Origin of the sequence: Nocardia ignorata NBRC 108230, from assembly GCF_001612905.1 — a bacterium.
Classification (GTDB): Bacteria; Actinomycetota; Actinomycetes; order Mycobacteriales; family Mycobacteriaceae; genus Nocardia; species Nocardia ignorata.
The window spans coordinates 170251-226847 of sequence record NZ_BDBI01000024.1; the positions used below are offsets into that span (position 1 = coordinate 170251).

The following is a 56597-nucleotide window of genomic DNA, read 5'->3' on the forward strand; positions in this document are numbered from 1 at the left end:
GCCTCACGGTCGACGCGGTCGTGGCGGCGGGCATCGCCCTGGCCGATCGCGACGGCATCGGCAAGGTGACCATCCGCGCGGTGGCCGCCGCCCTCGATGTGCGTGCCATGAGTCTCTACACCTATGTGCCGAGCAAGGAGGCGCTGCTGGTGCTGATGGTCGACGCCGTGGCCGCCGAGGACGAGCCGATCCCCGCCGAGCTGCCGCTGCGCGAGCGCATGATCGCCGTCGCGGACCGGGTCCGCACCGAGCTCCTCGCCCACCCGTGGCTGCTCGAGGTGTCGCCGTGGCGCCAGGTCCTGGGCCCGGCGAGGATGCGCCGCTACGAGAACCAGCTGCGCGCTATCGACGGCGCGGGCCTGTCGGATCTGGCGATGGACCGCGCCATCGCGGTGCTCACCGATTTCGCCACCGGCAATGCCCGCCTCGCCGTCGCGGCGGCGGGCGCGGCCGACCAGCTCAGCGATGCCGATTGGTGGCGGGTACACGGCCCGCTGCTGGCCGAAGTGATGCCCGCCGACCAGTTCCCCCTCGCCGCACGCGTGGGCGCCACGGTGGGCGAGCACTATCAGGCCCCCGCCGATCCGGACGGTGCCTACGCCTACGGTGTCGCGACCCTGGTCGACGGCATCCTCGCCGACACCGTCTGACCCCGGACACCACAACAGCGGGCGCCGGAATCCGGTCGCCCGCTGTCGGGGGTTTTCTATTGTCGGATGTTGTTGTGTTCGGACGCGAGAGGAGTGGTCAGAGAGCTGGAGCCGATTCCGTGTCGATCACGGCTTCGAGCTCGCGCAAACGGTCCATGTGTTCATTCGCGTGGTGCTGGCAGAAGAGCAACTCGCCACCCGCGGGAAGAACGGCACGCACTCGGGCAGCCGCCCCGCAACGATCGCAACGATCGACCGCGGTCAGTGGGGTGCTGGTCAGGGTTCCTGGCATGACTCCTCCGTCCCGGCTCCCGGCGCTGCGTGGCCGTTCGCCTAGGTGTGGGCCCCGTGGTCACTCCACGTGGCTCGCGTCCGCTACTTCCCAGCAGTGGTACGACTACTCTGTCAGACGTTCGGGGTTCAGGCTTTGTTCCCGGAAGTGAATCTTTGTGTTTTCGATAACACGACCTGCGGTTTCGCTGAAAGCGAACATGCGCTGGTCGTCGGTCTCGAGCACCCGCCGATCACCCGTGGCGCCGTTTCCCACCTCCTGTTCGATCCTGACACTCATCGACTGTGTCGCTCGCTGTGGTGTTGCTCGTTACGCCACGAGCTCGATCACCACCGTGCGGCCCCACCGCCCACCGTGTGACAGGGTCTTCACCGTCCGAACCTGTTGTCTACCCGGAGATTACCCGTGATATCCGACACTCACACGCTTGTTCACCTGTGTTCTTCCCAAGAGTGGCAACAATTTGCGCACGACGGGCAACGCCGCCCGCCGTCGCTGGCCGAGAGCGGCTTCGTACACCTGTCCACTCCCGAACAGGTGCGGCTGCCCGCGAATCGTCTCTTCGCCGGTCGCACGGATCTGGTGCTGCTGTGGCTGGACCCGGCCCGGCTCGCGTCGCCGCTGAAGTGGGAACCGGGCGTGCCGGGCGACCCGGAGCCGATGCTGTTCCCGCACCTGTACGGGCCGCTGCCGGTCGCCGCGGTGCTCGACGTCTCGCCCTATCGACCGGGCCCGGACGGCGTGTTCCATACCCCACGCCGACCGTGAGTGGCGTCGGACACAACCGGGCTCCGACGGGTCTATCGTGGATATGTGAATGTCGATGTCACAGCGCTACCGGGGATCGGAGTGCGCAAGGATTTCGAGGTCAGGTCGGGGCGCCGCGTCGGGGTGGTCGCCCATCGCGACGGTGACATCGATCTGATCGTGTCCAAGCCCGACGACCCCGACGCCATCGCCGCGCAGGTGCCGCTGTCGGTGGACGAGGCCTCGGTGCTGGCCAATCTGCTCGGCGCACCACAACTGGTGGCCAAGCTCAACGACGACCACCGCGACCTGCCCGGCATCACCACCCGTCAGCTCGTGCTGCTCGCCGAGTCACCGTACGCGGGACGCACACTCGGCGAGACCGGGATGCGGACCCGCACCAAGACCTCGATCGTGGCCGTGATGCGTGCCGGCCAGCTCCACCCCTCACCAGGTCCGGACTTCACCTTCACCGAGGGCGACCAGCTCGTGGTCGTCGGTACGCCGGAAGGCCTGGACGCTGCCGCGAAAATTCTCACGCACGGCTGACGGCCGTGACCGCGCAGGCCCTGGCGCTGCTCGAACTAGGCATGATCTTGTTCGCGCTGGGGATCTGCGGCCGGATCGCAGGCCGGTTCGGAATGTCACCGATCCCGCTGTACCTGCTCGGCGGGCTGGCGTTCGGGCGTGGCGGTTTCGTGGAACTGGAAGGCGCGATCGAATTCGGTCACGTCGCCAGCGAGATCGGCGTGGTACTGCTGCTGTTGCTGCTCGGGCTCGAATACACCGCACCCGAACTGATGACCGGGCTGCGCCGCTCCTGGACCGCCGGTGTGCTCGACCTGCTCGCCAACGCGCTGCCCGGCGCCGCCGTCGCCCTGATCCTGGGCTGGGGCATTCTCGGCGCCGTGGTGCTCGGCGGCGTCACCTACATCTCGTCCTCGGGGATCGTGGCCAAACTCCTCGACGACCTCGGCCGCCTCGGTAACCGAGAAACCCCCGTGGTGCTCTCGATCCTCGTGTTCGAGGACCTCGCGATGGCGGTGTATCTGCCCATCCTCACCATGATGCTGGCGGGCCTGAGCCTGCTCAGCGGGCTGGTGTCGCTGGCCGTCGCGCTGGCGACGATCACCGTGGTGCTGGTGGTGGCGTTGCGGTTCGGGCGGGTGGTCTCTGCGGTGCTCGACAGCACCGATCGCGAGGTGTTCCTGCTGCAGCTGATCGGCGCGGCGCTGCTGGTCGCCGGTGCGGCCTCGGCGCTGAACGTGTCGGCCGCGGTCGGCGCCTTCCTGCTCGGCATCGCGATCTCGGGGTCGACCGCGCAGGAGGCGGCCAAGCTGCTCGAACCGTTGCGCGATCTGTTCGCGGCCATCTTCTTCGTGGCCTTCGGCCTGTCCATCGACCCGGCTGCCATTCCGCCGGTGCTCGCCTGGGCGGCGGGGCTCGCGGTGGTCACCACGGGCACCAAGATGGTCGTCGGCTGGTGGGCGGCGAGCAGGGAGGGCATCGCGCGGGCGGGCCGGGCGCGAGCGGGTGCTGCGCTGGTCGCCCGCGGCGAATTCTCCATCGTCATCGCCGGTTTGGCGGTGAGCTACGGCACCGCCGACCACCGCCTCGTCGCGCTCGCGTCGGCCTATGTGCTGCTGATGGCGGTGCTCGGTCCCGTCATCGCGCGGGTGATCGAACCCGTCGTCACTCGTGGTGGGCGCCGGAGCCTTTCGGCGACGTGACTAATCGATGACCCGGCGCGGCCAGGCACCCGCCACGTCGTAGGCCAGTTCCTCCGTGCGGTATTCGATCGGCTCCTGCATCCGCACCGGCGCGGGCATCGCGGGTGGCGGCACGGCACGCTTACGCGGCTCGTGGCGGGAGGTGAGCCACATGCGCGGCAGCGCCTCCTCGTTCTCGATCTCGGTGAGGCTCACACTGATCAGCACCAGCATGGTGACGATGCTGCTCACCCCGATCAGCGGTGCGAGCAGTTCCATCGCCCCCGCCCCCGAGGGTGGCCCGCCATGGTGACCGGGGTGCGCCTTCATGGCCGCCATGCCGGTGTAATGCATGCCGGTGACGGCTACGCCCATGATCAGCGAGGCGCCGATGGTGGCCAGAAATCCCTTGACGCGCAAGGTGAACCACAGCGCGACGATCGAGGCGACCACCGCGATCACCAGCGACAGCGTGACGATCATCGCGTCGTAGGACACCGTTGCCGTCGACTTCATCGCATACATGCCCGCGTAGTGCATGGTGCCCACCCCGAGTCCGGCGATGGTGCCACCGCCCACGAGCGAGCGCAGCGTCGGCTGCGGTTTGTTCACCATGAACAGCCCGATCCCGACGACGACCATCGCCGTGATCGCGCTGAGCATAGTCAGGGGGACGTCGTAGCGGATCTCCGCGCCCCGGATGCTGAACCCGAGCATCGCGATGAAATGCATGACCCAGATACCGGTTCCGCCGATCGCGATGGCGGCGCCGACGAGCCAGCTCACCCGCCCCTCGGTGGCGTTGCGTCCACGCGCGGCGCACTGCAGTCCGAGCAGGCAACCGGTGACGGACATGAAATAGGCGAGAACAGGGGTGATCCAGCCGTAACTGAAGTGATAGATGTCGAGCACGCCGCGCAAACCCTCAATGCCGGTACCGCTGACCGGTCGGCGGTAGAACGAAAAGCTGGACGTGACGATACGGCGAAAACCCCGAATTCGGTGCCATCACAGCGCAATCCAGGAGTGTGGGTTTGATCACGAAACGATTACCGCGAGTCTTCTGTGGTAAACGGACCGTTCGGAATTCGGCGACGGACACAAGAAAAGGCCCGGACCTCTTGTCATAAGGTCCGGGCCTCGTCTCGCGAATGCCTAGTCGAGGTAGTCGCGCAGCACCTGCGAACGGCTCGGGTGACGCAGCTTGCTCATCGTCTTGGACTCGATCTGCCGGATGCGCTCACGCGTGACGCCGTAGACCTGACCGATCTCGTCGAGGGTGCGCGGCTGACCGTCGGTGAGGCCGAAGCGCAACCGCACCACGCCCGCCTCACGCTCGGACAGCGTCTCGAGCACCGACTGCAGCTGATCCTGCAGCAGGGTGAAGCTCACCGCGTCGACCGCGACGACCGCCTCGGAGTCCTCGATGAAATCGCCGAGCTGGCTGTCGCCTTCGTCGCCGATGGTCTGGTCGAGCGAGATGGGTTCACGCGCGTACTGCTGGATCTCGAGGACCTTCTCCGGCGTGATGTCCATTTCCTTGGCCAGCTCCTCCGGGGTGGGCTCACGGCCCAGGTCCTGGAGCAGCTCGCGCTGGATGCGCCCGAGCTTGTTGATGACCTCCACCATGTGCACCGGAATACGGATGGTGCGTGCCTGGTCGGCCATGGCACGGGTGATGGCCTGACGGATCCACCACGTGGCGTAGGTCGAGAACTTGTAACCCTTGGTGTAGTCGAACTTCTCGACCGCGCGGATCAGACCCAGGTTGCCCTCCTGGATCAGGTCGAGGAACGCCATGCCGCGGCCGGTGTAGCGCTTGGCCAGCGACACCACCAGGCGCAGGTTGGCCTCGAGCAGGTGGTTCTTGGCCCGGTTGCCATCGCGCACGATCCAGTTGAAATCGCGGCGGGTGGTCACCGACAGCTTCTCGCCCGCCTCGGCGAACTCGCGCATCTTCTCCGCCGCGAACAGGCCGGCCTCGATCCGCTTGGCGAGTTCGACCTCCTCCTCGGCGTTGAGCAGCGCGACCTTGCCGATCTGCTTGAGGTAGGCGCGGACCGAGTCGGCGGAGGCGGTGAGTTCGGCATCCTTGCGCGCCTGACGCAGCGCCTCGGATTCCTCCTCGTCCCAGACGAAATCGCCGGAGGCCTTGTCCTTCTCGGTCGGCTCGGTGGTGTCGGCGGCATCGGCGGTGTCGTCGGCGACCTCCTCGACGATGACATCACCGTCGGTGAGTTCGTCCTCGGCGACCTCGAGATCACCGAGATCGTCGAGTTCGATCGACTCGTCGTCGAGTTGCTCCTCGCCCCCCTCGGCCGCGGTCGCCTTCTTGGCCGCGGTTTTCTTCGCCGGGGCCTTCTTGGCGGCAGCCTTCTTCGCCGGGGCCTTCTTGGCAGCGGCCTTCTTCGCCGGGGCCTTCTTGGCAGCGGCCTTCTTCGCCGGAGCCTTCTTGGCGGGAGTTACGGCGTCGTCGGCATCGGCGTCGGCCGAGTCGGCGGTCTGACGGGTATTCGTGGCTACCACGTACGCCCTTTCGTGACGGTCTCGTGCGGCGTCACGCCAGAGTGGTTTCCGGCGGAGCGGTCGGTCGGGTTGCACCGGCGGTGCGTCGGTCGGGTGCTCTCCGGCTCGTTCACCGGCTTGCTCGCGACCGGCTGAGGCCGGAAGGTTTCACCGGCTCACCGCCGGACGTGTTCCATTGTAACGATCCAACCAGGGTACTCAGTGCCACGATGCCCTCCAGGCGTTGCGGCGTCGTCCTCGTGCGTTACGGCGCGATGCCCCCGGCGATGGCCATCGCCGCGCCGACGATACCCGCGGTGTTCTTCAACACGGCCGGAATCACCGGAGTTCGGTTCGTGAGCAACGGTATCCACTGCTCGTGATCGCGGCTGATACCGCCGCCCGCCACGATCACCTTCGGCCAGAAGAGGTTCTCGATGTGGATCAGGGCCGTGCTCACCCGCTGCGCCCACTCCGGGTAGGTGAGGCCGTCGCGGTCCTTGATCGAGGCGGCGGCCATGTGCTCCGCTTCCACCCCCTCGATGACGAGGTGGCCGAGCTCGGAGTTGGGCACAAGTGTGCCGTTGTAGAGAAACGCCGAGCCGATCCCGGTGCCGAAAGTGAGCAGCAGGGTGAGGCCGTTCAGGTCGCGGGCGGTGCCGTAGCTGTCCTCGGCAAGCCCCGCCGCGTCGGCGTCGTTGAGCACCGTCACCGTCCGCCCGCCGAGCGCGGCCGAGAACAGGGCGCGCGCGTCGGTACCGATCCAGGCGGGGTCGATATTGGCGGCCGTGCGGGCGTGCCCGTCGAGCACCACGCACGGCAGCGTGATCCCCACCGGTCCCTCCCAGCCGGCCAGCGCGACGAGTTCGGCCACGGCCGCCGCCACCGCCTCGGGCGTGGCGGGTCGCGGAGTGGCGATCTTGAGCCGCTCATGGGTGAGCAGACCGGTGTCGAGATCGACCACGGCCCCCTTCACGCCACTTCCCCCGATATCGATGCCGAATGCGTGCCCCCGAGCGGACATGGATGAACCCCTTGCCTGACGCGGTCGATGTGCCGGACAAAGAGTAGCGGTAGTCACCGCTCGCTCGGGCTCCCGCATATGATCCGATGGCGTGGTGCCTCAACACAGTTCCGTTGCCCCCGCCACGACCGCCGCCGACGAACGACTGCGCGAGCTCGCCGTCGAGCTCGCCGAGACCGCCGCCGCGCATGTGCGTGCCCGCCGACCCGAGGTGTTCGCCGACGGGGGACCCGTCGACGGTGCCGTGGCGACCAAGGGGCACATCACCGACCCGGTCACCGTGGTCGACACCGAGTCCGAACAACTGATCCGCGACCTGCTCGCCCAGCGCCGACCCGACGACGCGATCCTGGGCGAGGAGGGCGGCGGCGATGTCGGTGCCACCGCGCCGGGCGCCGTCACCTGGGTGGTCGACCCGATCGACGGGACCGTCAACTTCCTCTACGGCCTGCCCGGGTACGCGGTCTCGGTGGCAGCGGTGATCGACGGCGCCCCGGTAGCGGGAGCGGTGGCCGACGTGGCGACCGCGACCACCTACAGCGCCGTGCGCGGCGGCGGGGCGTTCGCCGTCACCGCCGACGGCACCCGCACGAAACTGTCCTGTACCCAAGAGGATTCGCTGTCGGTGGCACTGGTCGCCACCGGTTTCGCCTACGGCACCCGGCGTCGCGCCGACCAGGCGAGGCTGCTCACCGAGATCCTGCCCCAGGTCCGCGACATCCGCCGCCTCGGCGCCGCCGCCATGGACCTGTGCCACGTCGCCTCGGGTCACCTCGACGCCTACTACGAGCACGGGCTCAACGCCTGGGACTGGGCGGCGGGCGCCCTCATCGCCGCCGAAGCGGGCGCGGTGGTGCACGTCCCGCCGGTCACCGTCGGCGGTGCCGCGGGCGAACTGACCTTCGTCGCCGCCCCCGGCATCGCCGAGGATTTCGCCGCCCTCCTCACCGAGACCGGCGCGACAACACCCCTACCCGACTGAGAAGCCGGGCCCCCCGGGCCGAGAAACCCGCGGCGCCAGCCGCCGATATCTCAGCACTTGACGGTGCGGGCGGCGTCGAGGAGGTCGGGGTCGATGGAGGACGAGCTGGCGCCGGGGGCCAAATTCTTCAGCGCGCGCAGGACCGCTTCGGCGTCGGCGCTCGGGCGGAGCGACTCGCCGAAGGCCAGGCCCAGCACCAGGTCGACCGAGTCGTCGGTGCGCGGGTCCTCGATCAGTTCGGCACAGGGCGCGACCAGCTGCACCGAGGCGGCGGCGGGCCTGCCGTTCACGCCGTAGCGGATCTGGCCGGTGCAGTTGAGGTCACCGCTGACATAGACCGGATCGTTACCGACCTGTGTCCCCGGTGCGCTCGCGAAGCCGAGGTCACCGAGCGCGGAGGCGATGTTGCCCGCCTGTCCGCTCTTGCCGTTGGCGTTGAACACCCGCACCTTGGACTCCGACAGCGCCGCCGGATCCACCTCGTCCAGGCGCGAGGGCCCGACTCGGGTGCCGAGCGGTGCGGGCTTGGGCGCGTTGGTCGCGGTCGGTGTGCTCGGCGCGTTGCACGCCATCGGCTCGTTGTTGTCCTCGCGGGTGCGGAACGCCGCCACCCACACGAACAGGGCCACAAGAGCCAGCACGAGGACCATCGCGAGCCACAGCTCGGGGCGCCGTCGCGGAAAGGGTTTGCCGTCGCGATCGGTCGCGCTGCCTTCGGTGATCAGTGAAACCACGCGCTCACTCTACGAGTCCGCCGCCGATGCGCGAGTGCGGGAGGTCTCGGCGAGTTTCCCGGCAGGTGAAGATTCGTCGTCGGTTTCGTCGCGGCGGGGTTTTGATTGCGACATTTGTCGGTAGGTCCGCTATTGTCTGCCCGCCCAGATCGAATAATCACCCGTGAAACGGTGGTCGGTCGCGGGAACAACAAGGGCATGTCCTGCGTTAACCGAACGCTGTCGGAGTAGATCGAGCAACGATCCACCTGATAGTCGAGCGGTGTACGTGTGAGGTGCACCACCGGCGGGGCGGTCGAGCGCCGTCTCCCTGCGGGGACGTGGCAATCGAACTGATCCGGTATTTACGGAGTAAGGACTGAGGGGAAGACGACATGGCAACCGACTATGACGCACCGCGGCGCACCGAATCCGACGAAGTGTCGGAGGATTCGCTCGAGGAGCTGAAGGCCCGCCGCAACGAGGCGCAGTCCGCCGTCGTGGACATCGACGAGACCGACACAGCGGAATCGTTCGAGCTTCCCGGCGCGGACCTGTCCGACGAGGTGCTCAGCGTTCGGGTGGTCCCGAAGCAGGCAGACGAGTTCACCTGCTCGAGCTGTTTCCTCGTGCACCACCGAAGCAGGCTGGCCAGCGAGAAGGGTGGCGAGATGATCTGCATGGACTGCGCCCTCTGACGCGTTCCACGGCGAGGTAGACGGGTCAGCCCGCGCTCGGGAGTCCGAGCGCGGCCAACACCCGGTCGGGCCTGCGCGTGCTGATCAACCAGTACGGCGTCGGGTCGTCCGGGTCGTCGAGGACGAGCAATGCCATCGGCCCGATCCAGGGCCGGTGCTGGACATAGGCGGCGGGGTCGAGCTGACGACCCAGCGCCGCGCTCTTGGCCGTCGGTGCGACGGCCGCGGCCCGTGCGACGAAGCTCACCGGCAGGTGGGCGCGGTCGACGCGCAATTCCGCCGTTCCCTCGGGGGTGACGGCCACTTCCAGCCGGTGACGGCTCATCCACAACAGAATCCACACGGGCACCGGTGCCATCAGCACGTACGGCAACCAGGCCCGCAGCCCGGGCGCGCCCATGTGGAACTCGGCGGCGATCAGCCCGGCGATCGCGAAGCCCACCGGCCACCACCACAGTGGCACCCACAGGCGCTCCCGGTAGGGCGACACGGTGGGCGCGGCGGCCGCGCGAGCGTCGGTGTCTGCGGCGTCGGTGGTCGGAGAATGGGACTGGTCGGGCACGGTTCAAGACTAGGCGATCGTGGCAGGGTCGTGACGCGCTGGTCCGGCTCCGAGCGCGTAGTCTCGACCGATGTGAACGCACTTGCACCGATTCCGCTGCGGCGGCTCGATCCCGGCATCCCTGTGCCGAAGCGTGCCCATCCGGGTGACGCGGGCGTCGACCTCTGTACCACCGAGGATGTGATCATCGAACCGGGTGAGCGGGTGCTGGTCGGCACCGGGATCGCGCTCGCGCTGCCGGTCGGCACGGTCGGCCTGATCCACCCCCGCTCGGGTCTGGCCGCGAAGGCGGGGCTGTCGGTGGTGAACACACCGGGCACGATCGATGCGGGCTATCGGGGCGAGATCAAAGTGTGCCTGATCAATCACGACCCGCGCACCGCCATCGAGCTGCGCCGCGGTGACCGCATCGCCCAGCTGCTCGTGCAGCGGGTGGAGCTGGTCGAGTTCGCCGAGGTCGACGACTTGGACGAAACCGTGCGTGGCGCGGGTGGTTACGGGTCGAGCGGCGGGCACGCGAGCCTGACCGGCAAGGAGGCGTAATGGGTCTGTTCGGCAAGAAGAAGCGCGCATCGCGCGAGGACGACGCGGTCTACGACGACGACTACGGCGACGACTACGCCGCGGACGACTACGACGATTTCGCCGACACCGACGACTACGACACCGACGAGTTCCGCCGCCCCGACTTCGCCCACCTCGATTTCGACGACGCCCCAACCGACGAGCGCATCTACGGCAACTTCGACCACGCCCCCGACGCCGCCGCCGGCCCGTACGACATCACCGAAGTGACCGACGACATGATCGCGCGCAGGCTCGATCTGGGGTCGGTGGTCATCCCGGTGCCCGAGGGTGGGCAGCTGCAGGTGGAGATGAGTCCCGACGGCACCCCGCAGGCGGTGCACCTGGCCACCCAGCACGGCAGGCTCACCGTTGCCGCGTACGCCGCGCCGAAGTCGGCCGGGCAGTGGCGCCTCGTCGCGGCCGACCTGGCCGAGTCGCTGCGCGGTGACGGTGCGAGCGTCGCCATCGAGAAGGGCCCGTGGGGTCGTGAGGTGAAGGCGGTCACCGAGGGCGCCGATCTGCGCTTCATCGGTGTCGACGGACCGCGCTGGATGATCCGGCTGGTCGCGGCGGGCCCCTCGGGCGCGGTCGACGATCGCAGCCCGCTCATCACCGCCGCGCGGGCCGTCCTGGCCGACGCGGTGGTGCGGCGCGGCTCCGAGCCGCTGCCGGTGCGTGACCCGCTGCCCGTGGTGCTGCCCCAGGAGCTGGCCGAACAGCTCGCCGCCGCCCATCAGCAGCAGGTGCTCGCCCAGCAGCAGGCCATGGCCGCGCAGGCGGCTGCCGCGCAGACCCCGCCCTCGGCGGTGCCGCCGAAGCTGCCCGACGAACCGCGGCGTGGCGCCGACGGGTCGGCGATGCAGCAACTCGGCCTGAACTAGGTTGCGGCCGAGATCTTTTCGGTCGAGAGACGGTCGAGTTCGGTGAACCCGGTGTGTCCGAGGACCGCCGGGTTCGCGCCGAGGTCGTCGAGGGTGATCCGGCGCAATCCGGCCGTCGGCAGCGTCGCGGCCCATTCTTCGGCGACGGCGAACGGATGCACCGGGTCGTCGCCCGCGCCGATCACCGCGACCGGGACGGGGCAGGCGGCCAGTTCCTCGACGGTCGGCCAGGAGTAGGCGGCCGCCTCGTCCAGAGCCCGCGGCAGGTCGGGCCACTGGCCGCGCCAGGACTGGGCGAGCGCCTCGGCCAGCCAGGCCGGGCTCGAGGCGCGCATGCGGGCGATCACGGCGTCCAGACCGTCGGCGCGAAGTTGCCCGGCGGTTGCCGAGGCGCTCAGAGCGGCGGGGCACGAAGTGGTTTCCGGGCCCGTCCAGGCGGGTAATGCTGTGATGACACCGACAACCGCGTCGCGATGTCCGGTGGCCCACCGTAAGGCGATCGCGGCACCCAGCGAGATCCCGGCCGCCAGGACCGGTCCGCGCGCGGCGGCGGTGTGCAAAGCCGCGGTACAGCTCGCGATCACGGCCTTCGGGTCGGGTTCGACGGCAAGGAATTCCAGGCCGTGAGCGGCCGCGGCAGGTCCGAATGCACGGGCTGCGAAATCGGCGTCGGAGCCGGTTCCGGGCAGGGCGACCACGGTGACCTGGGGTGGGGTGCGCAACACGGACCGAGCGTAGCGGCCCGGCGTTTGCCCATCTACAGTGGCGTTGAAGGCCAACTAGCGGGAGAAGCGTGCCATGTCGTCATCCACGGGCTCACACAAGTCGGGATCGGGCCCGGACTCGGGATATTTTCGTCGACTCGGACGCCGCCTGACGGCCGATATCGATCAGCTCGACGCCGAGGAACTGGCCGAGACCGCCGACGCCTCGGGCGCCCGGCGAGCCAAGGACTGTTGTCGCGGCGAGGAAGCCACCATCGTCGGCAGGCTGCGCAGTGTGGAGGCCTGTCCGAAGGCGGCCGGTGCCACGGTGCAGGCCGAGTTCTTCGACGGCACCGACGCCATCACCCTGGTGTGGATCGGGCGCAGGCGCATCCCCGGCATCGAACCGGGCAGGCGCATCCTGGTGCGCGGCCGCGTCGGCGACCGCGACGGCCGCAAAGTGATCTTCAACCCCTACTACGAATTGCGCGGGAACAGCTGACGTATGCCCTCCAGCGACGAGTACCGCCACACCGCGGACCCTGATGCCACCGTTGCCCTGCCGGTGGTCACCGACCACCCCGTCGACCCCGACGTCGACAAGGAGACGGCCGAGGCCGAGCAGACCCTGCTCGAGCAGCTCGGCGGCATCAGCGGCCTGATCTACTCCACCCTGCCCGTGCTCGTGTTCGTTCCGGTGAACACCTTCGCCGGGCTCACCGCCGCCATCTGGGCCGCCCTCGGCGTGGCCGCGGGCGTGCTGATCTGGCGGCTCGTGCAACGCAGCCCCGTCCAGCCTGCCATCTCCGGTTTCCTCGGCGTCGGGCTGTGCGCGTTCATCGCCCACCGGGTGGGAGAAGCCAAGGGCTTCTTCCTGTTCGGCATCTACACCAGCCTCGTGTACGCGGGCGTGTTCGCGCTGTCGATCCTGTTCCGGTGGCCGCTGGTCGGGGTGATCTGGGGCGCGCTCAACGGCCACGGCACCGCATGGCGCAGCGATCCACGGCTGCGCAAGCTCTACGACCTGGCCACCGTCGTGTGGGTCGTCGTCTTCGGCGCCCGCTACCTGGTGCAGTCCCAGCTCTACGACACCGACCACACCACCTGGCTCGCCATCGCCCGCATCGCGATGGGCTGGCCGCTGACCGCGGTCGCCCTGGTGGTCACCGTGTGGGCGGTGCGTCGCGCGGGCCACCTGCCCGCCGACAAGTCCGCTGTCGGAAGGGATTCCGCTTCCGCCTGAGGGTGGGCAGGGGTACCGCCGGAGGTGGGGAACTACCCACCCTGGGGTGCCTGGTTGCCGCCGCCTGTTCGTCGCACGATCAATGCATACCGAATTACGCAGTGATCGTGAGAGGACCGGCGACCATGATGGCAACCGAGCACCGTGCAAGCGCAGCTTCCAAGCCCGGCTCAGCCCAGTCGGAGAGCAGGCGCATCGGCGCCGAACTCGACGCCCTGATCGGTCCCGCCGCCCGCAACGACCGCGACGCGATCGCCGAGATCCTGCGCCTGGTCCACCCCCTCGTGCGCCGCTACTGCTCGGCGCGGATGGGTGCCACCGGCCACCTCACGGTCACCGCCGACGATGTCACCCAGGAAGTCCTGATCGCCACCGTCGCCGCCATCCCGCGCTACCGTGACCAGGGCAAATCCTTCTTGGCCTTCGTGTACGGCATCGCCGCCAACAAGGTGTCCGACGCCTTCCGCCGGGGCAAGCACACCGCGTATCCGATGGCCGAGATGCCCGACACCGCCAGCGCCGAAGCGGGCCCGGAGGACTGGGCGCTCGCCTTCGAACGGCGTGCCGCGACCCGCGAACTGATGCAGGTGCTGGCCCCGAATCACCGTGAGGTGCTGATGATGCGGATCGTGCTCGGCTGGAGCGCCGCGCAGACCGCCGAGGCCATCGGCACCAGCCCCGGAGTGGTCCGGGTGATGCAGCATCGCGCGCTCAACAAGCTGCGCGCTCAGCTCGCCGCCGCCTGAGGGCGGCTCAGGGCCGGATGCCGTGCCCGGCCAGGGTGAGCCGCAGGTCCTCCTCGGCCTCCACCGAGGTGACGAACAGCAGCTCGTCGTCGCCTTCGAAGGGGTCGTCGGCCTGGGGCACGATCACCCGGCCGCCGCGCAGGATCGTCACCAGCGCGGTGTCGCGCGGCAGGACCAGGCTGCGCACCGGTTTACCGGCCAGCTGGGTGTCGGCGGGCAGGGTGATCTCGACCAGGTTGGCCTGGCCCTGGCGCAATGTCATGAGCCGAACCAGATCACCCACCGACACCGCCTCCTCGACCAGCGAGGCGAGCAGGCGCGGTGTCGACACGGCCACGTCCACACCCCAGGACTCGTCGAAGAGCCATTCGTTGCGCGGATCGTTCACCCGCGCCACCACCCGGCGCACCCCGAACTCGGTCTTGGCGAGCAGGCTGTGGACCAGGTTGGTCTTGTCGTCGCCGGTGGCCGCGATCACCACCTCGTAGGTTTCCAGCCCGGCGTTCTCGAGCAGCGACAGCTCGCAGGCGTCGGCGTGTACCCAGACCGCGTCGGGGATGGCGGGCGGGTCGATGTGGTCGAGCTGGCGTTCCAGCAGCATCACCCGATGCCCGCCGCGCAGCAGTTCCCTGGCGATCGAGCGCCCGACGGCGCCCGCCCCGGCAATGGCCACCTTCATGTTCAGTCCTCGCTCACGGGGGCCTTGGCCGCCAGCGCGACCACCTCGCCGACACTGCCGGAGGTCGCCGCGACGTACACCACGTCGTCGGCCTGGACCACCGTCTTGGATTCGGGCAGCAGGCCCCGGCCGAAGCGCAGGATGAACGCCACCCGCACGCCGAGGTCGCGTTCGAGGTCGCGCACGGTGCGACCGAACCAGTCCTCGTGCAGCGTGAGCTGGGTGACGGCCACCGCGCCGGTGGGTTCGCGCCAGGTGGTCGTGGAGTTGTCACCGATCAGCGTGCGCAGGAAACGGTCGGTCGTCCACGGCACGGTGGCGATGGTCGGGATGCCGAGCCGTTCGTAGACCTCGGCGCGTTTGGCGTCGTAGATCCGGGCGACCACGCGTTCCACGCCGAACATCTCCCTGGCCACCCGCGCGGAGATGATGTTGGAGTTGTCGCCCGAGGACACGGCCGCGAAGGCGTCGGCACGTTCGATTCCCGCGCGGGTCAGTACGTCACGGTCGAAGCCGACGCCGATCACTTCCTGCCCGGTGAAGCCCTCACCGAGCCGGCGGAAGGCGCTGGGATCACGGTCGATCACCGTGACCTCGTGACCCACCCGGGTCAAGGCGCGGGCCAGCGACGACCCGACGCGCCCACACCCCATGATCACTACGTACACCGTGCACCCTCGTTCCTTGCCGAACCCGTGGCGTCCGGTTTGGACCGTACCCGCCGGAGCTTCCCCCGCCCAGTTTCCCCCTGGCGAGGCGGTGCAAACAACCTCGACATCCCGGTCGGCGGCGAGGTCACGTGAGCGCGAACACATCGATGATCCCGTCTATGCTCAGCCCGGTGTCCAAGTTGACGACGGCGGCCAAACGCGTGCTGCTGGGCAGGCCCTTCCGCAGTGACTCGCTCGGCCATACCTTGTTGCCCAAACGGATCGCGCTTCCCGTGTTCGCCTCCGACGCGATGTCCTCGGTCGCCTACGCGCCGGAGGAGATCTTCCTGGTGCTGGCGGCGGCGGGCATCTCCGCGTACATGTACGCACCGTGGGTCGGTCTCGCCGTGGCGGTGGTGATGGCGGTGGTCGTCGCCAGTTACCGGCAGAACGTGCGCGCCTACCCTTCCGGCGGCGGCGACTACGAGGTCGCCACGGTGAATCTCGGCCCGACCGCCGGACTCACGGTAGGTAGCGCCCTGCTCGTCGACTACGTGCTCACGGTGGCGGTGTCGATCTCGTCGGCCGCCTCGAACATCGGCTCGGCCATACCGTTCGTCAACACGCACAAGGTGCTGTTCGCGGTCGTCGCGATCGCGGTGCTCACGGCCATCAACCTGCGTGGTGTGCGCGAATCGGGCACGGCCTTCGCGATTCCCACCTACGCCTTCATCTTCGGCATGTTCGTGATGCTCGGCTGGGGCCTGTTCCGGACCTACGTGCTCGGTGACGACATCCAGGCCGTCTCCGCCGGATTCGGGCTCCAAGCCGAGGACGAACACCTCTACGGCCTGGCCTTCGCCTTCCTTATCGCGCGCGCGTTCTCCTCCGGCTGCGCGGCGCTGACCGGTGTCGAGGCGATCAGCAACGGCGTGCCCGCTTTCCGTAAACCCAAGTCGCGCAATGCCGCGACGACCCTGCTGATGCTGGGAACCATCGCCGTCGTGCTGCTGATGGGCATCATCATCCTGGCGCAGAAGATCGGGGTCGTCTACGCGCACGACACCTCGAACCTGGTCGGCGCGCCCGCCGACTACCACCAGAAGACGCTGATCGCCCAGATCGCCGAGACCGTCTTCCACGGCTTCCCCATCGGCTTCTTCTTCATCACCATCGTCACCGCCCTGATCCTGGTGCTGGCCGCCAACACCGCGTTCAACGGTTTCCCCGTGCTCGGTTCGATCCTGGCCCAGGACCGCTACCTGCCGCGGCAGCTGCACACCCGGGGCGACCGGCTGGCGTTCTCCAACGGCATCCTGTTCCTCTCCGGTGCCGCCATCGCGTTCGTGGTGCTGTTCGACGCAGAGGTCACCAAGCTGATCCAGCTCTACATCGTCGGTGTGTTCGTGTCCTTCGTGCTCAGCCAGACCGGCATGCTGCGGCACTGGACCCGCCTGCTGCGCAAGGAGACCGACCCGCAGGAGCGGTCGCGGATGAAGCGCTCACGCGTCATCAACGCCATCGGCCTCACCCTCACCGGCACCGTGCTGGTGATCGTGCTCATCACCAAGTTCTTCGCAGGCGCCTACATCGCCATCATCACGATGGTCGCGATCTTCATCGTGATGAAGCTGATCCACAAGCACTACGACTCGGTGGCCCGCGAACTCGACGAATCCGATTGGGACGGGGTGCTGCCCAGCCGCACCCACTCCATCGTGCTGGTGTCGAAACTGCATCTGCCCACGCGCCGGGCACTGGCCTACGCGCGGGCCACGCGCCCCGACACCCTCGAGGCGGTGACGGTGAACGTCGACGACGCCGACACCCGCAAGCTCGTGCGCGAATGGGAGAACAGCGAGATCAACGTGCCGCTCAAGGTGGTCGAGTCGCCGTATCGCGAGGTCACCAAGCCGGTGCTCGAGTATGTGAAGCGGGTCCGCAAGGACGCGCCGCGCGACGTGGTCACCGTGTTCATCCCCGAGTACGTGGTCGGTCACTGGTGGGAGCAGGTGCTGCACAACCAGTCGGCGTTGCGGTTGAAGGGCCGGTTGCTGTTCGAACCGGGTGTGATGGTGACCAGTGTGCCGTGGCAGTTGTCGTCTTCGACGCGGGCCAAACAGGCGGCCGAGGTGAACGCACCGGGCTCGGTGCGTCGCGGGTTCGACCGGCCGGAGCGGCGCGAGTGAGCGTGCCCGGCCGACAACGGAAGTGGGTGTGTGGCTGTGAGTGATTGGCGCGGACAGGAATTCGAGGTGCGCCTCGGTGCGCCCGGGCACGGCGGGTTCTGCGTGGGCCGGCACGAGGGCCGGGTGGTCTTCGTGCGGCACGGACTGCCCGGTGAGCTGGTGCGCGCCCGGGTCACCGAGGATCGTGGTGGCTCGTTCTGCCGCGCCGACGCGGTGGAGATCATCGAGGCCTCCGCGGACCGGGTGCCCGCGACCTGTCCGGTCTCGGGGCCGGGTGGGGCCGGGTGCTGCGATTTCTCCTTCGCCACCCCCGCCGCGCAGCGCGCGCTCAAGGCGACCGTGGTGGCCGAGCAGTTACGCAGGCTGGCCGGGGTGGAGCGTGAGATCGAGGTCGAACCGATCGGTGACGAGGTCGTCGGCGGCTGGCGCACCCGGGTGCGCCTGGTCGTCGACGCGGCCGGTCGCGCGGGCGTGCACCGGTACCGCAGCACCGAGGTGATCCCGGATCTGCGCTGCCCACAGCCGGTGGCGGGCGCACTCGACGGTGTGGCCGAGCGGTCCTGGACACCGGGTGCCGATCTGGTGGTCGCCGTGGACGGCGACGGTGTCCGTCATATCGTCGAACTGGCTCCGGCCGCCGAGGCGGACCGGGCGGGCACCCGGCCTGCCACCCCGCGCGGCGGTACCCGGGGGCGTGGGCAGCGACCCGCGCGGCACCGCGAATCGGGTCGCCCCGCCGACGAACGCGGTGCGGTGCGCGACCGGGCAGCCGCCCGCAAGTCGGCGACCAACGCGCCACGCGAGGAATGGGTGATGGCGGGCAGCGGCCGGGCCGTCGAGTATGTCGCGGGCCGCCGCTGGGAATTGTCGGCCACCGGTTTCTGGCAGGCGCATCACGGTGCGGCGCAACGCTATTCGGATCTGGTTGCCGAATGGTCGGGGCTGGAACCGGGCGGTTCGGGCTGGGATCTCTACAGCGGTGTCGGTGTCTTCGCCGCGCGGCTGGGGGAGCAGACCGGGCAGACGGGCGCGGTGTCGGCCGTGGAATCGGCCAGATCCGCAGTCGCCGACGGGACGGCCGCACTGCGCGACCTGCCGTGGGTGCAGTTGCACGCGGGCCGGGTCGAACGCTGGGCTCGCGAGGCCACGACCACCCCCGATGTGGTCGTCCTCGACCCGCCTCGCGCGGGCGCGGGCAAGGAGGTCGTGGCCGCCGTCACCGACGCCGACCCACGCCGGATCATCCACATCGGTTGCGACCCGGCCTCTTTCGCGCGCGACCTCGGTTTGTACCTCGACGCGGGCTACCACCTGGCCGAGTTGCGTGCCTTCGATGCCTTCCCGGTCACCCACCATGTGGAGTGCGTCGCGCTGCTCGACCGCTGAGAACCCGACGATCGCACCGACCCGGGTTCCACCGCGGCTATTCCAGCGCCCAGGTCACCCGCACATTCGCGCCGACCTCGGTCTCGCCGGGGACGACCGGCACCGGGGAACTGCTGCGCGCGAACATGATCGGTGAATCCATCTCGGCGCTCACGTCGTAGGCGCGGGGCGTGGGTGAGGTGTCCTCGGTGATCTGTAGCACCGCACCCAGGCGCACACCCGCGCGGGCCGCGTACTGCTCGGCCTTGGCGAGCGCGTCGTCGTAGGCGGCGTCGCGGGCCTGGATCAGCAGTGGCGCGGGGTCGGCGATACCACGGGTGAGTCCGCCGAGGCGCACGTCGTCGCCGCCCGCGTTCACCGCGGCGGCGACGGTCTCGGCGGGTTCGGTGCCGCTGCCCTCGCGCAGCGCGATGCTGAGTCCCGTGGACGCGAGGTAGCCGACGATCTCGTTGCGCCCGTTGTCGGTGTAGACGGTCTCGGTGCGCACACCGAGACCGCTGGTCGCCATGTCGCTGTCGCGCACCCCGGCCGTGCGCAACGCCGCGACCACCGCGTTCACCCGCTGACCAGCCCGGTCGTAGGCGCCCGCCACCGTGGCGGCCCGCGATTCCACCGTCAGGGTGACGCGGATGAGGTCGGGGATCGCGCGCACCGTGCCGCGTCCGAAGGTGGTGGTGCTCGGCTGAGGGGATCGTTCGCTCACCGCTGCTCCTGTCGGTCGAGGGCTGTTGTGCAGCCCAACGTCTCGCATCGCCGGAGGGTTCCTTGTCCGGTCAGTGACTGCCGGAGATGGTGCGGACCGTGGCTTCCATCTGCGCGTACGCACCGGCCGCGAGTCGTTGCAGCAGGGCGAGTTTGAGCTTCGGATGCACCTCGGTGAGCGAGTCGAACACCGCCGGGCTCAGTACCGCCACCCACACCGGCGTCTCGGCGATCACCGCGTTGACGAACGGTTTGCCCACCAGCATCGGTATCTCGCCGAACGACATCCCCGCCGACAAGGTCACCAGCCGGTGCGTCCGCCCGTCGGTGCCGGGGAAGGTGAGCCGCACCCGCCCGTCCAGGATCAGATACAGCCCCGAGCGCTGATCACCGCGTTCGGCGATCGTCTCGCCCCTGGCGAAGGTTCGCTCACCGAAATCGGCGGCCAGCCGGGCGCGGTCGCCGGGATCGAGCTCGGCCAGCAGCGGGTGCTCGTCGAGGGCGATCGAGGTGGTCGGGTGTGTTCCGGGTGGACGGTGCCGCGCGAGCACGATGTCCTCGCACCATTCGGTGGCGGTATCGCGATCGATGAACACCCGCCCGCGCGGGTCGTCGGGTCGCAGGCTCGACACGTCGTGCCCCAGCTTGGCATCGGGATCGACCAGCGCCACCCGCACCCCGGCCGGTACGAGTTCGGCCTGCAGCATGTCGAGCATTCCGCGTGCCGCCACGCTCACCTCACCTACCCGGCGCAGGTCGATCGCCAGCGCGTCGAGCTCGCCCGAGGCGGCCTCGATGGCCCGGACCGCCCGTTCGGCGCCGGAGAACAGCAGGTCGCCGTGCAGTTCGTAGACGCGGGCGCGGTCACCGTGCGCGGCGAGCACGGCGGCGTCGTCGGGGGAGCGGCGCATCCGCGACGGCAGCTCCGACACCGAGTGCTCGGCGCGGATGGCGGTGCGCGCGGACCGGGTCACGTGACAGAAGTGCAGTTCGAGCCGCCGCGACAGTTCCCGGCATGCCGCCACCCCGCGCACACTGTTGCCCTGACCGTCCAGGCGCGGCGAGTACACCGAGATGCCGAGCTGCCCCGGCAACACCGCGATGATCCCGCCGCCCACCCCGCTCTTGGCGGGCAGCCCCACCGTGGTCACCCAGTCGCCCGCCGCGTTGTACATGCCGCAGGTGGTCATCACACTCAGCACCCGTTCGGTCAGTGCCGTCGACAACGCCCGCTCGTGCGTCGCCGGGTTCACACCGTTGTCGGCCAGCGTCGCCGCCATCACCGCCAGGTCGGCACACGTCACCTCGATCGAGCACTGGCGGAAGTAGCGGTCGACGACGGCGTCGGGGTCCACGTCGATGATCCCCACCGAACGCAGCATGTACCCGATCGCCCGGTTGCGGTATCCGGTGCGCGATTCCGACTGGTACACAGCGTCGTTCACGCGCAGCTCGCGTCCGGCGAAGCGCGAGTAGCAGTCCCGCACCCGTTCGAACTCGTCGGGCCCCTCGATCAGCGAGGCGGCGGTGATCGCCCCGGAGTTGATCATCGGGTTGCTCGGGCGCTGGGTGTCGGGTTCGAGCGCGATCTCGTTGAACGGTTCGCCCGAGGGTTCCACATCGATGTGGCGGGCGACTTCGTCGAGCCCCCGGTCGGCCAGGGCGAGCGCGTAGGTGAACGGCTTGGAGATCGACTGGATGGTGAACCCGACATCGGTGTCGCCGACCCGGTAGACCAGCCCGTCGGCGGTGGCGAGGCACAGCCCGAACGAGTCCGGTGCGACGGCGGCGAGTTCGGGGATGTAGTCGGCGGGCGCGCCGGAGGTGTCGTCTCGGCAGGCCGCGTACACCTCGTCGAGAATGCCCGCGACCACCCCGGGATCGATCCTGTTCGGTTCGGCCACAGCGTCACTGTAGGGGGCATTGACAACGGTTCCCGGGCGGACGCGCGGGGAGATTGTGCTCACACGTCGCGCCCGTCAGCCAGGGGTGCGCCCGCTGGTCGGCGGGCCGTCCCGGCTACCGTCGGACAGTGCGCGACACCGGTCGGGGGCTTTCGCCCGCGGCCCGGCCAAATACACTGGGCGGATCAATCGGAAGTCCGGAGGGAGCGAGTTCAGGTGGGAGTGCTGTCGCGGGTGGATTCACCCGAAGATCTGCGCCGGCTGAGCGTGCCGCAGCTGCGGGAACTGGCGGACGAGATCCGCGAGTTCCTGGTGGCGAAGGTCGCCGCCACCGGTGGTCATCTCGGTCCCAACCTCGGTGTGGTCGAGCTGACCATCGCCCTGCACCGGATCTTCGATTCCCCGGCCGACCCGTTGATCTTCGACACCGGCCACCAGGCCTACGTGCACAAGATCCTCACCGGCCGCAAGGACCGCTTCGACACGCTGCGCATGCGCGACGGCCTGTCCGGCTACCCGTGCCGTGCCGAGAGCGAACACGACTGGGTGGAGTCCTCGCACGCCTCGGCCGCCCTGTCCTACGCCGACGGCCTGGCCAAGGCGTTCTCGCTGACCGACCAGAACCGCACCGTGGTCGCCGTCGTCGGTGACGGCGCGCTCACCGGCGGCATGTGCTGGGAGGCGCTCAACAACATCGCCGGTGCCGACCGCCCGGTGGTGGTCGTCGTCAACGACAACGGCCGCTCCTACGCGCCGACCATCGGTGGCCTCGCCGACCGGCTCACCGCCCTGCGCACCCAGCCCGCCTACGAGCATGCCCTCGACACCGGGAAGCGTCTGCTGAAAAGCATTCCGGCCGTGGGGGATTCGGCCTACTCGATGGTGCACGCGCTCAAGGCCGGGATCAAAGACGCCGTGAGCCCGCAGGAACTGTTCGGCGATCTGGGCATGAAGTACGTGGGCCCCGTCGACGGCCACGACCTGGTCGCGCTCGAGGCGGCCATGCGCCGCGCCAAGGACTTCGGCGGCCCCGTCGTGGTGCACGTGGTGACCCGCAAGGGCAACGGCTACGAGCACGCCGAAAACCACGTCGCCGACCAGATGCACGCGTGCGATCCCATCGACCCGCTCACCGGCCGCCCCCTGGCGGGCAAGAAGGCCAAGGGCTGGACGGCGGTGTTCTCCGAGGAGCTCATCGAGCACGCCGCGCGCCGCGACGACATCGTCGCCATCACCGCCGCCATGCCCGGCCCCACCGGTCTTGCCGCGTTCGGTGAACGCTTCCCCGAGCGCATGTTCGACGTCGGCATCGCCGAACAGCACGCGATGACCTCCGCCGCCGGTCTGGCACTCGGCGGCATGCATCCCGTGGTCGCCATCTACGCCACGTTCCTCAACCGTGCCTTCGACCAGCTGCTGATGGATGTGGCGCTGCTGAAACAGCCCGTCACCGTCGTTCTGGACCGGGCGGGTATCACCGGCCCCGACGGCGCCAGCCACAACGGCATGTGGGACTTCTCGCTGCTCGGCATCATCCCAGGCATCCGCGTGGCCGCCCCCCGCGACGGCGCCACCCTGCGTGAGGAACTCGCCGAGGCGCTCTCCGTCAACGACGGCCCCACCGTGCTGCGCTTCCCGAAAGGCACTGTCGCCGAAGACATCACCGCCGTCGAACGCCTCGACGGCCTCGACATCCTTCGCCTGGCCGTGCCCGGCGCGGGCACGGTGCAGTCCCAGCACGGTGACGTCCTGCTCGTCGCCGTCGGCCCCTTCGCCGACACCGCCGTGCACGTCGCCGAACACCTTGCCCCCCAGGGCATCTCGGTGACCGTGGTCGACCCCCGCTGGGTCCTCCCGATCTCCGACACCCTGGTCAAACTCGCCGAGAACTACCGCCTGGTCGTCACTCTCGAAGACGGTGGCCTGCACGGCGGCATCGGCTCCACCCTCTCCGCCCGCCTGCGTGCTGCCGGCCTAGACGTCCCCACCCGCGATCTCGGCGTCCCCCAGCAGTTCCTCGACCACGCCTCCCGCCCCGAAATCCTCGAGGACCTAGGCCTCACCCCCGAAGTCATCACCCAGCGCATCACCGCCTGGCTCGGCGCCCACTAACCTCTCCGCCTGGCGACGACCGCGAAGTTCAACGGAATCCGCGGCCGTCCGGGTGGCAACGTCCAACCCTGTTCGCAGGCAACGAGCTCCGGGAAGGCGGGCCAGTCCATATAGGGCAGCTCCCGCACCGCCTCGATCGCCAGTCCCGCGTCGAGCAGTGCTCCCACGACCTCACCGAGATCGTGTCGCCATTCATGATTGGTGGTGTGGGCGATCTGCCCGGCGGAATCCTCGGTGTAAGTGCCCGAATCCGTGTACGTCCTCGTCCCGCCCCCACCGAGGTAGTCGTCGGAGATCTCCCACGGCTCGAACCCCATCGCGCCGAGGATCGGATGATCGTCCCGCATCGAGAACACTCCACCCGGCTCCAGCAGATCGTGGACTTGTATGCCGGACTGAACTATGAGTGAATCGCGGTCGAAAAGTGAGATTCGGCGGATTGGACGCGAGTGCAGCTTGGTGGACTACCCGTCACCCGCGGCTCGGGGCGCTTCACGGCTGCGTCTGACGAACTGAGCTACTCGACCTTCGGGGTGAGTGCCTTGGTCAGTGCCGGTACGGCGAGGGTTCGTTGCCACGGTCGTGCTCCACCTGCACGCAAGAACTCCTCGATCGCGACGAAGAGCTCTTCGGGGGTGCCGACGTTCTTGTAGTCGGGGAGCCCGTCCCAGCACAGCCGACGCACGAGATCGGGGGACAGCAGGTTTTCCACGGGGATGGAGTGTTCGGTGGAGAGTTCGCCCATGGCGTTGCGGGCGGTGGTGAGGCGGGCGGCGGCGATGGGATCGCGGCGTTCCCAGCGGTTGACGGGGGGTGGGCCGTCGAAGGGGAGGGTGAGGGGTGGGAGTTGTTTGTCGGGGAGGGCGCGGGCGCGGTCTACGGCGGCGAGCCAGTCGCGGGAGTAGCGGCGTTGGCGGGGGCCGCCGAAGACGGGGAGGGTGCGCAGTTGGGCGATGGTGCGTGGGTCGTTGGTCGCGGCGGCGACGATGGCGGAGTCGGGGAGGATGCGGGAGGGGGCGACGTCGCGGGCGCGGGCCAGTTCGTCGCGGGTGGTCCACAGTTCGCGGACGACGGCGAGTTGGCGGGGGCGGCGCAGGGTGTGGATGCCGGAGGTGCGGCGCCAGCGGTCGGCCTTGGGGGCGGGCGGGTCCATGGTGCGGACGTGTTCGAATTCCTCTGCGGCCCAGTCCATTTTGCCCTGGGCGGCGAGGTCTTCGGCGACGGTGTCGCGCAGTTCCAGGAGGAGCTCCACGTCGAGGGCGGCGTAGTTGAGCCACTCGTCGGGCAGCGGGCGGGTGGACCAGTCGGCGGCGCCGTGGCCTTTGCGCAGGGAACGGCCGAGCAGGTTCTCCACCATGGCGGCCAGGCCGACGCGCTCGTAGCCGGCGAGGCGGCCGCCGAGTTCGGTGTCGAAGAGGCGGGCGGGGCGCAGGCCCAGTTCGGCGAGGCCGGGAAGGTCCTGGTCGGCGGAGTGCAGCACCCATTCGAGGTCGTTGATCGCCTCGGCCAGCGGGGTGAGCGCGTCGGTGACGGGGATGGGGTCGATCAGGAAGGTGCCCGCGCCTTCGCGGCGCAGCTGGATCAGGTAGGCGCGCGCGGAGTAGCGGAAACCGGACGCGCGTTCGGCGTCGACGGCGAGCGGGCCGGTGCCCGCGGCGATGGATTTGGCGGCCGCGGCGACCTCGTCGGGGGAGGCCAGCACGGGTGGAACCCCCTCGGCGGGGGCGAGCAGGGGCTCTGCTGCGGTTGGTTCCTCGGCGACCGACATAAACGTGAACTCTACGTGGCGATCACGGTCTGTCGGTGTGGGTATAGGAGTCCGGCCGTAAATGCGTGATTCCGGCGGGGGGTAATCCGGCGGCGAAGGCGAGCACCTCGCAGAATGCCTCCACGTGACGGCGCATCTCGGTGTTCATCGCCGTCCACGACGCGCGTAGCTCCAGTTGGTGGGCGCGTGGTGGGCCCGCGATGTCGCCGTACCGCACCGAACTCGTGGCGGTGACGGTGCCGCCGAGGGCGGTGAACGGTTCGCCACGTGACTCCAGGGAGTCGACCAGCCAGCTCCAGGCGACCTCCGGGAGCAGCGGGTCGGCGGCGAGGGCGGCGTCGATGTCGGCCTGGATGTAGGCGACCAGCCGGAACACGCCGTGCCAGGCCTCGTCTCCGTCGGGGTCGTGGAGCAGGATCAGCCTGCCGAAGGCGTCGCCCTCGGAGTCGGTCGGCACTACCGGGCTGTCGGGGTGCACGACCTCCGCCCCGAGCGCATAGGAGAACGGCGCCAACCGCTGTGGGGGGCGGATAGGCGCCAGCTCGATTCGAGGGTGCACGGTTGCGGTGCCCATCGCATCGACCGCCGCCCGGAAAGAAGCAGGCTCGCGGGGCGTTCCCCCGGTCGGTGCGGCGCCGTCGCGGATGTCGAGCGGTGTCACGAGGGCAACCGTAGACGGTGGGTGTGCGGGGCGTGCGGAGGCGCGCCGCCTACGGCGGGCCGGTCGGGGGTGCGTTGCGGAGGGTGCATTCTGTGGCGCTTCGCGATGCGCGATGTGCGATGAGACGAGCGAGCCGGAGGCCGCGCGACTCTACCCCGACGTGGGGGTGGAGTCGCCCGCCCCGCCCCCTAGGATCATCGTGGTGAGCACCTACACCCGCCGCCGGTTGACCGATGCCCCTTTCCTGGCCGCCGCCACCGGCGCGACGCCGAGCAGGCGACCGGTTTGGTTCATGCGTCAGGCAGGCCGTTCGCTGCCCGAGTACCGGGAGCTGCGCAAGGGCATCGGCATGCTCGAGTCGTGCTTCGACCCGGAGCTGGTGTGTGAGATCACCATGCAGCCGATCCGTCGTCACGGTGTGGACGCGGCAATCCTGTTCTCCGACATCGTCGTTCCGCTCAAGGCGGCGGGCATCGATCTCGACATCGTGCCCGGTGTCGGCCCGGTGATCGCCTCGCCGGTGCGCACCGAGGCCGATGTGCGCGCCCTGCCGAGATTGCGTCCGGAAGAGGTCGGCGCGGTCACCGCGGGCGTGCGGCTGCTCACCGACGCGCTCGGTGACACCCCGCTCATCGGTTTCGCCGGTGCACCGTTCACGCTGGCCTCCTACCTGGTGGAGGGTGGGCCGAGCAAGCAGCACGAGCGCACCAAGGCGATGATGCACGCCGACCCGAAGACCTGGCACGCGCTGCTCGGCACCCTTACCGACATCACCATCGCCTTCCTGCAGGCCCAGCTCGCCGCCGGTGTCGACGCGGTGCAGCTGTTCGATTCCTGGGCGGGCGCGCTGTCGCTGGCCGACTACCGCGAGTTCGTGCTGCCGCACTCGGAACGCGTGTTCGCCGAGATCGCCGACGCGGGCGTGCCGCGCATCCACTTCGGTGTGGGAACCGGTGAGCTGCTCGGCGCGATGGGCGAGGCCGGTGCCGATGTGGTCGGCGTCGACTGGCGGGTGCCGCTCACCGACGCCGTGCGCCGGGTCGGTGCCGGGAAGGGTCTGCAGGGCAACCTGGACCCGGCCATCCTGTTCGCCGGATTCGACGCGGTCGAGGCGGAAGCGCGGCGCATCGTGGCGGAGGCGGACGAGGCGATCACGCTCGGCGCGACCGGTCATATCTTCAACCTGGGTCACGGGGTGCTGCCGGACACCGATCCCGGCGTGCTGACGGCGCTGGTCGAACTCGTGCATTCGCTCTGAGGCGCCAGGCCGAGGCGGCCGTCTGACAATCCCCCTCGCCGCCGCGCTCGATGGTCGTCGATCGCCCGGGTGGGTGGTGGACGTTCGCCGCCGGTCACGAGCCGCGCTCCGGAGCTCGACGTGACACTGCCGACACAGCGTGGGCGCGTCTTATGTGCATCGGCAGAACGGCTACGGTCGGAGGATGCGGATCGCGGTTGTCGGGGGCGGAATCAGCGGGCTCGTCGCGGCGTACCGGTTGCGTCAGCGCCTCGGTGAGAGCGCCGATATCGTCGTGCTCGAGCAGCGCGGGCGGGTCGGCGGGGTGCTGCACACCGGTGAATTGGCCGGGGAGCCATTGGATCTCGGTGCTGAGGCGTTCGTCGGGCGCAGGCCCGAGGTGATCGAGTTGATGGGCGAACTCGGCCTCGACGATCAGCTGGTACGACCTGCCGGGAAACGCCCACTGGTGTGGGCAGGGGGGAGTGCGCACCCGCTGCCGGGGCGGACCTTGATGGGCATCCCGTCTGATGCCGAATCGCTGCGCGGGCTCGTCGACGACGAAACCCTGCACCGGGTGGCGACCGAGCCGGAGCGGCCGCTGCGCTGGGAACCCGGTTCGGACGTGGACGTGCAGTCGCTGGTCGCCGAGCGGTTCGGTCGGCAGGTTGTGGAACGCAGTGTCGATCCGCTGCTCGGCGGGGTGTACGCGGGGATCAGCGCGTCGATCGGCATCCGTGCGGCCTTGCCGACGCTGGCCGCTGCCCTCGATCAAGGCGCACCGAGTCTCACCGACGCCGTTCGGACAGCGATGCCCGCCCCCAGCTCCGCGCCGGTCTTCGGTGGACTCCGCGACGGATACGGCGCCCTGCTCGCCGCGCTGACCGAGGCGTCGCGGGCCCGCTTGGTGACCGATCTCCCCGCGACACGGCTGGCTCGGTCACCCCGGGGTTGGGTGGTCGACCCGCTGGGCGCTGTCGACGCGGTCGTCCTCGCGACACCCGCGCCGGTCACCGCCCGGCTGTTGCACTTCGTCGCGCCCGAGGCGGCTGCTCTGGCGGATGGAATCGAACTGTCGTCGTCGGCGCTCGTCGCGATGGCACTGCCGAAAGACACCGCCCTGCCGGACAATTCAGGCATCCTCGTCGCCACCGGAGAACCCTTGCGCGCCAAGGCTTTCACCTTGTCGAGCCGTAAATGGCCGCACCTGGCCGCACGTGATGTCGCCCTGGTCCGCGCCTCGTTCGGCCGCTTCGGCGACGAGAAACCCCTCACCTGGACCGACGACGAACTCGTCGCCGCGGCCGTCGAGGACCTGAGCACCGTCACCGGAGCCGCGATCAGCCCGCATGCCGCCGTCGTGCAGCGCTGGCCCGGCGGCCTGCCCCAATACGCCCCCGGCCACACCGAACTAATCGACGCCATCGAAGCCGCGATCGCCCCGCTCGAAGGACTCGCCGTCGCAGGCGCCTACCTGCGCGGAGTCGGAGTTCCGGCGTGCGTCGCCGCGGGCACCGCTGCCGCGGAACGGGTCGCACACAGCCTTCATCATTGACACGGCTGCGCATTGCGGTCGGCGGCACGACGCGAACGCAGGCCGAAGCCGACCCGGGTCGCAGTGCACATACCCGGTCGCGGCGTGGCTACCACCATCGGCGATAGCGTTCGTGCATGATCGCCCGCTGTGACCAGTCCCGCTGAGCGACCGACCCTGATCCTCGACCCCGATCTCGGTCCCGTCGAACTACACGCGGGGGAGGCGACCACCGTGACGGCCGTCTTCCGCGCCGACGGATCCTCGCCGTGGCGTGCGGTCGAGCACCACCTGGACTGATCCCGGCCGCCGCGCGAAATCCGCGCAGTGGCACCATGGATTCATGGCGCGACTCGACTACCAGGCCCTCAATTCCACCATCCGGTACCTGATGTTCTCGGTGTTCCAGGTACAGCCGGGCGTGCTCGGCGACGACCGGGCGGCGGCGATCAAGGAGGCGCAGACCTTCTTCGACCGGCTGGCCGACAAGGGTGTGGTGTTGCGCGGCATCTACGACGTGGCCGGGTTGCGCGCCGACGCCGATTTCATGCTGTGGACGCACGCCGAACGGGTCGAGGACCTGCAGGCCGCCTACGCCGATTTCCGGCGCACCACCGAGCTGGGCAAGGCCAGTGCCCCGGTGTGGAGCAATGTGGCCGTGCACCGCCCGGCGGAGTTCAACAAGAGCCACATCCCGGCGTTCCTCGCCGGTGAGGACCCGGGCAACTACATCTGCGTGTACCCGTTCGTGCGGTCCTACGAGTGGTACCTGCTGCCCGACGAACAACGCCGCAAGATGCTCGCCGACCACGGCAAGGCCGCACGTGGCTACCCGGACGTGCGGGCCAACACGGTGAGCTCGATGGCGCTCGGCGACTACGAGTGGATCCTGGCGTTCGAGGCCCCCGAACTGCACCGCATCGTCGACCTCATGCGCGATCTGCGCGCTACTGAGGCCCGCCTGCACGTCCGCGAGGAGACCCCGTTCTTCACCGGCCCGCGCGTAGAGGTCGAGCAGCTGATCAACGCCTTGCCGTAGGCACTACGCTTTCGGCTCGAGCTTGAGCGCGATCGAGTTGATGCAGTAGCGCTGGTCGGTGGGGGTGGGGTAGCCCTCGCCCTCGAAGACGTGGCCGAGGTGGCTGTGGCAGTTCGCGCACAGCACCTCGACCCGGCGCATGCCGAGCGAGTCGTCGGGACGCAGGATCACCGCGTCGGAATCGGCGGGGTCGAAGAACGACGGCCACCCGCAGTGCGAGTCGAATTTCTCTGTGCTGCGGAACAATTCGGCACCGCAGGCACGGCAGGTGTAGACGCCCTCGGTCTTGGTGTCGGTGTACTCGCCGACGAAAGGTCGCTCGGTGGCGGCCTCACGCAGCACGGCGTATTCCTCGGGGTTCAGTTTGGCCCGCCACTCCTGCGGCGTCAGCTGGATGCGCGGCGCGGGCAACGAGGTATCGGAACTCATCACTCCACGCTAATGGTTTCGCGCCGCGCGCGCCGAAACGCTACTTCAGGGCGGGTTCGCGTTCCTCGACCGGTGCCACCGGATCGTCGCGGTCAGGGGTCGCCGCGGGCGCGGGTTCTTCCGCTGCGCCGTCGCGTGAGTCCGGTGCCGTCGCCATCCAGACCGGGTCGATGCCGAACTGCAGCCTGCCTTCGCGGCGGGCGGCCAGGTAGCGGTCACCGAGCACGCAGAACACCACGATGAGCAGCAGACCCCAGCCGAAGGTCACCCGCAGGTATTCGAGCGCGCGGCCGGTGCTCTGCCAGCGGTCCGACAACCACTTGTCGTAGGTCATGAACCCGAAGATCGCCAGCCAGGCCGGCCAGTTGCGCAGCACGGAATTGCGCAGCACCACTGTCATCAGGAACGGGAACAGCATCATCGAGTAGTACATCTGGCCCAGCGACGGCAGCAGGAACGAGGCCGTGAGCAGCACACCGGAGAACGTGGTGACGAAGAACAGTTCGTCATCGCGGTAGTAGCGCCACAGCAGCCACAGCGACACCGCGACGACACCGGCCATCACCACCTGCACCAGCAGGATCAGCCAGTGCGGCAAGCCGTAGTAGGCACCGTTGCCGCCGACCGAGCTGTTGAAGTAGTCGCGGGTCTGCGCCAGGTAGGGCAGCACATGGGTGAAGAACCGTTCGGGGTCCTTCGACAGCGGCCAGGCCGCCGCGGTGAGCGCGACGGGCACACCGATACCGGTGATGAACACCTTCCACTGCCCGCGCACCGCCGCGACGAGCAGCAACGGAGCCAATGTCGGTTTCACGGCGATGCTCAGGCCGAGCGCGGCGCCCGCCCACAGATCACGCCGCCGCAGCAGCAGATGAATGAATGCCAGCTCGGCCAGCAGCAGACACCCGTTGACATTGGTGAACACCAACGTGTTGATGACCGTCTCGGAGGCGAACATCGCCAGCAGCAGCGCGGGCGCGGCCACCGAACCGATGCCGAACTTGAACAACCGCAGCAGCAGGTACCAGGCGAGCAGGATCGCCGCGGCGTTCAAGGCGATGAACAGCCACCGCGACAGCTCGTACTCGATGATCGCGACGGGCGCGATCACCAGGGTTCCGCTGGGCGGGTACAGGTAATGGGGGTCGACCGAGTCGAAGTTGGCCGTGTACACGGGCCTGCCGTTCAAGAACTCGAACGAGGCGTTGTACACCGGGCGATAGTCGTCGGTGACGAAACCGTTGATCGCCTTGATGAAGACACGGTTCAGCACCGTCATGACCGCGAACGGCCACAATGCGAACTTCATCACCTCGGCGGCGGTGCGAGCGGTGCGGGGCTCGAGCTGTCGGAACAACACTGGGGCACGGTACACCGGATCGGGTTGCGATGGTGTCGCCGGACCCGTCCGACGCGCCGTGACGCGCCGGTCGGATGGCGATCAGGCGGGGCAGGCGCCGCCGTCGGCGGGCAGTTTCCCCTCCGCTAGATAGGCGTTCACGGCCTGCTGCGCACACCCGGAATGCGCGACCACCGGATGCCCCCAGCCCTGCCAGGTCATGGTGGCGTGCCGGGCGCCCGCGGCACCGAGCGCGCCGGTGACCGAGGCCGCGGCGCCGCCGACGACGGGGTCGGCGGCACCGGCGAACACCAGCACGGGCAGCGACAGGTCGTCGGGCAGCGGCGGGGCGGTGGAGACGGGCCAGGCCGAGCACACCATCAGCCCGATCGCGGCGGTGCGACCGAAAACCGGATATTTGCCCGCCCAGGTGTCGGCCAGTTCGCGGGCCCGATCGGGAGTGGGCGGTTGCTGGCTGTCGGTGCACCGGTTCACGAACTCGCCGTCGGACGAGATCGCCGCCGCCTCACGCCCGACCAGTGCGATCAGCGGCCCGCGATCGCCACGGTCGGCCGCGGCGAGGATGTCGGCCAGCGCGGTGACCCGGGTGTTCTGATCCCCGCGCGGGCTCGACAGGAAACCGGTGAGCGCGGTCGCCAGGTCGGCGGCCGTCACCTCGCCCAGTCCGCCGGCCGTCGCCTTGTTCATCAACCCGACGACGGTCGCGCGCGGATCGGGTCCGAGGGCGCAATTTGCCGCCTTGCATCGCTGGGCGAACGCGGTGAGCGCGGCCTCGGCGCCGGTGACGCGCGCCTCGGCCATGGTCGCGGCGTCGGCGCCCACCGGTTCCGGTGCGTCGAGGACGAGCCGGGCCAGGTGGTCGCCGTAGCGGCGCGCGTAGCTGAGCGCGACCTTGCCGCCGTTGCCCGCACCGAGCAGGTTGATCTTCTCGACCTGCCACTGCTTACGCAGCTGTTCGATGTCGTCGGCGGCGTGCGGTGCGTCGAAGGTGCCCTCGTAGGGCTGCAGGAAGTCGCGGCAGGCGATGGTCGCGTCCTGACTGAAACCGGCGACGGCACCGACCTGGTCGGCGTTGCCGACACCGGTCTGCCCCAGATCGGTCAGCACCGCGCGCAATTGGGCCGGGATGCAGTCGATGGGCTGGGAGGCGCCGATGCCGCGCCGATCCACCGCCACGACCGGCTGCGCGGTGAGCAGCGCGCGGTTGGGGCCGACGGCCAGACCGGCGAGGGTGGAGGCCGAGGACCGGTCGGCGCCGGAGGTCAGCACCAGCGGGGCCACATCGGTGGGGGTCTCGGGCAGCCGGGCACGCAGGGCGCCCGCGCGGAAGGTGCCGAGCACGGTGCCCGCGGTATCGATGGGCGTCGAGAAATCGGCGCATTCGAGTACGAGTCCGGCGGGCACGTCGCCGAAGGCCAGCGAGCTGATGGTCGACTCGGTGCAGTCGCGCCAGGTGAGATCGGACTTGGGGACCTCGGCGGTGCCGAGATCCTCGGTGGCGGGCTCCTGGGTCGCCACCCCACCGGCGCCCGGCCGTTCCACCGCGACGACGGGCCGATCCGACGGTCCCGCCCCGCAGCCCGCGAGCATGATCGACAGTGTCGCGGCCGTTACCGCGGCCCGAGTCAAGCGCATGGCTACACCCTGCCAGGTTCGGCGCCGGGTTTCATCGACGGGCCCAGCGGGCCAGCACGGTGCCGTCGTCGTCGAGCACCAACTGCTTGCGTGCCATCGAGGTGCCGAATTGCTTCGCCGACAGCGAGATTCGCCCGCCCGCCCCGCCGACCAGCAGCGGCGCCGTGGTGAGGCACAGTTCGTCGACCAGGTCGGCCTCGGCCAGCTGACCGAACAGATGTGGTCCGCCCTCGCACAACACCCGCGGCAATCCGCGCTCGGTGAGCACCCGCAGCAGCGCAGCGGGCGTGATCGCGAACTCCGCCGCGACCACCACCTCGGCGCCCGCGTCCTCGAGCGCCGTGACGCGGTCCTTGTCGGCCTGGGCGGTGGTGAGGATCAGCGGCGGGGTCCGCGCGTCGGTGAACAGCCGCGCCGCCGGATCGAGGTTCGCGCTGCCCGACACCACGGCGATCGGTGGTGGGCTGCCGTCCTCGCTGCCGCCGACCCCGTGCCGGAAATGCGCACGCCGGTGTTCGTCGTCGGTGCGGGCGCCGCCGTAGTTCTCGGTGCGCACGGTGCCCGCGCCGACCAGGATCACGTCGGCGAGCTCGCGCAGCAGCTTGAACACCAGCTTGTCGGCCGGGGTGGCCAGTCCCTTCGTCACGCCGTCGACGGCGAGCGCGCCGTCGATGCTGCTGACGAAGTTGGCCCGCACCCAGGGCCGCTCCAGGTGCCTCGGGTACGCATAGCTCCTGGCCAGTGCGTCGGCGTCGAGATCTGCGAGCTGGGTCACATTAGGGATACGCTGCATAGGTACCGATGCAACCACGTCCGTACGATTCGCACATGCAAGAACGCCTCGTCGATCGCCACCCGGAGGTCCCGGCCGACCAGCTCGTCGCCCAGATGGTGCCCCCGCCCATGTTCGACGAGGTCAGCTTCGCCTCCTACATTCCCGACCCCAAGGAACCCAGCCAAGCGGCCGCGGTTCGCAAGGCCGAGGAATTCGCCGGTCAGGTCGCCAAGATCCACAAGGCCGCGTCGAAGAAGAGCCTCTTCGGCAAGAAGAAGGCTGTCACAGGGGCTGGCCTGTACCTCGACGGTGGTTTCGGTGTGGGCAAGACCCACCTGCTCGCCTCGATCTTCCACAGCGCGCCCGCGCCGAAGTCATTCGGCACCTTCGGCGAGCTGACCAACCTGGTCGGCGCCCTCGGTTTCGTCAACGCGGTGGAACGGCTCTCCGCCAACAGTCTGCTGTGCATCGACGAGTTCGAACTCGACGACCCGGGCGACACCACGATGGTCTCGCGCCTGCTCACCGAGCTGTCCGCCGCGGGCGTCTCGATCGCGGCGACCTCCAACACCCTGCCGAGTCAACTCGGTGAAGGCCGTTTCGCCGCGCAGGACTTCCTGCGCGAGATCAAGAAGCTCGGCGCCATCTTCGAGCCGGTGCGCGTCGACGGCCCCGACTACCGCCACCGCGACCTGCCGCCCGCTCCCGAGCCCACCTCGCCCGAGGTGCTGGCCGAACGGGCCGCCGCCACACCGGGTTCCACCCTCGACGACTACGACGCCCTGCTGACGCACCTGAGCACCCTGCACCCGTCGAAGTACGGCGCGCTCATCAACGGTGTCACCTCGGTATTCGTCGCCGGGGTGCACCCGGTGACCGATCAGGCCGTCGCGCTGCGCATCGTCGTGCTCGCCGACCGCCTCTACGACGCGAGCATCCCGGTCACCGTGTCCGGCGCCAAGCTCGACGAGATCTTCTCCCAGGAGATGCTCGACGGCGGGTACCGCAAGAAGTACCTGCGCGCCATCTCGCGTCTGCTCGCGCTGTCGCGGTTCGAGGCCGCTACCGCGTAGGGATCACAGCTTCCGTTCGAAGACGAAATCGTCGTGCACCTGGTTGCCGACGGTCATCGTCTTGGTGCCCACCCGCACGAACCCGTGCTTGCCGTAGAAGCGTTGCGCGCGTTCGTTGTCCTGGTTGACCCCGAGCCACACCGCGTCGGCGCCCGACTCGCGCGCGGCGTCGACGGCGGCATCCATGAGCGCACCGGACACCCCGGTGCCGTGGTGTCCGGGCAGCACGTACATCTTGCTGAGTTCGACCACCGATCCCGGGCTGACCTGTGCGTCGATGGCCGGATCGGTCGGCCTGCCCGCGATCAACATGGCGTAGCCGACGATCTCGTCACCGTCGACGGCCTTGAGGACCGTGCGATCCGGGTCGGACAGGTACTCGCCGAAACGGTCGCCCGAGAGCATCTGGGTCAGGAAGATCTCGATGTCGGCCGGGTCGGCCTGCGGGGGACAGGCCAGCGGGAACGTCGCGGTCGCCACATCGCTGAGGGCTTCGGCGTCCCAGAGTCCGGCCCGGTCGACGACGACGGAGCTGTTGGTCATCGTTCCAGTACAGCATGGGCGTGGCGGTGGTAGGCAGCACTGTGGGCATCGCGGCGGTGGCACCGTGACGGCGGTCCCGAGTACTCTCCTGCCCATGACTAGCGGTAGCCGCATCGGGATCGTCGGTGCGGGAGTTGCGGGATTGGCTTGCGCGAAGGTGTTGAGTCAGGCCGGGTTCCCGGTCGAAGTCTTCGATCGAGCCCCTGACGTGGGCGGTGTGTGGAGCGTCACCCGCCGCTACCCGGGCCTGCGTTCACAGAACAGCAAGCACACCAACCACTTCAGCGACCACCCGATGCCGGAGGACTACCCGCGCTGGCCGGACGGTCAGCAGATGCAGGCCTACCTCGCCGGGTACGCGCAGAAGTTCGGTCTCACCGGGAATCTGCGACTGGGCACCGAGGTGGTCGCGGCCGACCCGGTCGACAGCGGCTGGTTGCTCGAGATCCGCGACGGGATGGGTGTGCACCGCAGCACCTGCGATCACCTGATCGTCGCCAACGGTGTGTACAGCGACCCGGTGCTGCCGGACCTGCCCGGTGCGGTCGCCTTCCGCGCCGCGGGCGGGCAGCTGTGTCATGTCTCGCAGTTCCACGACGCCGAACTGGCACGCGACCGTTCGGTGGTCGTCGCCGGGTACGGCAAGTCGGCCTGCGATGTGGCCGAGGCGGTGAGTCACCTCGCCGACGAGACCAGCGTGGTCGCCCGCAGGCTCACCTGGAAGATGCCGCGCAAGTTCGGATTCGGCACCGACTACGAACGATTGCTGCTCACCCGCGCGGGCGAGGCGCATTTCCCGTCCCGGTTCGGCCACCGCGCCGAACGCCTGCTCGACCGGCTCGCCCTGCGCGAGGCGAACCTCGACCTGCTGCAGGAACGGGTGACGCGCAAGCTGCGGCTGCGCGAGCTCGGCCTGGTCCCCGACGGTTCACTGGCCGAGATGGCGACCAGCAGCGCCGCGCTGGTCACCGAGGGGTTCTTCGATCAAATCGAGGCGGGCCGCATCGCCGTGCACCGCGACGCCGAGATCGTCGAACTCATCGGCGGGCAGCACGGGCCCGCGGTCCGGTTGTCCGACGGGACGCTGAAACTGGCCGAGATCGTGGTGTGCGCCACCGGATATCGCCAGGAGGTACCGTTCCTCACCCCGTTCGTGCGCCGTTCGCTCACCGACGAGGCGGGCGACTTCCGGCTCTACCGCCACATCCTGCCCGTCGAGGTGCCCAACCTCAGTTTCGCCGGCTACAACAGCTCCAATGTGAGCGCCCTCAGCGCCGAGGTCGGCGCGCACTGGATCGCGGGGCTGCTCACCGGCGCCTTCGTGCCGCCGGTCGCCGAACTGATGAACAACGACATCGACGAACGCCTGGCCTGGTCGCGGGCCCGTAGCAACGGCGCGCACGCGCACGGTGCGTCGGTGATCCCGTTCTCGCTGGGCAATATCGACGAGATGCTCGACGACCTCGGCACCCCGCTGCCGCTGTCGGCCCGGCTCGGGCAGTGGGTGCGCCCGGTGCGGCCCGCGACCTACCGCGGCGTGCTGCGCAACCGCAACGCCGCCCCGGCGCCGACACCGGTCGCGGTGGTCGAGGGATAACCGACACGCGGTGCGGCCGCTTGGTGACGAACCGGGCGTTGGTGATAATCCTCGCGTGGAAGCGCTGGATCTGAACCTGCTGCCCGCCTTGGACGCGCTGCTCGACACCAACAGCGTCACCGAGGCGGCCCGGCGACTGCACACCTCCACCTCGGCGATGAGCCGAACCCTGACCCGGTTGCGTGAGGTGTTCGGTGACCCGCTGCTCGTGCGCTCCGGCAGGCATCTGGTGCCCACCCCGCGCGCCCTGGAACTGCGCCAGGACGTGGCGGCGCTGGTCGAGGCGAGCCGGGTGCTGCTCACCTCGCACGAGGGCGGCGGTGTTCGCAGGCAGCGGGATTTCGTGGTCCGCGTGGGTGATGCGGTGGCGGCGCGGCTCGCGGGACCGCTGCTCGGCGCGGTCGGGGCGCAACTGCCCGGCGTGACGGTTCGGCTGCTGGCCGCGGACCCCGCCGACAGTGCCGTGGCCCTGCGCGACGGACAGGTCGACATCGAGGTGGGCGTGCTCGGCCGCACCGACCCCGAAACCGTTGTGCAGCGGTTGTTCAGCGACCGCTGGGTCGGTGTCGCGGCCGCCGACCACCCCTTCGCCGCCGACCGCCCCACCGTCGCCGCCTACGCCTCCGCGCGCCACCTCGAGGTGTCACCCACCGGCCGCACCCACAGTCCCATCGATGACCGCCTCGCCCTGCACGGTCGCACCCGCCGCGTCGTCGCGACCGTCGCCGACCTGGCGACCGCGTTGTTCACCGTGGCGACCACCGAACTGATCTGCCCCGCCCCCGCGGCGTTGTCCCGCCCGGCCTGCCAGGCGCTCGGCCTGGCCACCTTCGAGATCCCACTGCCGCTGCCCGCCCCCGTCGTCGCCATGGCCTGGCATCCGCGCAATACCGCCGACTCTGGCCATCGCGCCGTGCGCGAACTCGTCGCGACGGTACTGCGCGACGCGCCGGAGGTACGCGATGTGCGCTCGGTGGGAGTCGCCGTCTAGCCGAGGTCCTGCGTCGGCGGACCGAAGACGTCGCGGCGGCCGGGTGGCAGGCCGGCGGAGCGCTTGAGCTCGTCGAGCATGGCCTGCAGTTTGTCCACGTGGGCGGCGGATTCGAGGTCGAAGGCGCGGTAGGTGCCGGTCACCGTGATGCCTGCCGGGTCGGTGGCCGTGGGAATGGGGGCAGGGCCGAGGTTGTCGTCGGCGCTCGACGAGGTGTGGGTGGCGGGCAGGTCGACCGCCGGGGCGGGTCGGCCGTGCCGGGTCCCGGTGTCGTTGTCGGAGTTGGTGAATCGCGCGGTGCTGTGAGCCGCCTGGGCCGCGAGCGGACCTGTGTTCGCGTCCTGTCCGAACGTCCGGCCGTTCTCCTCGGCGCTGTGACCGTGCGGTCGGCTGGATTGCGCGCCTCGGTCGTATCGGCCGTTCGCCGCTTCGTCGGACGCGCCGGGTTGAACGCCCTGGGTGGCGCGGTCCGCCTGCTGGTGCGTCCGGCCGGGATCGCCCGCCGCCTGGGCGGAGTGGCCCGCCTGATGCGGGTGGTCCGCCGGCATGGCTGCTCCGCCGGACGGGTCGACGGATTCCGTCGCCGGGCTGGTTAGGTAGTCGGTTCCGCCGACCGAAAACTCGGACCGAGGTGCCTGGTCGAGGTGCTCCGACGGCGCGGTGGCTCGGCCCGGCACGTGCCCGGCGTCGACCTGGGCCGAATCGGCGGGTGGCGGTGCGACCAAACGGGCGGGGGCTGCCGGTTTGTCGGTGGTGCTCGAGTTGCGAGGCGTGAAGTCGGCGAAGACGGACTCGCCGCGGGAGTCCGTGGTGAAGCCGTTGCGGGCGTGACCGTTTCGCGGCGGGGTGGGAAGGGTCGTCTCCACGTCGTCGTCGAAGGACCACTGGATCCCGTTGGCACTGCCGTTCTTCGGCCCGGAACCCGACCGATCGGCGAACCCGTTGAAGGTCGTCCCGTTCGTCACGACCCGGGCTTCGGCCGCGTGAGCATCTTCGGCCGGGATGATTCCGGCACGTTCTTGCTCGCCCGGACTCGGATGCCCACCCGTACCGGCCAACGGTCCGCGCGCCGAGCTCGCCTGCTGGTCGTCGACGTGACCCGACGCATGTGCGGCGCGGCGCACATCGCCGGAATCGTCGACCCGCTCGCCCGCCGTGCCAGCGTGGAATGAGCTGTGCCGCACGTCTTCCGATCCGCCGGCGTGTTCGACGGGGGCGCGTTGGTCGGTTGCCCGGTGGGGGCCGGATCCGTTGCGCTGAGCCTGCGGATCGACTCCGTTGGGCGACCAGGTCACATTGCCGGAAGTGGTGTGGCGTTCGGTGCCACGGGTCTCGGTGGGAACCTTGCCGACAGGCCGCGCGCGTTCGACGCTCGCGGACCCGCCCGAAACGGTCGCGGCGTCCTCATCGTGGCGGCCGAGCTCATCGGTCGAATCCGGCAGCGGGGCAGCACGATTCGCGGCGAGACCGACCCCTTGCGCCGCGATGTCGTCGGCCACCCCACGCGCCGGCGCCTCCCGCTCCGGCTGCGCGGGCAGTCGGCCGTTCACACGCTGCGAATTCGGGACGGCTTCCCGCACAGGCGCTTCCGGCACATGCGCTCCGTTCACCTTCGGTCGCTGTGCGGAGTCACCGCGCGCACCGCGGGCCGCCTGGGGTTCAGGATCGCCGAGTCCCGACGACTGGACCGCGAACGCGGCGGTACGAGGCTCACCCTCCTCGTGCGACGCGACCCGACCACGTTCGCCCGCGACCACACCGCTCTGCGGTTCGGTCGTCGCGCGGGGGACCGGGGGAGCGGTGATGGGCCAGGTGGGATCCCCTAGGTGGTCGGGGACCGAGCGGCTCGACTGACGGCGCTCCAGCGGCGGCTTGGTGGCTTCCTCGTGGGCGGCGGCCCGCTCGGCGGCCTCGCGGACTTCTCGTCTGCTGCGCCCACGGGCGGGCGGTGGGGCCGGATCGTCGCCGCCGTCGAGCGCGTCGAGCCGGGCACTGAGCCGGGAAATGTCCTGTGACGCATGGAAAGCCCAGGCTTCGAGGCGGCGGATGCGGAGCTGGTCGGGCACGTCCTCGTCGTCACCGGGGAAGCCGGGGACCTCCTGGGCGACGCGCGCGGCGACGACATCGAGCTTCTCGCTGACCTCACGCAGCGCCGCGGCGATATTCGCCAGCATCGACCCGATGGTTTCGTCGTGCTCAGCGTGGTTCATGCACACCCTACTTCCGGTGGACGGCGAGCGTGCCCGCCTCGGCCGCCTGCGATCATATCCACCGGTGCCCGCCGACGCGTTGTAGTGATCCTCGGCCGGTGCGCCAGGCGACGCGCCGAACCTTTTCGTAATCGGGACGAAAAGGACCGGCAACCCGGCCGGTCTGTGTATCGAAATGATCAAGATCTTCGCCGGTCCGTGCGACGTTGGCACAATGAAAGGGCTTGATATACAAGCAATGTCGTCGTTGTGATCTCGATCACCACACGGCGACGCACCCGAGTGCGGGTCAAGGGGGCTGGCGGCGTGTCGGCGGCTGCGGGAACCTGAGTGCAGGTCGTGGGCGCGGGGCGTACGGCAGGCCCCTGGTGAGGGAGTGATGGTGTGAGGACGAAGCGGCGAAGCGACACCCAGGTGGTGTGCGGACGGCGGGCGCTGCTCGACGAACTCGGGATCTCCGAGGGCGGTCGTCGCGCGGCGCCCGAACGCACCGGATACGGCTGTGGTTGCCCCGATTGCGTTGCGAAGCAATGGAACACTCAGCGGCTCGAACATTGGATCTGTGGCAGGCTGACGGCGGCGGGCGCCGACGAGGCGCAGGTGGACGCCCGGGTGGGCGATATCCCCGTCGACATCTACTGGCGCCGTGGCGAGCGGCGCGGCGTGGTCGAGGTGCGCAGCGGCCCCCTCGACATCACCGCGGCCCGCGCGCACCGCGAACGCCTGCGCGAAGCGGGCATCGACGACGTGCTGTGGGTGGTCCCGCGCGGGTACTGGGTGCCGCTGGTGCCCGCGGTCGGTATCGCCGACTTCGCGCCCGCCGGTGCCGAATACCGCATCGATCAGGGCATGCTCACCGCCGGTGAGTCCGGTTTCGCCGCACCGGTGCGGGCGGGCTGGGCGCTGCGGGAGTTCCTCGAGGGCTGGGTGGCGGACGACATCGCCTGGGGTCATGTGGATGTGATGAACGGAGGGTGGGCCGAGATGGGCACCTGGGAAAAGCACACGGCGGCGCAGGCCGCGATGATCGAACGTCAGCGCAATCAATTGCGCGACCAGCGAGTGGAACTGGCGGTGTCGCGGCAGGCCGTGCGCGACAAGCAGCGGCTGGTGACCAGGCTGCATCACCGCATCGAACGTGCGGCCGCGGCCGCCGACGCCCATGCCATCACCCTGGCCGGCTTGCGCAGCGAGCTGGTCGCCCAGCAGCGGACCGCGGCGGGCCTGCGCGCCACCATCACCCGGATGGATCGCACCCTCGATCAGTGGCAGTGGCTCACCTGCTGCGCGATGCTGCTGGTTGTCGCGGTGCTCGCCGGGGCGATGGTGATGCGCTGAGCCGCATCGGCAACCGGTCGAACCGCCAGTCGTTGCGCAGCACGAGGGCGGCCAGGCCCAGTAGGTCGAGGCCGGTCTCGGTGAGCACGGCGGTGAGGGCCGGCCGGTCGTAGGGGCCGGTGGCCAGGTCCGTGGCGATCCGCTGTTCGGCGGCCGCGTCGACGGCGCGGGTGCGCAGTTGTGCGATGCCGATCGCGCTGCCGGTCCAGGTGAGCGCACCCCAGCCGCGTTCGTGGGCGTGGGCGCGCACCAGTTCGGCCTGAAGCCTGTTGTGGTGGAACATGGTCCGGCCCAGCGGTACCACGTCGATCAGCACCGTTCGGCCGTCGCTGAGCCGGGCGGCGACCGAGGGGTAGTGCACGTGGTTCTCACCCGCGAACGTGTAGGTGAGGGCGGCGGGTTCCTCCTGGAATGCCGCGACGGCCGGGCTGGCGTCGAGCGTGCGCAGCAGGCGGGCGACCAGCGCCGAGTCGTAGGCGACGTCGCGCCCGGCCTTGGCCAGGTAGAACCGGCCGCGCCCGTCGTCGTCGGCATCGGCCACCCGCGCCGAGACGGTGGGTAACGGGGCGGGGGAGCAGTCCGGCCAGTCGGTCCCCGCGAGTACGGCGTCCAGGTCGTCGATGTCGTCGTCCGGGGCGTGCAGTTTGGCCAGGATGCTCGCGGTCTTCTTCTGCCAGCCCAGGATTCGCTGCATGACATAGCCGGCGACCCGCCGGGCGTCGGTCTGGTCGTGTCCGGCCAGGCGCAATTTCAGATACGACCATTCCATGGCGACCAGGTCGGTGTCGGTCGCGTAGGTCTCGGTGAGCAGGGTGCGCACCAGGCGCAGATCGCCCGCCTCACGCGGGTATCGGTGTGCGAACACCTCGGCGGAGCGGTGTCCGGATCGGGTGGCCTCGCGCAGGATGCGCCCGATCGCCTTGGTGTAGAGCTGACGGGCGCGGTCGCGGGCGAGGTCGTAGCGGGCGCCGACGCGGGTAAGGGTTTCCGGGCGCTGCCCGCCGATGCCCAGGCGCAGCCCCACCACCCGCGCCTCGCGGGCCGCGCGTTCGGCGTGGTCGACGAGCAGTTCGCCGACCAGCTCGTCGAGCTCCTCGAGCTCGAACGAGACGTCGGCGGCGATGTCGTGGCCCGGTTTTCTCATGATCGCGTCAGCGTAGCGGCGAACACCGACAATGTTGTGTCACAGCGACGTCAGGTACTCGCTGTAGAACAGGCACAGCCCCGTCGCCGAGGCGATGCCCGCCAGCACCCAGAACCGGATGATGACCGTCGTCTCCGGCCAGTTGTCGAGTTCGAAATGGTGGTGGAACGGCGCCATCCGGAACAGCCGGGTGTGGGTGGTGCGGAAGACGACGATCTGCAGCACCACCGACATGATCTCGGCGACGAACAGTCCACCGAGCACCACCGCGAGCAGTTCGGTGTGGCTGGTGATCGACAGCCCGGCCAGCAGACCGCCGAGGCCGAGGGATCCGGTGTCGCCCATGAAGATCTTGGCGGGCGCGGCGTTCCACCACAGGAATCCGACACAGGCCGCCGCTCCGGCCGCGCTCACCATCGCCAGGTCCAGCGGGTCGCGGACGGTGTAGCAGGCGCGGCCGGGGGTGATCTCGCAGGAGTGGTCGTACTGCCACAGCGTGATCACCACGTAGGCGCCGAGGGTCAGGGTCATCGACCCGGCGGCCAGCCCGTCGAGCCCGTCGGTGATGTTCACCGCGTTCGACCAGGCGACCACCAGCAGCACCACGAACAGCACGAAGAACAGCGACGCGAAGGTGATGGTCGGGATGTCGCGCACATACGACAGGTTGCGGCCCGCCGGAGTGAGTCCGGTGGCGCCGGGGAATCGCAGTACCAGCACCGCGAACACGACCGCCGCCGAGATCTGCCCCAGATATTTGCCCGCCGCGGTGAGCCCGAGGTTGCGGTGTTTGCGCAGCTTGATCGAGTCGTCGAGAAAACCGACCACGCCGAGCGCCGAGGCGAGCAGCAGCACCAGAACGCCCGACGCGCTGGGACCCGGTGCGTCCCACAGTGTTCCGATCAGGTGCGAGCCCAGGTAGCCGCCCCACACGCCAGCGCCGATGGCTAGACCACCCATCGTCGGTGTGCCGCGTTTGGTGTGGTGGCTGGCGGGCCCGTCGATCCGGATCTCCTGCCCGAAACCGCGCCGCGCGAACACCCGGATGAGCACCGGGGTGAGCGTGATGGTGATGAACAGGGCGATGCCCGCCGACAACAGGATCTGTCTCACATTGCCCCTCCGTCCCGCCTGTCCCGCCATCCGCTGCGGCCCCGGCGGCGCCGTGCCGATCCTAGGGGAGGCCGCCGGGTTGCGGCGCGGGAGTGATCGGGGTTACAGGCTCTTCGGTCGCACGGTCATGGTCAGCACGTCCGGGACCGCATCGAGGGCGCGGCGTACTTCGGTGGCCAATCCTCCGGCGGTGCGGTCGTCGTGGGCGGTCCACGCGCCGAGCGCGCAATGGAACGCGGCGACCAGGATGTCGACGGCGAGGCGTAGATGCAGGGTGCGGTCCTCGCCCACTTCCAGTTGGCGGTGCAGCAGGGTGACTGCCGCGCCGCTCGTCCGATCGCAGAATTGCAGATTGTGCCCGGCCATCGACGGGGTGACGCCCACGAGGCGATGGCTCAGCGCGGCACGCCGTGGCCACTCGCCGACGGCGACGCGGTCGACGGCCGCCAGCAGCGCGTCCCGGAGCACGCGCAGGAGCTCGGTTTCGCGTAGCTCGCCGCGTTCCAGCTCTTCCAGGAAGGCGAGCCAGAGGTCCTGCAGTGGCGCCATCGCCACGTCTTCCTTGCCTGCGAAGGTGCGGAAGAACGTGCGCTTGGAAACCTCGACGGACTCGCACAGCTCGTCCAGGGTGACGGCATCGAACCCACGCTCGGTGAACAGCCGGAGAGCGGAGTCGATCAACGCGTGCCGGGTTCGTAGCTTTTTCCGTTCGCGCAGCGGCAACTCGTCTATCGCTACGTCCATCGTCTCAGCCTAGCGATGACCGACAGCGAATGCCACTTGACAGCAATTGCCACTCAGTGGCACTTTTGCAGCGCGGCTTATCTGCCGTGTTGTCACAAGAGAAGGCCCTGGATATGCGAGCACTGCTGGTCGACCGTTCCGCCCCCGCCGGACTCCGCCTCGGATCGGTCCCGGACCCCGATCCGGCCCCGAATCAGGTGTTGGTGCGGGTTGCCGCGACTTCGTTGAACCACGGCGAGGTGACCCATCTCGTTCCCGGCGCCGACGCGGGCACGGTTCTGGGTTGGGACGCTTCGGGGGTGGTCGAGCGTGCGGCTGCCGATGGCTCGGGACCGGCTGTGGGCACGCCGGTGGTCACGCTCGGACCGGCCGGTGCCTGGGCCGAATTGCGTGCTGTGGATACCGAATTCGTCGGAGTCGCACCGGTAGGTGCCGACCTCGCAGCCCTCAGTACGGTGCCGGTGGCGGGCGCGTCGGCGTTGCGCGCATTGCACCGGCTCGGCCCGTTGCTGGGGCGCAGGGTTCTCGTCACCGGTGCGTCCGGTGCGGTCGGCCGTTACGCGGTGCAGCTGGCGCGTCTCGGTGGTGCAGAGGTCGTCGCGGTGACCTCGAACCCGGACGTGCATCGTGACAGCATTCGGGTGCTCGGTGCCGGACAGGTGATAGCGGACCCGATGGAACTCGACGGCCGCGTCGACGGTGTGATCGACCTCGTCGGTGGAGCGCAGATGGTTGCCGCCTTCGAGTCGCTCGCGGAGGGTGGGACGCTCGTCTCGGTCGGGCATGCCTCGGGTGCGCCAGAGCGGTTCCCATTCGGCACCTTCTTCGGCGATGCGGGCAGGCACGACCGCTCGATCGTGACGTTCTTCCTGCTCGGCTGCCGTGATCTCGGCCGTGATCTCACCTGGCTCGCCGACCGGGTCGCCGCGGGTGTTCTCGACCCGCAGGTCGTCTGGCGAGGCGACTGGTCCGCCGCGGACGAGGCGGTCACCGCATTGCGCGACCGCCGACTGCACGGCAAGGCCGTCCTCGAGCTGGGCTGACCGGGTCCACGACGCAAACAAGTCAGGCCCCCTCGAAAGGGGGCCTGACTTGTGGTGCGCGATACTGGGATTGAACCAGTGACCTCTTCCGTGTCAGGGAAGCGCTCTCCCGCTGAGCTAATCGCGCGAGGTGGAGACGGGAATCGAACCCGTGTGCACGGCTTTGCAGGCCGTTGCCTCACCACTCGGCCACTCCACCGCGCAAAGGAGGATGGCATATTACTAGTGCCTAACCTACCTCTCGAGCGGATGACGGGATTCGAACCCGCGACCCTCACCTTGGCAAGGTGATGCGCTACCACTGCGCTACATCCGCATTCACACTTCCAGAGGAGCTCGTCCCGGGGGCCTTGCTGCTCTCCGTGGTGCGATGAGAACATTAGCCGACGCGCGGCGAAGACTACAAATCGCCTGGTTAGACGGCACAAATGTGAATTACATGCGTGTTGTCCGGTGGCGCGGCGATGACCGGTGGCCGAACTTCGGGTACCGCGCCGCACCCGCACGTTCCGGACCCTTCTCATCTACCGGGCGCGCCGCCCGAACTTCCCGTTCACAAGGCGATTTGGTGTCTCCCGGGTACCCCGTGCTAATGTTTCGTCTCGTTCGAGAGGCCGCACAAACAGCCCCTCGCAACCAGCCCGGTCCTATAGCTCAGCGGGAGAGCGTCCGCCTCACACGCGGAAGGTCGCTGGTTCGAAACCAGCTAGGACCACAGAAGAAGCAGGTCAGCACCTTTTCGGTGAGGGCCTGCTTTTTTCGTATCCCGAGGGTGGCCGCTTACGATCGCCGCTCTGTCGCGATACGGACGAGGTCGGCGACAGCCTTCGAGCTGCTGTGCGGCGGCCAGCAGATGACCGTCGTCACGGGCGGGGCATCCGGCACCGGCACGACCGCGAACGCGTCGCTCAGCTGAGCCCGAAGCGACTCGGGTACGACCGCGCAAGCCCGCCCGAGCGCGATCAGCTGCATCAGCTGGCTGTAATTGCGAACCTCAGGGCCGGGGCCGTCCGGGAAACTTCCATCGCGCCGAAGCCAGCGCGGCAGGGGCAGGTCCGACAGGGCACCGATCTCAGCCATCGACAGGTGGGATCGGCCGGCGACGGAGTGTCCCGCGGGCAGCACAGCGACCTGCGGCTCGGTATACAGATCCTCGGTGTCGAACCCAGCCGTCGAGTCGTACGGCCGATGCAGCAGAGCGACATCGGCAGACCCGTTGCGCAACAGGGCTTCCGGTTCACCGGGCCCGCACAGCACCACCTCGACAGGCACAGCACCGACCTCGGCGGCGTAAACGTCCAACAGCCTCGACAACAGTTCGCTCGACGCACCCGCCTTGGCGGCCAGCACCACACCCGGGCGATCGGCAGCGGCCCGGCGAGTACGGCGCTCAGCGGCTTCGACCGCCTCGAGCGCGACCCTGGCCTCCCGCAGCAGCACCGACCCGGCCTCGGTCAACGCGACCGCGCGAGCGGAGCGCCGCAGCAGAACCGTTCCCAGCCGCCGTTCGAGCCGCTGGATCGCCCGCGACAGCGGCGGTTGCGCGATCGCTAGCCGCCGCGCCGCCCGCCCGAAGTGCAACTCCTCCGCGACGGCGACGAAGTAGCGCAACTCCCGGGTCTCCACCAGCGCATCGTAACCAGCCACCACCACCGTCGATACCGCTGCGGTATCGCTGCCGACCCAGTCGGTATTGGTCACGCCGCCTGGCCGCGCCGCAGCATCGAGAGGCCGTCACTACCCATGACGGCCATCGCTCGAACACAGGAGTACCGATGATCAACGTCGCAGTGATCTACTACAGCCGCACCGGGAGTATCAAGGGGCTGGCAGAAGCCGCGGCCGACGGCGCCGCCGGTGCAGGCGCCCAGGTGCGCTTGCTCCCGGCGGACGAGGCAGGCAACGCCGACCTGGAATGGGCCGATGTCGTCCTGTTCGGGACGCCCAGTCACTACGGCACGATCGCCGCCGGGCTCAAGACGTTCATCGACGGCACCGGTGACCTCTGGCGGACCGGCCGACTGGCCGACAAGGTGTACGGAGCCTTCGTCTCCAGCGCGAGCACGCACGGCGGTCAGGAGACCACCCTTGCCACCTTCACGACGATCTTCACCCACTGGGGCGGGATCATCGTGCCGCCCGGCTTCACCGCGCCGGTGTCTGCCGCCGAACAGATGCGGTCCGGCAACCCCCACGGCGCCGGACACGTCGCCGGCTTCGGCAACCCGCCGACGGAGTTCGCACTGGCCGCTGCCCGCCATCAGGCGGGACGCGCTGTCGGCGTGGCTGCCCAACTGGCATCGGCCACCGCATCGGCTCGGTAGTGAACTCGCGGGTAGCCATCTCGATGCTGTCTCCTGGGCCGTGAACGTGCGTTACCCGGATTCGGACGTTCCACATTCTGGACCGCTATGTTTTCCGATGGGCGCGCGATGGGGGCCGGGTGACCGCGTGGACCGGCGGTGAGCGCGGCGCGGTGCGATCAATGCGGCCGGTGGGCGCCGGATCATCCGCCTCACCAGGCGTCGCGGCGGTCACACGGAGCCCATGCGAGTTCGGTACGGAATGCCCGAATTCGGCCGAGGCGCGATCGCGCCATGCCGAGGGATCCGAGATGCGTTTGCTGAAAGTGTGCTGTAGGTATCCTTTGCGCGTCCTGATAGCAAGGGCCGATCGGATATCCGTTCGGCCTCATGAGAATCGGAGGTCTGCGCGCACATGGTTCCGCAACGCTCGGTCCCGCGTCCGGCGGTACTCACGCCCGGCGCTGCGACATCGCAATTCCGTCCCGTGCTGCTCGACGCGTCGAGCCGGGAAGGACTGCGTGACCTGGAAGCGCTGGCGGCATCGGGTGCTGTCGGCGCGGTGCACGACACGATCGAAGATCAGCTCGACGAACTGATTCGCAGCGAGGACCCCGCTGTCGCGCACTCGGCGGACTCACTGGCGGTGGCGCGTCACCGAATCAGTGGCGGGATGCCGCTGTGGCAGTGGGGGACATGGGTGTTCTATCCGTGGAACGGTCGACTGGTGCATGTGCTGCCACGCGAGCATTTCCAGCGGCTGCGCACCGATCGCAACCGCGACAAGATCGACCGGGCCCAGCAGCACGACCTGCGTGGGCGGCGGATCGGTGTGGTCGGCCTGTCGGTGGGCAACAGCGCGGCCGTCACGCTGGCCATGGAAGGAGTCGGCGGATCCTTCCGGCTGGCCGACTTCGACAGCCTCGGGCTGTCGAACCTGAACCGGCTGCGGGCCGGGGTGAGTGATCTCGGTGTTTCCAAGGCCGTGCTGGCGGCACGCCAGATGTTCGAGATCGACCCCTACCTCGACATCGAGCTGTTCACCACCGGGCTGACCGAGGAATCGATCGGGCCGTTCTTCGACGGCGTCGACGGCACCGCTGCGCTGGATCTGCTGGTCGAGGAATGCGACACGGTGTGGGCGAAAGTCGCCGCTCGCGAATACGCGCGGCGCCGAGGGATTCCGGTCCTGATGGATGCCAACGACCGCGGACTGCTCGATGTGGAACGGTTCGATCTCGAACCCCACCGCCCGCTGTTCCACGGCCGGATCGGTACGTCCACCTCGTCCGATGTCGCGCGGATGGATCGCGGCGAACTGCTGTCTTTCCTGCTCACGGTGGTCGACGAACCCCGGCTGAGCCCGGCGATGCGCGACGCCATCGGTGAGATCGGTCGCAGCCTGTCCAGCTGGCCCCAACTCGCCTCCGGGGTGATGCTCGGCGGCGCCCTGGTAGCGGACACGGCTCGACGCATCCTGCTCGGCGAGCCGATCCCGTCGGGGCGAACCTATATCGACCTCGACGAACTCATACCCGCTCTGGGCCAGGGCATCTCGCCGGAATTCGTGCGGGCGATGGAGGAAGTCCGATGACCATCGACCTGCGCAACGTGGAACTGATCGGCGCGCGGCTGCGACTGCGCGATCTGCGTGCCGACGACCTCGACGTCTACCAGCGGATCTTCACCGACCCACAGCTGACCCGATACATGGGCACCGACAGCTTGAGCGTCCAAGCGGCCGCCGCGTCGTTCGACGCCGCCCTGCGCTCCCGGGGCGAAACTCCGCGGCGCAAGTACACATTGGCGATCACCGCGCCGGACGACGACACCATGGTCGGCACCATCGGCCTGCTGGTGGAGGATTTCGGCAGCAACGCGATGATCGGCGGTCTGGTCGTCGTTCCGGAAGGCTCGCTGCGCGCGGGCGGTATCGAGGCGGGACGGCTCATGGCGGCCTTCGCCTTCGGGCCGCTCGGCATCCACCGGGTCTGGGCGGGGCATCGGCACGATCATCCGGTGATGGACACGGTGATGGCGGGAGTGGGCTTGACACCGGAGGCGCGGCTGCGGCAGCTGTATCGCACCCAGGGCCAGTGGCGCGACGTATGCACCTATGCGGCGTTGCGACCGGAATGGGCTGCGAAGGCGACCGCCGCCGAACGTCGAATCCTCGCATCGCGGCCCGCCGAGACAAGGGAACACGCCGCCGCCGGGCGCTGAAATCCGTTGCGCGACCCTGCCGAATCGGGCTCCGGACTCGCCTCGGCGCGATAGCATCGCCGACTACAGGCCCCCGTGCAATCACCTTTGCCCGAATTGCCACCACCCGATACGCGCAGCGGCCGGCGACGGGAGGGTCTCCACCGCCGGCGAGGATCCGAAGTGGAGATCACCGATGGCAGTGCTGATCGATTCCGACTACTTCACGCCGGCGGACCGGCGGGAGGCGGTCACCGCCATCCTGCAGGAAGCCGATATCGGGGCGAACCTGCGGATGTGGGATTCGCCCGCCGAAGTGGTCAGCAGGCACCAGGCCTGGATGCTCGGCCCGATCGCGCTCACCCGCTCGGAGGTATCCGGTCACCAGGTCTGGCGCACCAGGCGGCATGAGCGGACAACGCCGAGCGACACGTTGACGGTCACCGTCCAGAACGGGCAGGTCCGCAGGCACGAACAATTCGGCGCGCAAACGCTGATCGAACCCGGCGCGTGCGAAGTGATCGACCTGGCGACCACATTCGCCTCCGGCTGGCACGGCCTCGGCGGAACGCTGTGCCTGCAGCTGTCGAGAGAACGCCTCGGCATCTCACCGGAAACGGTCGTCGCGGCGCACGGGCGGCTGGCGGCATCGCCGCTGTATCCCATGGTCACGGCACAGATCCAGCATCTCGTCCGGATCGCTGACCAGCTCGAAACCGATCCAGCCGCCGCCTCGGTGGGCGAGTCGTGCCTGGAAATGGTTCGGGCGCTGCTGATCTCGGCGGCCGGTCGCGGTCCGGGCGACGGTGCCGCCATCCCGGAGCAACTGCTGATCGAGCAGATCCTCGGGTATGTGCGGACACACCTGTCCGATTCGAGCTTGAAGATCCCCGCGATCGCCGCCGCCAACAACATCTCCGTGCGGCATCTGTACAAGGTGTGCGCCCAGTCCGGGATCAGCCTCGAGCAGTGGATCATCGAGCAGCGCCTGGTCCGCGCCCGTGACATGCTGGTCGACAGGGGCTACGCGCACCGGTCCATCGGCGCGGTGGCCGGTGCCGTCGGCTTCCGCGACGCCGCGCATTTCGCCCGGCGATTCCGCGAAGCGTTCGGCATGACACCACGGGACTGGCGCCGCAGCGCCACCGATCCGGACAACCCTCCGAAATAGCCGGAATCGACGCCCGAATGCACGTACGTTTGTGCGTGCACAGTCAGTGGCCGTGCAGTCACAGCCTCCTTCCCGGACCGATTCCCCGATACCTTTCGAATGTGGCTGCGCGAGACCGCATTAGGAGTTCGAGTGTTCGCCGATGGACACCCGTGCCGATGCGGTCCGTGCCGAGGGCATCGAGAGAGAGGGGAGACCATGTCGGCGATCGGCAAAGCGATTCGGGCGGCAAGGATGGCCTCCGGATTCACCCAGGCGGAGTTGGCCGACTGGATCGGAATTGCGGACGGAAACCAGATCAGCCGCTGGGAACGCGGTGTGGTGACACCCAGTGCCGACAATGTCTGCGAGTTGTCGAGGGTGCTCGGGGTGCGTCTCGACAAGTCTGTCGGAGACGCGGTGTCGTGCTGATCTGAATGCCGTTGCGCCGGCTCGAGGCAGGTCGGGTCGGCGCAACGGTCGGTGTTCGCCCCAGGCTACGAAACGACCTGTGAGCTCAGGTAGCTCAGGAGGATGGGGACGTCGTCGTCGTAGTCGATGTGGGCGCGGGAGGCGTAGAAGTTGGCCATATCCACACCTTGGCGAGCCAGTTGGACGAGTTCGTCGGTGGTGGCAGGGTCGGTGAGGCTCAGCAGGGTTCGGGTGGTCGCGTGCAGGTCCGCGCGGATGCCCGCGGCGACGGGGCCGAACACGGAGCCGGTGAGGTCGGCGCCGTTGGCGACCAGGGACGCCAGTTCGGCAGCAGCCCCGAGGTGGTCGTCGCGGTCGAGGGATTCGACCGCACGCCACAGTGTTTCTTGAGTTCGGCCTGCTCTGTCGGCGATGCCGAGCAGGTCGATGTGCGCGAGGGCGTCGGCGATGACACCGACCGCCGCCGTCCGTCCGGTGGGGTCGACGGCGGCAGCCGCGCGGACGACCTCGGCGACCAGCACACGATCCACACCGGCGGCGGCCTGGACCAAGGGTGACAGGGCGGTGTTCAGGGCATCCGCGGCCCGGCGCGCACTGCGGATATCGCCCGCCGCGATGAACTCCGGAAGGCGGGTCAGGTTGTCGGTGATGGTCGGCAGGTTCGCCGCGGTGGCAGTCCAGCCGGCCCCCATCGTGACCGCTTGCGCGATCAGATTGTTCGGATCGACCGTAGGGGGAACGAGGTTCGCGATCGGCCCGGGGTCACCACTGAGTACGCGGCCGACCACGGCGAGGAACGGGGAAGTGGCCGAATCGAGGGCACAGTACAGATCGCCGTCGGCGCACAGAGTGCGAACCCGGTCGGTCAACGCGCCGAAATCCCGGTCCCGCGCCCCGGCGATACCGTAGCCGGGCTGCGGATCACCCAGGGAGAGCGTGGTATCCGGATCGCGATGCGGATCGGCGAGCAGCCCGACACCGGCCACTCGATCGGCCTCGATGGGACCGTCACCATGGCCGATCGCGGTCGCGAGATCACCGACACCGTCCGCGCCCTGGCTGTAACCGGCCAGGACCACTCTCGTCGAGTCGCACAGGCCGCGCAGCATGCGGTCCAAACGGGATTCCAGGGTGCTCAGCGACTCCGCGTAGCTCAACCCCAGATCGAAAGCGCTTGCGGCATAAGGCACATAGAGCACCGTGATGTCGCGGCCGAACCGCTGTCGCAGGCCCTCACCGACCGGCCGCAGCATCCCGACGGGCACCTCGGGATCGGCGTCCGGCGTCGTCTCCCAGGTCCCCGGCGCCAGAATCGCCGTATATGGGGTACAGGGTTGCGCGCCAGGCGTTTCCGCCCGCGCGACACCGACCGCCGAGGACCCGACCGTCACAACAGCGACGGCCGACACCACCACACTGAATCTCGACAACCTGTTCATCGACCAATTCCTCTGTTGCCGAAGGATATTCGCGACGGTTGCCAACAGCGCCGACCGTCGTCACCAATTCTCGCCACCCGCAGCCGGTTACGTCGACACTTTCAGGCACAGTTTCATTTCAGATCTGAATTCCGGGAGCGCTGTCTGTCAGCGCCGAGCCAGCTCGAGCAGCGCCGCGCGCAGATCGGGGCGGGGGGCGGTGGCGTCGAGTTCCAGGAGGGCGGTTTCGACGATCGCGGCGACGAGGAGGACGGCGACGGGGTGGGGGTCGGGCCAGCCGATCGCGGTCAGGTCCTCGGTGGCGATGTCGGCGGCGAGGGCGTTGCGGTGGGCGACTTCGCCGCCCAGGCCCGCATCGGTACGCGCCTGGACCAGCAGGGCTTTGGTGGCCGGGTCGGCCAGGCAGCCGTCCAGGTAGACATCGATGCCGGTGCGCAGGCGTTCGGCGCCGGGCGGAAGGTCGGCGATGGCGGCCCGGACACGGGCGAAGAGGGTGTCGTGGAACTCGCGGTGCAGGGCGAGGAGGTACTCCTCGCGGCTGGGCCAGTGCTGGTAGAAGCTGCCTTTGGCCATGCCCGCCCCGGCCGTGATGGCATTGACCGACACCTTGCTCAGGTTTTCGCTGCCGAGCAGAGCGCGGCCCGCGTCCAGCAGGGCGCGGCGCCCGGGCTCCGGAGATCTCATCGGTTCACCTCGCTGTGCGCACGCAGAAACGGTGTCACCGTATCGAGGAACAGCTGTGGCGCCTCGCAGAAGGGTTCGTGCCGGGTGGGAAGGACCGCCACCTCGGCGTGCGGCAGAGCTGCCGCGAGACCGCGCCGGTTGAGCACCCACGGATTGATCGGATCGTTGCGGCCCCACACCACCTGAACCGGGGCCTGGATCGGCAACGGGCCGTTCGCGGCCAGGTCGAGATCGGGGGCGGCGATGGTCGCCCAGAGCCTGCGGTACACCGTCAGCCGCTGCGGGTCGTCGCGCACCCGGCGTGCGCGTTCGAGGACCGGACGCACGGCTCCGCGACCGGGCGGCCCGAGGTAGAGGCGCGCGGCGGGCCCTACCGTGCGCGCGGCGACAGCGTGCGCCGACATGAACCGCGACATCGCCCGCACGGCAAGGCCATGGGGCACGAACCCGGCCGGTTGCACGAGCACAGCGGCACGCACATGCTCGGGTTCGCGTTCGGCCAGCCGCGCGGCGGCATACCCGCCGACACTGTTACCGAGCACGACGACGGACCCGAAACCGTGCTCAGCCTGTAGTACTTCGAGAACGCGGCTCGCGATCATCGGCAGCACCGGCGTTCGTAGAGCCGCAGGGTCGGACACCGTCGAATCGCCGAATCCGGGCCAATCGAGCGCGGCCACCGGCCACTGCTCACCCAACGCAGGCAGAACGGCGGCGAAATCACGATGATCACCCGGATTGGCATGCAGGAGAAGCAATGCCGTCCGCCCACCCGGATCGCACCCACTCAGATGCACGGTCACTGTGCCGAACCTGGTCTCGACGGATACCCGCATGATCCCCTCCGATCGCTCGACACCAAACATAGGAATGACCGACCGGTCGGTCAAGGGTGTCGATGCCTGGTGCGTCGAGGATGCGGAAGGTGGCGCCGGTCGCGATGATCACCGATTTCGCCGACACCTCGAGGCCGCCCGTGGGTCGGCGGGTTGTATCCAGCGGCAAGCGATTTCGTTGCGGCTGAGGAATGTCCGGACCGCCGCGCACGCTGGTGACCACAGGTCGCCGACGACGGTGAGCGCCGTGGATCCGTGCTCGTCGTGCGAGGTAGAGGCCATTTTTCGAGGGTAGTCCCGGCCGCTGCGACGTCCGGGGAAGCACGACGTCGAGCATGTCGGCGTGGGTGGTGCCGCTCCGGCCGATCACTGCGGTCGCCGAGAGATGGGATCGCCGCTGCCGCTTGTCGCCTGGCGGTCGATTGTGCATACTCGGCTGATGACGACAAGTGGAAAGGGCGTCCTCCGCCCGGGCCGTTGAGCCCCTCGCCGGTCCTGGAACCGGCTTCCTGTTCGCTCGATTCCCGCCTCGCCCTCTGGTCACGTGTGCGCCAGTTCGCCGTCCCACCGACGATGATCGATGCGGCCACCGCTCGGCGCGGTGTCGGTGATTGGGCGGGGGCCTGCGCTGCGGCGCACGTCGATACCGATATCGATCTCCGCGCGCTGGCCCGGAAACACGGCCGCGAACTCGCCGCTCGGGTGCGTACCGACCTTCGATATCTGGCCCCGGATCTGCTGCGCTGGCACCTGCCGAGAGTCGCACCCGACGGATTGCTCCGGCCGGGCCTGACGCTGGCATTGGCTCGATACGCGAGCGAAACATCCAGAGACCGAGAAGGATTCGTGCATCTGGTGGTGCGGACAGCACCGGCGTGGGCCGACGCCGGTCAGCGCATCAGCCTCGCCGTACGGGACGGCTCCGACGCCGCGCCGAGCCTGCACCCGCATCCGCGACCGAACCGGCGCTACCGACTCGACCTGCACCGCCACCTCTGGGACGCCCGCCGAGCCGGGGAACTGGCGATGCGGTGCGGGGCCTCGCCGGGCGGGACCGGTGATCCGGGTGTCGCGGCGAGATTCGTCGCCGGCGTGACCTCGCCCGCCGATCGAGGGCTGATCGAAACCGTGCCGACGAATTGTGCGGTCGAGCAGTGGGCCGCCGAGGCAGTCCGGCTGCTGCGCGCCGAGCAGCGGCCGATGACGTCACGCGCCGAGAAGGCATCGCCGCAGCCGGTTTCCGCGGGCGCGGCACGAGCGTCGTCCCAGCGGGTACTGGTCCGATTCGGTGCTCGACGGCATGTGGTGCTGGAAGTGGAACCCGCGCCGACAGCATCGGGAGAACCGGCGCCGGGGTGGGGTCCGGTCGTGCGAATCGTGACGGACCACCCGCGCGGCCGGCTGACTGCCTTGCCGATCCTGCCCGATGCCGCCACCTGGACGCTTCCCGACCTGGACCTCCTGCGCGCCGGTGCCATCACAGCCGACCGGCTCCACCCGCTGGTCGCCGAGGCCCTCGTCCCGATGGCGGATCGATCGCCTACCCGAACGCGGACCTCGCCTCCTCGAACACACCTCGTCGAATGCCGAGGTGAGACCCATCGGATCGGCTTGGTGAACGGGACACTCAGCGCGCTCGACCACGACCCGGCCGAGGTCGAGCGGGAGGAAC

At 69.2% G+C, this 56597-nt stretch carries 56 protein-coding genes, 4 tRNA genes and 1 pseudogene (2 of these 61 only partly in view); 30 read left to right on the top strand and 31 right to left on the bottom strand.

The annotated features are described in order from the left end of the window. On the top strand, positions 1-650 hold the 3' portion of the coding sequence (locus NI2_RS20125) for a TetR/AcrR family transcriptional regulator (protein WP_067492835.1). Its footprint begins 103 nt before the window's first position; the window shows 650 of its 753 coding nt (coding positions 104-753); its start codon lies beyond the left edge, outside the window; its stop codon occupies positions 648-650. A 97-nt stretch (positions 651-747) separates the two neighbouring features. Here NI2_RS20125 and NI2_RS35225 read toward each other — a convergent pair whose 3' ends face one another. Both NI2_RS35225 and NI2_RS33910 read right to left on the bottom strand, forming a co-directional pair. Continuing rightward, the gene (locus NI2_RS35225) at positions 748-942 is read right to left on the bottom strand and encodes a DUF7455 domain-containing protein (RefSeq protein WP_029903635.1); all 195 of its coding nucleotides are present in this window, start codon (positions 940-942) and stop codon (positions 748-750) included. Between the two features lie 105 nt (positions 943-1047). Then, entirely contained in the window at positions 1048-1221 is a 174-nt protein-coding gene (locus NI2_RS33910) for a hypothetical protein (RefSeq protein ID WP_157104669.1), read from the bottom strand. 126 nt (positions 1222-1347) lie between these two features. Here NI2_RS33910 and NI2_RS20135 point away from each other — a divergent pair, with 126 nt between their 5' ends. From NI2_RS20135 to NI2_RS20145, 3 genes are read left to right on the top strand one after another with little or no spacing between them, the layout of a single operon-like run. Beyond that, positions 1348-1710, top strand: coding sequence for a DUF952 domain-containing protein (locus NI2_RS20135; RefSeq protein WP_084476554.1), 363 nt, complete (start codon positions 1348-1350; stop codon positions 1708-1710). A gap of 45 nt (positions 1711-1755) precedes the next feature. Continuing rightward, positions 1756-2238, top strand: coding sequence for a cation:proton antiporter regulatory subunit (locus NI2_RS20140; RefSeq protein WP_067492837.1), 483 nt, complete (start codon positions 1756-1758; stop codon positions 2236-2238). Between the two features lie 5 nt (positions 2239-2243). Continuing rightward, complete coding sequence (locus tag NI2_RS20145) at positions 2244-3419, top strand: cation:proton antiporter (protein ID WP_067492839.1); 1176 nt, start codon at positions 2244-2246, stop codon at positions 3417-3419. Here the strand turns inward: NI2_RS20145 and NI2_RS20150 are convergent, their stop codons facing one another. From NI2_RS20150 to ppgK, 3 genes are all read right to left on the bottom strand, one after another. Further along, positions 3420-4310, bottom strand: a complete 891-nt coding sequence (locus NI2_RS20150; protein ID WP_084476568.1) for an MHYT domain-containing protein — start codon at positions 4308-4310, stop codon at positions 3420-3422. A 243-nt stretch (positions 4311-4553) separates the two neighbouring features. Further along, positions 4554-5924, bottom strand: coding sequence for an RNA polymerase sigma factor (locus NI2_RS20155; protein WP_067492841.1), 1371 nt, complete (start codon positions 5922-5924; stop codon positions 4554-4556). Between the two features lie 244 nt (positions 5925-6168). Beyond that, positions 6169-6927, bottom strand: a complete 759-nt coding sequence (gene ppgK, locus NI2_RS20160; protein WP_067492843.1) for a polyphosphate--glucose phosphotransferase — start codon at positions 6925-6927, stop codon at positions 6169-6171. 91 nt (positions 6928-7018) lie between these two features. On the opposite strand from ppgK, the gene NI2_RS20165 reads away from it, so the two are divergent. Continuing rightward, positions 7019-7909 (top strand): inositol monophosphatase family protein, encoded by an 891-nt coding sequence (locus NI2_RS20165; protein WP_279537536.1) that lies wholly within the window; start codon positions 7019-7021, stop codon positions 7907-7909. Between the two features lie 50 nt (positions 7910-7959). Here NI2_RS20165 and cei read toward each other — a convergent pair whose 3' ends face one another. Further along, the gene (gene cei, locus NI2_RS20170) at positions 7960-8643 is read right to left on the bottom strand and encodes an envelope integrity protein Cei (RefSeq protein ID WP_067492845.1); all 684 of its coding nucleotides are present in this window, start codon (positions 8641-8643) and stop codon (positions 7960-7962) included. A gap of 374 nt (positions 8644-9017) precedes the next feature. Between cei and NI2_RS20175 the strand changes: the two genes are divergently transcribed. Then, positions 9018-9320, top strand: coding sequence for a DUF4193 domain-containing protein (locus tag NI2_RS20175; RefSeq protein WP_067492847.1), 303 nt, complete (start codon positions 9018-9020; stop codon positions 9318-9320). A gap of 25 nt (positions 9321-9345) precedes the next feature. Here the strand turns inward: NI2_RS20175 and NI2_RS20180 are convergent, their stop codons facing one another. Further along, positions 9346-9810 carry a DUF3093 domain-containing protein gene (locus tag NI2_RS20180; protein ID WP_067493032.1) on the bottom strand — a complete coding sequence of 155 codons (465 nt, stop codon included), beginning with the start codon at positions 9808-9810 and terminating at the stop codon, positions 9346-9348. A gap of 144 nt (positions 9811-9954) precedes the next feature. Between NI2_RS20180 and dut the strand changes: the two genes are divergently transcribed. Beyond that, positions 9955-10425, top strand: a complete 471-nt coding sequence (gene dut, locus NI2_RS20185) for a dUTP diphosphatase (RefSeq protein ID WP_067492849.1) — start codon at positions 9955-9957, stop codon at positions 10423-10425. Between the two features lie 5 nt (positions 10426-10430). Continuing rightward, positions 10431-11330, top strand: a complete 900-nt coding sequence (locus NI2_RS20190) for a DUF3710 domain-containing protein (RefSeq protein WP_067493035.1) — start codon at positions 10431-10433, stop codon at positions 11328-11330. On the opposite strand, the gene NI2_RS20195 is transcribed toward NI2_RS20190, so the two are convergent. After that, positions 11327-12055 (bottom strand): alpha/beta fold hydrolase, encoded by a 729-nt coding sequence (locus NI2_RS20195; protein WP_067492851.1) that lies wholly within the window; start codon positions 12053-12055, stop codon positions 11327-11329. The two genes, NI2_RS20190 and NI2_RS20195, sit on opposite strands and share 4 nt — an antisense overlap. A 73-nt stretch (positions 12056-12128) precedes the next feature. Between NI2_RS20195 and NI2_RS20200 the strand changes: the two genes are divergently transcribed. From NI2_RS20200 to NI2_RS20210, 3 genes are all read left to right on the top strand, one after another. Further along, a complete protein-coding gene (locus NI2_RS20200; RefSeq protein ID WP_067492853.1) occupies positions 12129-12536 on the top strand; it encodes an OB-fold nucleic acid binding domain-containing protein in 408 nt (135 codons plus the stop codon). Positions 12537-12539: 3 nt separating this feature from the next. Beyond that, a complete protein-coding gene (locus tag NI2_RS20205; protein WP_067492855.1) occupies positions 12540-13277 on the top strand; it encodes a DUF3159 domain-containing protein in 738 nt (245 codons plus the stop codon). Between the two features lie 125 nt (positions 13278-13402). Beyond that, positions 13403-14023 (top strand): sigma-70 family RNA polymerase sigma factor, encoded by a 621-nt coding sequence (locus NI2_RS20210; RefSeq protein ID WP_371851992.1) that lies wholly within the window; start codon positions 13403-13405, stop codon positions 14021-14023. Between the two features lie 7 nt (positions 14024-14030). On the opposite strand, the gene NI2_RS20215 is transcribed toward NI2_RS20210, so the two are convergent. Then, positions 14031-14702 carry a potassium channel family protein gene (locus NI2_RS20215; protein WP_067492857.1) on the bottom strand — a complete coding sequence of 224 codons (672 nt, stop codon included), beginning with the start codon at positions 14700-14702 and terminating at the stop codon, positions 14031-14033. Positions 14703-14704: 2 nt separating this feature from the next. Beyond that, positions 14705-15370, bottom strand: coding sequence for a potassium channel family protein (locus NI2_RS20220; RefSeq protein WP_067492859.1), 666 nt, complete (start codon positions 15368-15370; stop codon positions 14705-14707). 173 nt (positions 15371-15543) lie between these two features. On the opposite strand from NI2_RS20220, the gene NI2_RS20225 reads away from it, so the two are divergent. Next, a complete protein-coding gene (locus tag NI2_RS20225) occupies positions 15544-17541 on the top strand; it encodes an APC family permease (protein ID WP_067493039.1) in 1998 nt (665 codons plus the stop codon). A gap of 36 nt (positions 17542-17577) precedes the next feature. Continuing rightward, positions 17578-18927, top strand: coding sequence for a class I SAM-dependent RNA methyltransferase (locus NI2_RS20230; RefSeq protein ID WP_067492861.1), 1350 nt, complete (start codon positions 17578-17580; stop codon positions 18925-18927). A gap of 37 nt (positions 18928-18964) precedes the next feature. On the opposite strand, the gene NI2_RS20235 is transcribed toward NI2_RS20230, so the two are convergent. Both NI2_RS20235 and glsA read right to left on the bottom strand, forming a co-directional pair. Continuing rightward, on the bottom strand, positions 18965-19630 hold the full coding sequence (locus NI2_RS20235) for an SIMPL domain-containing protein (protein WP_067492863.1): 666 nt from the start codon (positions 19628-19630) through the stop codon (positions 18965-18967). Between the two features lie 70 nt (positions 19631-19700). Further along, positions 19701-21533, bottom strand: a complete 1833-nt coding sequence (glsA, locus tag NI2_RS20240) for a glutaminase A (protein ID WP_084476557.1) — start codon at positions 21531-21533, stop codon at positions 19701-19703. 216 nt (positions 21534-21749) lie between these two features. Here glsA and dxs point away from each other — a divergent pair, with 216 nt between their 5' ends. Further along, positions 21750-23645, top strand: coding sequence for a 1-deoxy-D-xylulose-5-phosphate synthase (dxs, locus tag NI2_RS20245; RefSeq protein ID WP_067492865.1), 1896 nt, complete (start codon positions 21750-21752; stop codon positions 23643-23645). Here dxs and NI2_RS20250 read toward each other — a convergent pair. From NI2_RS20250 to NI2_RS20260, 3 genes and pseudogenes are all read right to left on the bottom strand, one after another. Next, positions 23642-24028 (bottom strand): annotated as a pseudogene (locus tag NI2_RS20250) (class I SAM-dependent methyltransferase); the annotation flags it as partial. The gene dxs and the pseudogene NI2_RS20250 overlap by 4 nt on opposite strands. Before the next feature lie 134 nt (positions 24029-24162). Then, a complete protein-coding gene (locus NI2_RS20255; RefSeq protein ID WP_067492866.1) occupies positions 24163-25413 on the bottom strand; it encodes an HRDC domain-containing protein in 1251 nt (416 codons plus the stop codon). Between the two features lie 22 nt (positions 25414-25435). After that, positions 25436-25987, bottom strand: a complete 552-nt coding sequence (locus NI2_RS20260) for a DUF3000 domain-containing protein (protein ID WP_067492868.1) — start codon at positions 25985-25987, stop codon at positions 25436-25438. 289 nt (positions 25988-26276) lie between these two features. Here NI2_RS20260 and hemE point away from each other — a divergent pair, with 289 nt between their 5' ends. The 4 genes from hemE to hemQ all read left to right on the top strand — a co-directional run bounded on the left by hemE (position 26277) and on the right by hemQ (position 29884). Further along, positions 26277-27332 (top strand): uroporphyrinogen decarboxylase, encoded by a 1056-nt coding sequence (gene hemE / locus NI2_RS20265; RefSeq protein ID WP_371851993.1) that lies wholly within the window; start codon positions 26277-26279, stop codon positions 27330-27332. 184 nt (positions 27333-27516) lie between these two features. After that, positions 27517-28866, top strand: coding sequence for a protoporphyrinogen oxidase (locus NI2_RS20270; RefSeq protein ID WP_067492870.1), 1350 nt, complete (start codon positions 27517-27519; stop codon positions 28864-28866). A gap of 129 nt (positions 28867-28995) precedes the next feature. Further along, on the top strand, positions 28996-29145 hold the full coding sequence (locus NI2_RS33915; protein WP_157104670.1) for a hypothetical protein: 150 nt from the start codon (positions 28996-28998) through the stop codon (positions 29143-29145). Positions 29146-29188: 43 nt separating this feature from the next. Further along, entirely contained in the window at positions 29189-29884 is a 696-nt protein-coding gene (gene hemQ / locus NI2_RS20275; RefSeq protein WP_067493045.1) for a hydrogen peroxide-dependent heme synthase, read from the top strand. Positions 29885-29887: 3 nt separating this feature from the next. Here the strand turns inward: hemQ and msrB are convergent, their stop codons facing one another. The 4 genes from msrB to NI2_RS20295 all read right to left on the bottom strand — a co-directional run bounded on the left by msrB (position 29888) and on the right by NI2_RS20295 (position 34101). Continuing rightward, positions 29888-30313: a peptide-methionine (R)-S-oxide reductase MsrB gene (gene msrB / locus NI2_RS20280; RefSeq protein ID WP_067492871.1), complete on the bottom strand. Its 426-nt coding sequence runs from the start codon at positions 30311-30313 to the stop codon at positions 29888-29890. A gap of 40 nt (positions 30314-30353) precedes the next feature. Further along, a complete protein-coding gene (locus NI2_RS20285) occupies positions 30354-31673 on the bottom strand; it encodes a glycosyltransferase family 87 protein (RefSeq protein WP_174552223.1) in 1320 nt (439 codons plus the stop codon). Between the two features lie 81 nt (positions 31674-31754). Continuing rightward, positions 31755-33308 (bottom strand): alpha/beta hydrolase, encoded by a 1554-nt coding sequence (locus NI2_RS20290; RefSeq protein ID WP_067492875.1) that lies wholly within the window; start codon positions 33306-33308, stop codon positions 31755-31757. Positions 33309-33339: 31 nt separating this feature from the next. After that, positions 33340-34101: a pyrimidine reductase family protein gene (locus NI2_RS20295; protein ID WP_067492877.1), complete on the bottom strand. Its 762-nt coding sequence runs from the start codon at positions 34099-34101 to the stop codon at positions 33340-33342. 35 nt (positions 34102-34136) lie between these two features. Here NI2_RS20295 and zapE point away from each other — a divergent pair, with 35 nt between their 5' ends. Next, a complete protein-coding gene (gene zapE / locus NI2_RS20300) occupies positions 34137-35156 on the top strand; it encodes a cell division protein ZapE (RefSeq protein WP_067492879.1) in 1020 nt (339 codons plus the stop codon). Positions 35157-35159: 3 nt separating this feature from the next. On the opposite strand, the gene NI2_RS20305 is transcribed toward zapE, so the two are convergent. Next, on the bottom strand, positions 35160-35699 hold the full coding sequence (locus tag NI2_RS20305; protein ID WP_067492881.1) for a GNAT family N-acetyltransferase: 540 nt from the start codon (positions 35697-35699) through the stop codon (positions 35160-35162). A 94-nt stretch (positions 35700-35793) separates the two neighbouring features. On the opposite strand from NI2_RS20305, the gene NI2_RS20310 reads away from it, so the two are divergent. Then, positions 35794-37296, top strand: coding sequence for a flavin-containing monooxygenase (locus NI2_RS20310; protein ID WP_067492883.1), 1503 nt, complete (start codon positions 35794-35796; stop codon positions 37294-37296). Positions 37297-37351: 55 nt separating this feature from the next. Then, positions 37352-38287, top strand: coding sequence for a LysR family transcriptional regulator (locus NI2_RS20315; protein WP_067492884.1), 936 nt, complete (start codon positions 37352-37354; stop codon positions 38285-38287). On the opposite strand, the gene NI2_RS20320 is transcribed toward NI2_RS20315, so the two are convergent. Further along, complete coding sequence (locus tag NI2_RS20320; RefSeq protein ID WP_067492886.1) at positions 38284-40497, bottom strand: hypothetical protein; 2214 nt, start codon at positions 40495-40497, stop codon at positions 38284-38286. The two genes, NI2_RS20315 and NI2_RS20320, sit on opposite strands and share 4 nt — an antisense overlap. A 384-nt stretch (positions 40498-40881) precedes the next feature. Here NI2_RS20320 and NI2_RS20325 point away from each other — a divergent pair, with 384 nt between their 5' ends. Next, positions 40882-41835, top strand: a complete 954-nt coding sequence (locus tag NI2_RS20325) for a hypothetical protein (RefSeq protein WP_243749689.1) — start codon at positions 40882-40884, stop codon at positions 41833-41835. Here NI2_RS20325 and NI2_RS20330 read toward each other — a convergent pair. The 3 genes from NI2_RS20330 to NI2_RS20340 form a co-directional block, all read right to left on the bottom strand. Next, positions 41774-42979, bottom strand: a complete 1206-nt coding sequence (locus tag NI2_RS20330) for a sigma-70 family RNA polymerase sigma factor (RefSeq protein ID WP_067492890.1) — start codon at positions 42977-42979, stop codon at positions 41774-41776. The genes NI2_RS20325 and NI2_RS20330 overlap by 62 nt on opposite strands. Positions 42980-43018: 39 nt before the next feature. Next, positions 43019-44092, bottom strand: coding sequence for a phospho-N-acetylmuramoyl-pentapeptide-transferase (gene mraY / locus NI2_RS20335; RefSeq protein ID WP_067493047.1), 1074 nt, complete (start codon positions 44090-44092; stop codon positions 43019-43021). A 102-nt stretch (positions 44093-44194) separates the two neighbouring features. Next, positions 44195-44836 carry a TetR/AcrR family transcriptional regulator gene (locus tag NI2_RS20340; RefSeq protein WP_067492892.1) on the bottom strand — a complete coding sequence of 214 codons (642 nt, stop codon included), beginning with the start codon at positions 44834-44836 and terminating at the stop codon, positions 44195-44197. Positions 44837-44949: 113 nt separating this feature from the next. Here NI2_RS20340 and NI2_RS20345 point away from each other — a divergent pair, with 113 nt between their 5' ends. Beyond that, positions 44950-45879: a zinc-binding dehydrogenase gene (locus NI2_RS20345; RefSeq protein WP_067492894.1), complete on the top strand. Its 930-nt coding sequence runs from the start codon at positions 44950-44952 to the stop codon at positions 45877-45879. Between the two features lie 52 nt (positions 45880-45931). On the opposite strand, the gene NI2_RS20350 is transcribed toward NI2_RS20345, so the two are convergent. The 3 genes from NI2_RS20350 to NI2_RS20360 form a co-directional block, all read right to left on the bottom strand. After that, positions 45932-46006: transfer RNA gene (locus NI2_RS20350), tRNA-Val, on the bottom strand. A gap of 1 nt (position 46007) precedes the next feature. Beyond that, positions 46008-46078: transfer RNA gene (locus NI2_RS20355), tRNA-Cys, on the bottom strand. A 45-nt stretch (positions 46079-46123) separates the two neighbouring features. After that, positions 46124-46195, bottom strand: a tRNA-Gly gene (locus NI2_RS20360). Between the two features lie 327 nt (positions 46196-46522). On the opposite strand from NI2_RS20360, the gene NI2_RS20365 reads away from it, so the two are divergent. Continuing rightward, positions 46523-46594 (top strand) — tRNA-Val (locus NI2_RS20365). 65 nt (positions 46595-46659) lie between these two features. Here the strand turns inward: NI2_RS20365 and NI2_RS20370 are convergent. After that, positions 46660-47580, bottom strand: a complete 921-nt coding sequence (locus NI2_RS20370) for a LysR family transcriptional regulator (RefSeq protein WP_279537535.1) — start codon at positions 47578-47580, stop codon at positions 46660-46662. Positions 47581-47654: 74 nt separating this feature from the next. Here NI2_RS20370 and NI2_RS20375 point away from each other — a divergent pair, with 74 nt between their 5' ends. From NI2_RS20375 to NI2_RS20395, 5 genes are all read left to right on the top strand, one after another. Then, entirely contained in the window at positions 47655-48203 is a 549-nt protein-coding gene (locus NI2_RS20375) for an NAD(P)H-dependent oxidoreductase (protein WP_067492896.1), read from the top strand. Positions 48204-48597: 394 nt separating this feature from the next. Next, on the top strand, positions 48598-49776 hold the full coding sequence (locus NI2_RS20380) for a ThiF family adenylyltransferase (protein ID WP_208115307.1): 1179 nt from the start codon (positions 48598-48600) through the stop codon (positions 49774-49776). Beyond that, positions 49773-50405: a GNAT family N-acetyltransferase gene (locus NI2_RS20385; RefSeq protein WP_067492898.1), complete on the top strand. Its 633-nt coding sequence runs from the start codon at positions 49773-49775 to the stop codon at positions 50403-50405. The genes NI2_RS20380 and NI2_RS20385 overlap by 4 nt, the downstream gene beginning before the upstream one ends. A gap of 175 nt (positions 50406-50580) precedes the next feature. Further along, positions 50581-51555, top strand: a complete 975-nt coding sequence (locus NI2_RS20390; protein ID WP_067492900.1) for a helix-turn-helix domain-containing protein — start codon at positions 50581-50583, stop codon at positions 51553-51555. 198 nt (positions 51556-51753) lie between these two features. Continuing rightward, entirely contained in the window at positions 51754-51966 is a 213-nt protein-coding gene (locus NI2_RS20395; RefSeq protein WP_067492902.1) for a helix-turn-helix domain-containing protein, read from the top strand. A gap of 65 nt (positions 51967-52031) precedes the next feature. Here the strand turns inward: NI2_RS20395 and NI2_RS20400 are convergent, their stop codons facing one another. The 3 genes from NI2_RS20400 to NI2_RS20410 all read right to left on the bottom strand — a co-directional run bounded on the left by NI2_RS20400 (position 52032) and on the right by NI2_RS20410 (position 54925). Then, a complete protein-coding gene (locus tag NI2_RS20400; RefSeq protein ID WP_084476560.1) occupies positions 52032-53405 on the bottom strand; it encodes a cutinase family protein in 1374 nt (457 codons plus the stop codon). Positions 53406-53552: 147 nt separating this feature from the next. Beyond that, complete coding sequence (locus NI2_RS20405; protein ID WP_067492906.1) at positions 53553-54089, bottom strand: TetR/AcrR family transcriptional regulator; 537 nt, start codon at positions 54087-54089, stop codon at positions 53553-53555. Further along, positions 54086-54925 carry an alpha/beta fold hydrolase gene (locus tag NI2_RS20410; RefSeq protein ID WP_166655712.1) on the bottom strand — a complete coding sequence of 280 codons (840 nt, stop codon included), beginning with the start codon at positions 54923-54925 and terminating at the stop codon, positions 54086-54088. Before NI2_RS20410 ends, NI2_RS20405 begins: the two co-directional genes overlap by 4 nt. A gap of 546 nt (positions 54926-55471) precedes the next feature. Between NI2_RS20410 and NI2_RS20415 the strand changes: the two genes are divergently transcribed. Beyond that, on the top strand, positions 55472-56597 hold the 5' portion of the coding sequence (locus NI2_RS20415; protein WP_218018530.1) for a hypothetical protein. The gene runs 374 nt beyond the window's last position; only the first 1126 of its 1500 coding nucleotides appear in the window; it begins with the start codon at positions 55472-55474; its stop codon lies off the right edge, out of view.

Bases quoted from the DNA above. Each gene is read 5' to 3' on its own strand.
- NI2_RS35225 (WP_029903635.1), bottom strand. From the start codon at position 942: ATGCCAGGAACCCTGACCAGCACCCCACTGACCGCGGTCGATCGTTGC.
- NI2_RS33910 (WP_157104669.1), bottom strand. From the start codon at position 1,221: ATGAGTGTCAGGATCGAACAGGAGGTGGGAAACGGCGCCACGGGTGAT.
- ppgK (WP_067492843.1), bottom strand. From the start codon at position 6,927: ATGTCCGCTCGGGGGCACGCATTCGGCATCGATATCGGGGGAAGTGGC.
- NI2_RS20175 (WP_067492847.1), top strand. From the start codon at position 9,018: ATGGCAACCGACTATGACGCACCGCGGCGCACCGAATCCGACGAAGTG.
- NI2_RS20200 (WP_067492853.1), top strand. From the start codon at position 12,129: ATGTCGTCATCCACGGGCTCACACAAGTCGGGATCGGGCCCGGACTCG.
- NI2_RS20205 (WP_067492855.1), top strand. From the start codon at position 12,540: ATGCCCTCCAGCGACGAGTACCGCCACACCGCGGACCCTGATGCCACC.
- NI2_RS20210 (WP_371851992.1), top strand. From the start codon at position 13,403: ATGATGGCAACCGAGCACCGTGCAAGCGCAGCTTCCAAGCCCGGCTCA.
- NI2_RS20215 (WP_067492857.1), bottom strand. From the start codon at position 14,702: ATGAAGGTGGCCATTGCCGGGGCGGGCGCCGTCGGGCGCTCGATCGCC.
- NI2_RS20255 (WP_067492866.1), bottom strand. From the start codon at position 25,413: ATGTCGGTCGCCGAGGAACCAACCGCAGCAGAGCCCCTGCTCGCCCCC.
- NI2_RS20260 (WP_067492868.1), bottom strand. From the start codon at position 25,987: ATGGGCACCGCAACCGTGCACCCTCGAATCGAGCTGGCGCCTATCCGC.
- NI2_RS20270 (WP_067492870.1), top strand. From the start codon at position 27,517: ATGCGGATCGCGGTTGTCGGGGGCGGAATCAGCGGGCTCGTCGCGGCG.
- hemQ (WP_067493045.1), top strand. From the start codon at position 29,189: ATGGCGCGACTCGACTACCAGGCCCTCAATTCCACCATCCGGTACCTG.
- msrB (WP_067492871.1), bottom strand. From the start codon at position 30,313: ATGAGTTCCGATACCTCGTTGCCCGCGCCGCGCATCCAGCTGACGCCG.
- NI2_RS20290 (WP_067492875.1), bottom strand. From the start codon at position 33,308: ATGCGCTTGACTCGGGCCGCGGTAACGGCCGCGACACTGTCGATCATG.
- NI2_RS20295 (WP_067492877.1), bottom strand. From the start codon at position 34,101: ATGCAGCGTATCCCTAATGTGACCCAGCTCGCAGATCTCGACGCCGAC.
- zapE (WP_067492879.1), top strand. From the start codon at position 34,137: ATGCAAGAACGCCTCGTCGATCGCCACCCGGAGGTCCCGGCCGACCAG.
- NI2_RS20305 (WP_067492881.1), bottom strand. From the start codon at position 35,699: ATGACCAACAGCTCCGTCGTCGTCGACCGGGCCGGACTCTGGGACGCC.
- NI2_RS20310 (WP_067492883.1), top strand. From the start codon at position 35,794: ATGACTAGCGGTAGCCGCATCGGGATCGTCGGTGCGGGAGTTGCGGGA.
- NI2_RS20320 (WP_067492886.1), bottom strand. From the start codon at position 40,497: ATGAACCACGCTGAGCACGACGAAACCATCGGGTCGATGCTGGCGAAT.
- NI2_RS20330 (WP_067492890.1), bottom strand. From the start codon at position 42,979: ATGAGAAAACCGGGCCACGACATCGCCGCCGACGTCTCGTTCGAGCTC.
- NI2_RS20340 (WP_067492892.1), bottom strand. From the start codon at position 44,836: ATGGACGTAGCGATAGACGAGTTGCCGCTGCGCGAACGGAAAAAGCTA.
- NI2_RS20345 (WP_067492894.1), top strand. From the start codon at position 44,950: ATGCGAGCACTGCTGGTCGACCGTTCCGCCCCCGCCGGACTCCGCCTC.
- NI2_RS20375 (WP_067492896.1), top strand. From the start codon at position 47,655: ATGATCAACGTCGCAGTGATCTACTACAGCCGCACCGGGAGTATCAAG.
- NI2_RS20380 (WP_208115307.1), top strand. From the start codon at position 48,598: ATGGTTCCGCAACGCTCGGTCCCGCGTCCGGCGGTACTCACGCCCGGC.
- NI2_RS20385 (WP_067492898.1), top strand. From the start codon at position 49,773: ATGACCATCGACCTGCGCAACGTGGAACTGATCGGCGCGCGGCTGCGA.
- NI2_RS20390 (WP_067492900.1), top strand. From the start codon at position 50,581: ATGGCAGTGCTGATCGATTCCGACTACTTCACGCCGGCGGACCGGCGG.
- NI2_RS20395 (WP_067492902.1), top strand. From the start codon at position 51,754: ATGTCGGCGATCGGCAAAGCGATTCGGGCGGCAAGGATGGCCTCCGGA.
- NI2_RS20400 (WP_084476560.1), bottom strand. From the start codon at position 53,405: ATGAACAGGTTGTCGAGATTCAGTGTGGTGGTGTCGGCCGTCGCTGTT.
- NI2_RS20405 (WP_067492906.1), bottom strand. From the start codon at position 54,089: ATGAGATCTCCGGAGCCCGGGCGCCGCGCCCTGCTGGACGCGGGCCGC.
- NI2_RS20410 (WP_166655712.1), bottom strand. From the start codon at position 54,925: ATGCGGGTATCCGTCGAGACCAGGTTCGGCACAGTGACCGTGCATCTG.